This is a genomic window from Paraburkholderia sp. MPAMCS5, assembly GCF_036016995.1.
In the GTDB taxonomy this organism is placed as follows: Bacteria; Pseudomonadota; Gammaproteobacteria; order Burkholderiales; family Burkholderiaceae; genus Paraburkholderia.
The window spans coordinates 110,954-164,545 of sequence record NZ_JAYXBK010000015.1 but is presented as its reverse complement, the minus strand read 5'-3'; the positions used below and the strand labels follow the sequence as shown (position 1 = coordinate 164,545).

The following is a 53,592-nucleotide window of genomic DNA, read 5'->3' as shown; positions in this document are numbered from 1 at the left end:
CGACTCCACGCCGATGATAGTGCGGATTGCCCGTGTGAAAGTAGGTAATCGTCAGGCTCCCCAGCAGCATCAGAAACCCCACCCCTTCAAGGTGGGGTTTCTGCGTTTACGGCGGCGAAAAACGCCATATAAGTGAGAGCCTTGGGTCGGAATAGTCAAGCAAAGCCTTGACAACCTGCAGTTGTTCCCCCATAATCATCAGTTCTCTGCGGAGGGGTGCCCGAGTGGCTAAAGGGGGCAGACTGTAAATCTGTTGGCTTACGCCTACGTTGGTTCGAATCCAACCTCCTCCACCAGAATGCAAGTTGTAGCAGTTGTTGGGAATCCATGATCCTTGCGGGTGTAGCTCAATGGTAGAGCAGAAGCCTTCCAAGCTTACGACGAGGGTTCGATTCCCTTCACCCGCTCCAGTAATGCGAAAGCAGTGCCCATGTGGCTCAGTGGTAGAGCACTCCCTTGGTAAGGGAGAGGTCGGCAGTTCGATCCTGCCCATGGGCACCAGAAATACTCAGTGATTGTTTGCGCCCGGCGCAACGTACGGAAAAATCCTCTTAGGAGTCGAAAATGGCCAAGGGTAAGTTTGAGCGGACCAAGCCGCACGTGAACGTCGGCACGATTGGTCACGTTGACCACGGCAAGACCACGCTGACGGCAGCGATCACGACGGTTCTGACGCAGAAGTTCGGCGGCGAAGCGAAGGCATACGACCAGATCGACGCGGCGCCGGAAGAAAAGGCACGTGGTATCACGATCAACACGGCACACGTCGAGTACGAAACGGCTAACCGCCACTACGCACACGTCGACTGCCCGGGCCACGCTGACTATGTGAAGAACATGATCACGGGCGCCGCGCAGATGGACGGCGCGATCCTGGTGTGTTCGGCCGCTGACGGCCCGATGCCGCAAACGCGTGAGCACATCCTGCTGGCGCGTCAGGTTGGCGTTCCGTACATCATCGTGTTCCTGAACAAGTGCGACATGGTGGACGACGCTGAGCTGCTGGAGCTGGTCGAGATGGAAGTGCGCGAGCTTCTGTCGAAGTACGACTTCCCGGGTGACGACACGCCGATCATCAAGGGTTCGGCCAAGCTGGCGCTGGAAGGCGACAAGGGCGAGCTGGGCGAAGTGGCGATCATGAACCTGGCCGACGCGCTGGACACGTACATCCCGACGCCGGAGCGCGCGGTGGACGGTTCGTTCCTGATGCCGGTGGAAGACGTGTTCTCGATCTCGGGTCGTGGCACGGTGGTGACGGGTCGCGTTGAGCGCGGCATCGTCAAGGTCGGCGAGGAAATCGAAATTGTCGGTATCAAGCCGACGGTGAAGACGACCTGCACGGGCGTGGAAATGTTCCGCAAGCTGCTCGACCAGGGTCAGGCAGGCGACAACGTCGGTATCCTGCTGCGCGGCACGAAGCGTGAAGACGTGGAGCGTGGCCAGGTGCTGGCCAAGCCGGGTTCGATCAACCCGCACACGCACTTCACGGCTGAAGTGTACGTGCTGAGCAAGGACGAAGGCGGCCGTCACACGCCGTTCTTCAACAACTACCGTCCGCAGTTCTACTTCCGTACGACGGACGTGACGGGCTCGATCGAGCTGCCGAAGGACAAGGAAATGGTCATGCCGGGCGACAACGTGTCGATCACGGTGAAGCTGATCAACCCGATCGCCATGGAAGAAGGTCTGCGCTTCGCCATTCGCGAAGGCGGCCGTACGGTCGGCGCCGGTGTGGTTGCCAAGATTCTCGAGTAACGCCAGATAGTTCTCGTTAATCTGTAGCTTCGGGGTTGGCGGTGTCGTCAACCCCAAATGGTTTAGGGGTATAGCTCAACTGGCAGAGCGTCGGTCTCCAAAACCGAAGGTTGGGGGTTCGATTCCCTCTGCCCCTGCCAACTCTCGCGTCAAATGTGGCGCTTTGTTAAGGTGTTATGGCGAATCCTTCCGTCGAAACTGTAAATACATCCGGCGACAAGCTGATGCTCGTCGCGGGCGTATTGCTGGTCTTGGCCGGGTTCGTGGGGTTCTTCTGGCTCAGCGGCCAGGAATGGTACGTCCGCGGAGCTGCCTTGACTGTAGGAGCAATCGCAGGCGTTGCAGTCGGTCTTCTCTCAGCGCCCGGCAAGGGTTTCATCGCTTTCGCCAAAGACTCGTACAAGGAAGTCCGTAAAGTTGTCTGGCCGACTCGCAAAGAGGCCACCCAGACGACACTGGTAGTCTTCGGCTTCGTATTCGTAATGGCGATCTTTCTTTGGGTAAGTGATAAATCCATAGAATGGGCGATTTTCTCGGTGATTCTGGGTTGGAAATGATATGAGCGATACTCCGGCATCTCCGAGCGGCAAGCGTTGGTATGTCGTGCACGCCTACTCCGGTATGGAGAAGAGCGTGCAACGTGCGCTTCAGGAGCGCATTGAACGCGCAGGCATGCAAGACCAGTTTGGTCAAATCCTCGTTCCGACTGAAGAAGTCGTCGAGGTGAAGGGTGGCCACAAATCGGTGACTGAACGTCGTTTCTTTCCCGGCTATGTGCTGGTGGAAATGGAAATGACGGACGAAACGTGGCACCTCGTGAAAAATACGGCGAAAGTCACGGGCTTCGTCGGTGGCGCGCGTAATCGCCCAAGTCCGATTTCCCCGCGGGAAGTCGAGAAGATCATGTCGCAGATGCAGGAAGGCGTGGAAAAGCCGCGTCCGAAGACCCTGTTCGAGGTTGGTGAGATGGTGAGGGTGAAGGACGGCCCCTTCACCGATTTCAACGGCAGCGTCGAAGAAGTCAACTACGAAAAATCGCGCGTCCGGGTTTCCGTTACCATTTTTGGCCGCGCAACGCCGGTCGAGCTGGAATTCGGCCAGGTCGAGAAGCTGTAATTTCGAATTCTACGCAGCGCGCCAGTCGGCGCGCTGCGTATATCGCGCTTATGGTCCGCGTAATGACCATTGAGGAGCGTAATTAGCCGATTTTTGGTGAACGCGCGCTACTACTCACTGAACGTTCACATGCAATGTGACGTTCCAAAGAGGTTTTCAACATGGCAAAGAAAATCATTGGCTTTATCAAGCTGCAGATCCCTGCAGGTAAAGCCAACCCGTCGCCGCCGGTCGGTCCGGCACTGGGCCAACGCGGCTTGAACATCATGGAGTTCTGCAAGGCGTTCAACGCGCAGACTCAAGCACTGGAACCGGGTCTGCCGATTCCGGTCGTGATCACCGCGTTTGCTGACAAGAGCTTCACGTTTGTCCTCAAGACGCCGCCGGCAACGGTTCTGATCAAGAAGGCAGCGAAGGTCGACAAGGGTTCGAGCAAGCCGCATACCGACAAGGTCGGCAAGATCACCCGCGCTCAAGCTGAAGACATCGCCAAGACCAAGATGCCTGACCTGACGGCAGCAGATCTGGACGCAGCGGTTCGTACGATCGCTGGTAGCGCCCGTTCGATGGGCATCACCGTGGAGGGCGTGTAAATGGCTAAGCTTTCGAAGCGTCTGCAAGGATTTGCAGCCAAGGTTGATCGTCAGAAGCTCTATCCGGTCGACGACGCTCTGTCGCTGGTGAAGGAATGCGCAAGCGCGAAGTTTGATGAGTCGATCGACGTGGCAGTGCAGCTCGGCATCGATGCGAAGAAGTCGGACCAAGTGGTTCGCGGCTCGGTCGTGCTGCCGGCTGGTACCGGTAAGTCGGTGCGCGTGGCAGTGTTCGCACAAGGCGAAAAGGCAGAACAGGCTCGGGCAGCGGGTGCTGAAGTGGTCGGTATGGAAGATCTGGCTGAACAGGTCAAGGCCGGCAATCTGAACTTCGACATCGTGATTGCTTCGCCGGACACGATGCGCGTTGTCGGTACGCTCGGTCAAATCCTCGGCCCGCGCGGCCTGATGCCGAACCCGAAGGTTGGCACGGTCACGCCGGACGTCGCAACGGCAGTGAAGAACGCAAAGGCTGGTCAAGTGCAATTCCGCGTCGACAAGGCCGGTATCATTCACGCGACCATTGGCCGTGCTTCGTTCGAGCCGACCGCTCTGCGTAGCAACTTGAGCGCGCTGATCGAAGCGCTGCAAAAGGCTAAGCCGGCCACGAGCAAGGGCGTTTACCTGCGCAAGGTCGCGTTGTCGAGCACGATGGGTGTTGGCGTTCGCGTCGACCAGGCATCGCTCGCGGCACAGTAAATAATTCACCATCTCGATGAAAGTCGAGGTGGTTTATGGGCTTTGGGCGGTTGTGCGATTGCAGTTGCATCGCGCAACCGGTTGTCAAAGACCGTTGGCGGGCACGCAGCAGGTAGGCGAGCCCTTAATGTAAAGCCAACGCAGATGGCGAACCCGAAAAGGTTTTGTAGTGATGAAGCCGCTGGCCGTCCGCAGCAATGCGGGTGTCGGCGGTCGAAATACTCCTGACTGGTCGGACGCCGTTATTGAACGCGGTGCACAAGGCGCACGCTGCGTGTATCGAATCTGGAGGTTAACCGTGCCACTCAACAAAGAAAGCAAGCAGGCCGTCGTCGCTGAGGTTGCCGCGCAAGTCGCGAAAGCTCAGACCGTGGTTCTGGCTGAGTATCGTGGAATCGCGGTTGGCGATCTGACCAAGCTGCGCGCGAAAGCGCGTGAGCAACAGGTTTACCTTCGCGTGTTGAAGAACACGCTGGCGCGTCGCGCTGTCGAAGGAACCCCGTTTGCTCCGCTGGCAGAGCAGATGACCGGCCCCCTGATCTACGGCATCTCGGAAGATGCAATTGCTGCTGCTAAGGTCGTCAATGACTTCAGCAAGAGCAATGACAAGTTGGTCATCAAGGCTGGTTCCTACGAAGGCAAGGTGATGGACAAGGCTGGCGTGCAAGCGCTGGCAAACATCCCGAGCCGCGAAGAACTGCTCTCCAAGCTGTTGTACGTTATGCAGGCACCTGTTTCTGGCTTTGCGCGCGCTCTGGCCGCGCTGGCAGAAAAGAAACAAGGCGAAGAAACCGCTGCGTAATGCACTTCAGTCGAGCGTGATTGATCGCTGGCTGTATCCGAATTCAATTTAGGAGTATTTCAAATGGCAATCGCAAAAGAAGACATCCTCGAAGCTGTAGGCTCGATGTCGGTTCTGGAACTGAACGAGCTGGTTAAGGCGTTCGAAGAAAAGTTTGGCGTGTCGGCAGCTGCTGTTGCAGTGGCAGGCCCGGCAGGTGCAGGCGGCGGCGCTGCTGCAGCTGAAGAGCAGACCGAATTCACGGTCAACCTGGTCGACGTCGGCGCGAACAAGGTTTCCGTCATTAAGGCTGTTCGTGAACTGACGGGTCTCGGCCTGAAGGAAGCGAAGGACTTGGTCGACGGCGCACCGAAGCCTGTTAAGGAAGCGGTACCGAAGGCTGCTGCTGAAGAAGCCAAGAAGAAGCTGGAAGAAGCCGGCGCGAAGGCTGAAATCAAGTAAGTTTCAGCGCGCTGTGCGAAGGCTGGCGGTTTTTCACCGCCGGCCTTTTTGTGCTTTGTGGGGGACGCGTTTTTGCATCGCTAGTCGGGCAAGAATGCGGCTCCCAGAAGCCAAAGAAGATCGCCTATCGGCAACATTGACTGGCGCTTCTCTTTGTCTTCTGAAGCGACTGCAGAAGGCAAGTTTGGTCGGGTAGCGGGCAACACAGGCATCCGCTGCCGTCAGCCAGCGGTTGGTAGCGGCCAACCACCAAGCTTCTAGGCTCGTTCAAGCCATCGGACGGCCATCGGGTCTCAGTCGGTGAACACTCGGGTTGTCTCATCAAGGTATCCTGCCTCGACAACAATGCCCGCCGTGATTCGGAGATCGTATGCAATATTCCTTCACCGAGAAGAAGCGTATTCGCAAGAGTTTTGCGAAGCGCCCCATCGTTCACCAAGTACCTTTCCTGCTGGCTACCCAGCTTGAATCATTCAGCACGTTTCTGCAAGCAGACACGTCGTCTACGCAACGCAAGCCGGAAGGCCTGCAAGCTGCGTTCACATCCGTTTTCCCCATCGTTTCGCACAACGGATTCGCACGTCTTGAGTTCGTCAGCTACATGCTGTCGCCGCCGGCATTCAACATCAAGGAATGTCAGCAGCGCGGTTTGACGTACTGCTCGGCGCTGCGCGCGAAAGTGCGTCTGGTGCTGCTCGATAAAGAATCGCCGAGCAAGCCGGTCGTCAAGGAAGTGAAGGAACAGGAAGTGTACATGGGCGAAATTCCGCTCATGACGCCGACCGGTTCGTTCGTCATCAACGGCACGGAACGTGTGATCGTTTCGCAGCTGCACCGTTCGCCGGGCGTGTTCTTCGAACACGACAAGGGCAAGACGCACAGCTCGGGCAAGCTCCTGTTCTCGGCACGTATCATTCCTTATCGCGGCTCGTGGCTCGATTTCGAGTTCGACCCGAAGGACGTGCTGTATTTCCGCGTCGACCGTCGCCGCAAGATGCCGGTCACGATCCTGCTGAAGGCAATCGGCCTCACGCCGGAACAGATCCTCGCCAACTTCTTCGTGTTCGACAATTTCACGCTGATGCCGGAAGGCGCGCAGATGGAATTCGTGCCGGAGCGTCTGCGTGGTGAAGTCGCGCGTTTCGACATCACGGATCGTGATGGCAACGTGATCGTCCAGAAGGACAAGCGGATCAACGCGAAGCACATTCGCGATCTGGACAACGCGAAGACCAAGTTCATTTCGGTTCCGGAAGACTATCTGCTCGGCCGCGTGCTGGCGAAGAACGTCGTCGACGGCGACACGGGTGAAGTCATCGCCAACGCGAACGACGAAATCACCGAGACGGTCCTCGAGAAGCTGCGCGAGTCGAAGATCAAAGAGATTCAGACGCTCTACACGAACGATCTGGATCAGGGTCCGTACATCTCGTCTACGCTGCGTATCGACGAAACCGCGGACAAGATGGCCGCTCGCATCGCGATCTACCGCATGATGCGTCCGGGCGAACCGCCGACCGAAGAAGCGGTCGAGGCGCTGTTCAATCGTCTGTTCTACAGTGAAGACGCATACGACCTGTCCAAGGTGGGTCGTATGAAGTTCAATCGTCGCGTGGGCCGCGACGAAATCGTCGGTCCGATGACGCTGCAAGACGACGACATCCTCGCAACGATCAAGATCCTGGTCGAGCTGCGTAACGGCAAGGGCGAAGTGGACGACATCGACCACTTGGGCAATCGTCGTGTGCGTTGCGTCGGCGAACTGGCGGAAAACCAGTTCCGCGCAGGTCTCGTGCGTGTCGAACGTGCTGTGAAGGAACGCCTCGGTCAAGCCGAAAGCGAAAACCTGATGCCGCACGATCTGATCAACTCGAAGCCGATTTCGTCGGCCATTCGCGAGTTCTTCGGTTCGTCGCAGCTGTCGCAGTTCATGGACCAAACGAACCCGCTGTCGGAAATCACGCACAAGCGCCGTGTTTCGGCACTGGGCCCGGGCGGTCTGACGCGCGAGCGCGCCGGCTTTGAAGTTCGCGACGTGCACCCGACTCACTACGGTCGCGTGTGCCCGATTGAAACGCCGGAAGGTCCGAACATCGGCCTGATCAACTCGCTCGCTCTGTACGCGCACCTGAACGAATACGGCTTCCTCGAAACGCCGTACCGCAAGGTGACGGACGGCAAGGTGACGGACCAGATCGATTACCTGTCGGCAATCGAAGAAGGCCGTTACGTGATCGCTCAGGCGAACGCGGCCGTGGCTGAAGACGGCTCGCTGACCGACGAACTCGTGTCGTCGCGCGAAGCCGGCGAAACGATGATGGTCACGCCGGACCGTATCCAGTACATGGATGTGGCGCCGTCGCAGATCGTCTCGGTGGCTGCATCGCTGATTCCGTTCCTCGAGCACGACGACGCGAACCGCGCGTTGATGGGTTCGAACATGCAGCGTCAGGCTGTGCCGTGTCTGCGTCCTGAAAAGGCCGTGGTCGGTACGGGCATCGAGCGCACGGTGGCGGTCGACTCGGGTACGACGGTTCAGGCATTCCGCGGTGGCGTGGTCGACTACGTCGACGCAGGCCGTATCGTGATTCGCGTGAACGACGACGAAGCGGTCGCGGGTGATGTCGGTGTCGATATCTACAACCTGATCAAGTACACGCGTTCGAACCAGAACACGAACATCAACCAGCGTCCGATCGTGAAGATGGGCGACAAGGTTGCGCGCGGCGACGTGCTGGCTGACGGCGCATCGACCGATCTGGGCGAGCTTGCGCTCGGCCAGAACATGCTGATCGCGTTCATGCCGTGGAACGGCTACAACTTCGAAGACTCGATCCTGATCTCGGAGAAGGTGGTTGCGGACGACCGTTACACGTCGATCCACATCGAAGAACTGAATGTCGTGGCTCGCGACACGAAGCTCGGACCTGAAGAAATCACGCGCGACATCTCGAATCTCGCTGAAGTGCAACTCGGCCGTCTCGACGAGTCGGGCATCGTGTATATCGGCGCTGAAGTCGAAGCAGGCGACGTGCTGGTCGGCAAGGTCACGCCGAAGGGCGAAACCCAGCTGACGCCGGAAGAAAAGCTGCTGCGCGCGATCTTTGGCGAAAAGGCTTCCGACGTGAAGGACACGTCGCTGCGCGTGCCGTCGGGCATGAGCGGAACGGTCATCGACGTGCAGGTGTTCACGCGTGAAGGCATTCAGCGCGACAAGCGCGCGCAACAGATCATCGACGATGAACTGAAGCGCTACCGCCTCGACCTGAACGACCAGCTGCGTATCGTGGAAGGCGACGCGTTCCAGCGTCTCGCGCGCATGCTGACCGGCAAGGTCGCGAACGGCGGTCCGAAGAAGCTGGCGAAGGGTACGAAGATCGAACAGGCTTACCTGGAAGATCTGGATCACTACCACTGGTTCGACATCCGCCTCGCGGACGAAGAAGCGGCTGCGCAGCTCGAAGCGATCAAGAACTCGATCGAAGAGAAGCGTCACCAGTTCGACCTCGCGTTCGAAGAAAAGCGCAAGAAGCTCACGCAAGGCGACGAACTGCCGCCGGGCGTGCTGAAGATGGTCAAGGTGTATCTGGCAGTCAAGCGCCGTCTGCAGCCTGGCGACAAGATGGCAGGCCGTCACGGTAACAAGGGTGTCGTGTCGAAGATCGTTCCGATTGAAGACATGCCGTACATGGCCGACGGCCGTCCGGCTGACGTCGTTCTGAACCCGCTCGGCGTGCCGTCGCGGATGAACGTGGGTCAGGTTCTCGAAGTGCATCTGGGTTGGGCCGCGAAGGGTCTCGGCTGGCGTATCGGCGAAATGCTGCAACGTCAGGCGAAGATTGAAGAACTGCGCGAATTCCTGACCAAGATCTACAACGAGTCGGGCCGTGCCGAAGAGCTGGACAGCTTCACCGACGACGAAATCGTCGAACTGGCGAAGAACCTGCGCGAAGGCGTGCCGTTCGCCACGCCAGTGTTCGACGGTGCGACGGAAGAAGAAATGTCGCGCGCGCTGGATCTGGCATTCCCGGACGACATCGCGAAGAACCTCGGCATGACGCCGTCGAAGAATCAGGTGCGTCTGTACGACGGCCGCACGGGCGAAATGTTCGAACGTACGGTGACGGTCGGCTACATGCACTACCTGAAGCTGCACCACCTGGTCGACGACAAGATGCACGCGCGTTCCACGGGCCCGTACTCGCTCGTGACGCAGCAGCCGTTGGGCGGTAAGGCGCAATTCGGTGGCCAGCGTTTCGGTGAGATGGAAGTGTGGGCGCTCGAAGCGTACGGCGCATCGTACGTGCTGCAAGAAATGCTGACGGTGAAGTCGGATGACGTGACGGGCCGGACCAAGGTGTACGAGAACCTGGTCAAGGGCGATCACGTGATCGATGCAGGCATGCCGGAATCCTTCAACGTGCTGGTGAAGGAAATCCGCTCGCTGGGTATCGATATCGACCTCGACCGCAACTAATCGGACTACTGGAGAGAAGCGATGAAAGCTTTGCTCGATCTATTCAAGCAAGTCCAACAACCTGAAGTTTTTGACGCGATCAAGATCGGTCTGGCCTCGCCGGACAAGATCCGTTCGTGGTCGTTCGGTGAAGTGAAGAAGCCGGAAACCATCAACTACCGGACGTTCAAGCCGGAACGCGATGGTCTGTTCTGCGCGAAGATTTTCGGCCCGATCAAAGACTACGAATGCCTTTGCGGCAAGTACAAGCGCCTGAAGCATCGTGGCGTGATCTGCGAGAAGTGCGGCGTTGAAGTGACGCTGGCGAAGGTGCGTCGCGAACGGATGGGCCACATTGAACTGGCCTCGCCGGTTGCGCACATCTGGTTCCTGAAGTCGCTGCCGTCGCGTCTGGGCATGGTGCTCGACATGACGCTGCGCGACATCGAACGCGTGCTGTACTTCGAAGCGTACGTGGTGATCGATCCGGGCATGACGCCGCTGAAAGCGCGGCAGATCATGACCGAAGAGGATTACTACAACAAGGTCGAAGAGTACGGTGACGAATTCCGTGCCGAGATGGGCGCGGAAGGCGTTCGCGAACTGCTGCGCGCGATCAACATCGACGAACAGGTCGAAATGCTCCGCACCGAACTCAAGAACACGGGTTCGGAAGCGAAGATCAAGAAGTACGCGAAGCGCCTGAAGGTGCTCGAGGCTTTCCAGCGTTCGGGCATCAAGCCTGACTGGATGGTGCTCGAAGTGCTGCCGGTGCTGCCGCCGGAACTGCGTCCGCTGGTGCCGCTGGACGGCGGCCGTTTCGCGACGTCGGACCTGAACGACCTGTATCGCCGCGTGATCAACCGTAACAACCGGTTGAAGCGTCTGCTCGAACTGAAGGCGCCTGAAATCATCGTCCGCAACGAAAAGCGGATGCTGCAGGAAGCTGTCGACTCGCTGCTCGACAACGGTCGTCGCGGTAAGGCGATGACTGGCGCGAACAAGCGTCCGCTGAAGTCGCTCGCTGACATGATCAAGGGTAAGGGCGGCCGTTTCCGTCAGAACCTGCTCGGTAAGCGCGTTGACTATTCGGGCCGTTCGGTGATCGTGGTCGGCCCGACGCTCAAGCTGCATCAGTGCGGTCTGCCGAAGCTGATGGCGCTCGAACTGTTCAAGCCGTTCATCTTCAACAAGCTCGAAGTGATGGGTGTCGCTACCACCATCAAGGCTGCGAAGAAGGAAGTCGAGAATCAGACGCCGGTGGTGTGGGACATTCTGGAAGAGGTGATCCGCGAACATCCGGTCATGCTCAACCGTGCGCCGACGCTGCACCGTCTTGGCATTCAGGCTTTCGAGCCGGTGCTGATCGAAGGTAAGGCAATCCAGCTGCACCCGCTCGTTTGCGCGGCGTTCAACGCCGACTTCGACGGTGACCAGATGGCTGTTCACGTGCCGCTGTCGCTCGAAGCGCAGATGGAAGCGCGCACGCTGATGCTGGCGTCGAACAACGTCCTGTTCCCGGCCAACGGCGATCCGTCGATCGTGCCGTCGCAGGATATCGTGCTCGGTCTGTACTACGCGACCCGCGAAGCAGTGAACGGCAAGGGTGAAGGCCTGTCGTTCACGGGCGTCTCGGAAGTGCTGCGTGCATACGAGAACAAGGAAGTCGAGCTGGCCTCGCGCGTCAACGTGCGGATCACCGAAATGGTCCACAACGAAGACAAGTCGGAAGGCGCTCCGGCATTCGTGCCGAAGATCACGCTGTACGCAACGACCGTTGGCCGTTCGATCCTGTCGGAAATTCTGCCGCCGGGCCTGCCGTTCTCGGTGCTGAACAAGCCGTTGAAGAAGAAGGAAATTTCGCGCCTCATCAACACCGCATTCCGCAAGTGCGGTCTGCGTGAAACGGTGATTTTCGCCGATCAGTTGATGCAGTCGGGTTTCCGTCTGGCAACGCGCGCTGGTATCTCGATCTGCGTCGACGACATGCTCGTGCCGCCGCAGAAGGAAACCATCGTCGGCGACGCCGCGAAGAAGGTGAAGGAATACGACCGTCAGTACATGTCGGGTCTCGTCACGTCGCAAGAGCGCTACAACAACGTGGTCGACATCTGGTCGGCAACGTCGGAAGCGGTCGGCAAGGCGATGATGGAGCAGCTCTCGACGGAACCGGTTACGGATCGCGACGGCAACGAAACGCGTCAGGAATCGTTCAACTCGATTTACATGATGGCGGACTCGGGCGCTCGTGGTTCCGCGGTTCAGATTCGTCAGCTGGCCGGTATGCGTGGCCTGATGGCAAAGCCGGACGGCTCGATTATCGAGACGCCGATTACGGCGAACTTCCGCGAAGGCCTGAACGTGTTGCAGTACTTCATCTCGACTCACGGCGCACGTAAGGGTCTGGCTGATACGGCACTGAAGACGGCGAACTCGGGTTACCTGACGCGTCGTCTCGTCGACGTCACGCAGGATCTCGTGGTGGTCGAGGACGATTGCGGTACGTCCAACGGCGTCGCGATGAAGGCGTTGGTCGAAGGCGGTGAAGTCGTCGAAGCACTGCGTGACCGTATTCTCGGTCGCGTGGCCGTGGCTGACGTCGTCAATCCGGAATCGCAGGAAACGCTGTACGAATCGGGCACGTTGCTCGACGAAGATGCGGTCGAAGAAATCGAACGACTCGGCATCGACGAAGTGCGCGTGCGCACGCCGCTGACTTGCGAAACGCGTTACGGTCTGTGCGCAGCCTGCTATGGCCGCGACCTGGGCCGCGGCTCGTCGGTCAACGTCGGCGAGGCAGTGGGTGTGATCGCTGCTCAGTCGATCGGTGAACCGGGCACGCAGCTGACCATGCGTACGTTCCACATCGGTGGTGCGGCATCGCGTGCGGCAGTGGCTTCGTCGGTTGAAGCGAAGTCGAACGGCACGGTGCGCTTCACGGCAACGATGCGTTACGTCACCAACGCGAAGGGCGAACAGATCGTCATCTCGCGTTCGGGCGAAGCGATGATCACCGACGACCACGGTCGCGAGCGCGAACGTCACAAGGTGCCGTACGGCGCGACGCTGTTGCAACTGGACGGCGCGCAGATCAAGGCCGGCACGCAACTGGCGACGTGGGACCCGATGACGCGTCCGATCATCACCGAGTACGGTGGTACGGTGAAGTTCGAAAACGTCGAAGAAGGCGTGACCGTTGCGAAGCAGATCGACGATGTGACGGGTCTGTCCACGCTGGTCGTGATCGACGTGAAGCGTCGTGGTTCGCAGGCGTCGAAGACGGTGCGTCCGCAGGTCAAGCTGCTCGATGCGAACGGCGAAGAAGTCAAGATTCCGAACACCGAGCACTCGGTGCAGATCGGCTTCCAGGTCGGCGCTCTGATCACCGTGAAGGACGGTCAGCAAGTGCAAGTCGGTGAAGTGCTCGCACGTATCCCGACCGAATCGCAGAAAACGCGTGACATTACCGGCGGTCTGCCGCGGGTGGCGGAACTGTTCGAAGCACGTTCGCCGAAGGACGCAGGTATCCTGGCGGAAGTCACGGGTACGACGTCGTTCGGTAAGGACACGAAGGGCAAGCAGCGTCTCGTTATCACGGACCTCGAGGGTAACCAGCACGAGTTCCTGATCGCGAAGGAAAAGCAGGTTCTGGTGCACGATGGTCAGGTCGTCAACAAGGGCGAAATGATTGTCGACGGGCCGGCCGATCCGCACGACATCTTGCGTTTGCAGGGCGTCGAAGCGCTGTCGCGTTACATCGTGGACGAAGTGCAGGACGTGTACCGTCTGCAAGGCGTGAAGATCAACGACAAGCACATTGAAGTGATTGTTCGTCAGATGCTGCGCCGCGTGCAGATCACCGACAACGGCGATACGCGTTTCATCCCGGGCGAACAGGTCGAGCGTTCGGACATGCTCGACGAGAACGACCGTATGATCGCGGAAGACAAGCGTCCGGCAACGTACGAAAACGTGTTGCTCGGTATCACGAAGGCGTCGCTGTCGACCGATTCGTTCATCTCCGCGGCGTCGTTCCAGGAAACGACTCGCGTGCTGACCGAAGCGGCGATCATGGGCAAGCGCGACGACCTGCGTGGTCTGAAGGAAAACGTGATCGTCGGCCGTCTGATTCCGGCCGGTACGGGTCTCGCGTTCCACAAGGCACGCAAGAGCAAGGAACTGTCCGACCGCGAGCGTTTCGATCAGATCGCAGCGGAAGAGTCGTTCGAATTCGGTACGCCGGAAACTCCGGCCGCCGAACAGCACCACACCGGCGAGTAAGCTCAGCTCAGTCAGTCCAGGCGGCGCAAGCCGCTCGGGCTCACCGGCCAGCGAAGCCGCTCAGTTTCGACTGAGCGGCTTTTTTTTATGCGCCTTTTTTGTCAATGGGTTGGCCGGATGGCTAACGTTGTCGCAAAGGAACGGCGCAGCGCGAATGCGTTGGTAAAATTCGTGTCACCCGCATCACGCCGCTTCTCTCAAATTCATGTCCCGTCCGCTAGAAATCCTCAACGAAGTCTTCGGTTACCCTGCGTTCAGAGGACAGCAAGGCGAAATTGTCGAGCACGTCGCCGGCGGCGGTGATTGTCTCGTGCTGATGCCAACAGGCGGCGGCAAATCGCTGTGCTATCAGATTCCGTCGCTGGTTCGGCGCGAAGGCGGCTTCGGCGCGGGCATCGTCGTGTCTCCGCTGATCGCCCTGATGCAGGATCAGGTCGCCGCCCTGACCGAAGTCGGCGTGCGGGCCGCTTATCTGAACTCCACGCTATCGAGCGCCGAAGCCATGGCCACCGAGCGCGCATTGCGCGACGGCGACATCGATCTGTTGTACGTGGCGCCGGAGCGTTTGATGACGCCGCGCTTCCAGGAATTGCTGGAGCGCACGCGCATCGGCCTGTTCGCGATTGACGAAGCGCATTGCGTCTCGCAATGGGGGCACGATTTCCGGCCCGAATATATCCAGCTTTCGGTATTGCACGAGCGTTTTCCGAATGTGCCGCGCATTGCGCTGACGGCGACCGCGGACGCGATCACGCGCGACGAAATCATTCACCGTCTCGCACTGGACGACGCGCGCATTTTTGTTTCCAGCTTCGACCGGCCGAACATTCGCTATCGAATCGTCGAAAAGGACAACGCGCGCACCCAACTGCTCGACTTCATCCGCGCCGAGCACACGCGTGCGGACGGCACGACCGACGCCGGCGTCGTTTATTGTCTGTCGCGGCGCAAAGTCGAGGAAACGGCGGACTGGCTCAAAGAAAAAGGCATGCGCGCACTGCCGTATCACGCGGGCATGGAGTTCGAGATCCGGCAAAAGCATCAGGAGATGTTCCAGCGCGAGGAAGGCATCGTCATGTGCGCGACGATTGCGTTTGGCATGGGCATCGACAAACCCGACGTGCGTTTCGTCGCTCACCTGGATTTGCCGAAGAGCGTCGAAGGGTATTACCAGGAGACGGGGCGGGCGGGGCGCGACGGCATGCCGTCCAATGCGTGGATGGCCTATGGTCTCGGCGACGTCGTGCAGCAGCGCAAGATGATCGACGAATCCGACGCGGACGACGCGCACAAGCGCGTCCAGACCGGCAAGCTCGATGCGCTGCTCGGCCTGTGCGAAGCCGCGACGTGCCGGCGCGTGCGGCTGCTCGCCTACTTCGGCGAATCGAGCCAGCCTTGCGGCAACTGTGATAACTGTCTCGAGCCGCCTGCCACGTGGGACGCGACGCGCGAGGCGCAAATGGCGCTGTCGTGCGTGTTTCGCGCGCAGCGGGCGAGCGGCTTTAACTTTGGCGCCGGCCATCTGATTGACATTTTGCGAGGAAATCGCAGCGAGAAAATTCTGCAGCGCGGTCACGAAAAGCTGACCACGTTCGGCATTGGCGCGGCGCTCGGCGAGCCGGAGTGGCGCGCGGTATTCCGCCAGCTTGTCGCGTTCGGCTACCTGACCGTCGATCACGAAGGCTACGGCTCGCTGGTGCTCACCGAGGCGAGCAAGCCTGTGCTGAAAGGCGAGCAGCACGTCACGATGCGCCGCTATGTCAAGCCGACGCGCACCCGCCAGTCTTCCGGAAGAACCAGCGAGCGCGCGGACCCGACAATCGGCATGGGGCCGCTCGAACGCGCCCGCTGGGAGCGCCTGCGGGCGTGGCGGACGGAAACGGCGAAGAGCGACGGCGTGCCCGCTTACGTGATTTTCCACGACGCAACGCTTGCGGAAATTGCCCGCAATGGCCCGGATTCCATTGAGGACTTGCGCGGCATTCCAGGCATGGGCGCACGCAAGCTCGACCGTTTCGGCGACGAACTGCTGGAAGTCGTCGCCGCGGACTGAGTGCGCGGCTCGGCGCGTGGGCGAGGTCGAGAGGTCTGCGAAAGATTGCAACCTGTTGACTCACTTAGTGTTTTCGGAATATTATGTTAGGTTCCGGTTCTTGGAATGCTTGCGCGCGGACTCCGTCCACGTGTCTGTAATCCAGGCTGGAAGTTCGATGCGCAGTCGTTTCTGCTTTGCCCAGAAACATATGCGTCGATTTTGTTCAATTTCAGGAATAAACAATGCCAACCATCAATCAACTGGTTCGCAAAGGCCGCGAGTCGGAAACGACCAAGAGCAAGAGCCCGGCTTTGCAGGACTGCCCCCAGCGTCGCGGCGTGTGCACCCGTGTGTACACCACGACGCCGAAGAAGCCGAACTCGGCACTCCGTAAGGTCGCGAAGGTGCGCCTCACGAACGGCTTCGAAGTCATTTCGTACATCGGTGGTGAAGGCCACAACCTGCAGGAACACTCGGTCGTGCTGATTCGCGGCGGTCGTGTGAAGGACTTGCCGGGTGTGCGCTACCACATGGTTCGCGGCTCGCTGGACACCCAAGGCGTCAAGGATCGTAAGCAGGCTCGCTCGAAGTACGGTGCGAAGCGTGCCAAGGCCGGCAAGTAATTAGCCAGTCAGTAGTGTCAGGTCGCCTGCGAAGGCGGTAATAGCGAGGGTGCCGGAATCGCCGGTGCTGTCGAGTAAGTGGTCACCCGACCAGGCTGGTAAGTCTTGAAGATGAATCGGGTTAGTTGGTGGCCGCGGGGCTAAAACAGCTCCAACTGAAAAGTTAAAGGAAGAAACATGCCGCGTCGTCGCGAAGTTCCCAAGCGGGAAGTGTTGCCGGACCCGAAGTTCGGTAACGTTGATGTAGCTAAGTTCATGAACGTGCTGATGCTCTCCGGCAAGAAGTCGGTTGCGGAGCGTATCGTGTACGGCGCTTTCGAACAGATCCAGACCAAGGGTGGCAAGGACCCGCTGGAAGTGTTCACGGTAGCGCTCAACAACGTCAAGCCGGTGGTCGAAGTCAAGAGCCGCCGCGTTGGTGGTGCGAACTATCAGGTTCCGGTCGAAGTGCGCCCGTCGCGTCGTATGGCATTGGCGATGCGTTGGCTGCGTGAAGCCGCGAAGAAGCGCAGCGAGAAGTCGATGGCCCTGCGTCTGGCAGGTGAACTCTCCGAAGCGGCCGAAGGCCGTGGCGGCGCAATGAAGAAGCGCGACGAAGTTCACCGGATGGCAGAAGCCAACAAGGCGTTCTCGCATTTCCGTTTCTAAGCTTCCCGAAACCGGGTTTAGCCGAGAAAACGGAAAGAAATTCCGGGCGGGTGCGCTTACAAAGCGCCTCGCCCGTTTGTGTTACAGCGCGATGGGTATTTTCTCGCATCGCGCCATCCCCATAGAGGATCAAAGTGGCTCGCAAGACACCTATCGAGCGCTACCGTAACATCGGTATTAGCGCTCACATCGACGCCGGCAAAACGACGACGACCGAGCGCATCCTGTTCTACACCGGCGTGAACCACAAGATTGGTGAAGTTCACGACGGCGCTGCCACCATGGACTGGATGGAGCAGGAGCAGGAGCGCGGCATCACGATCACGTCGGCTGCGACGACGGCATTCTGGAAAGGCATGGCCGGCGACCGCGCCGAGCACCGCATCAACATCATCGACACTCCGGGCCACGTCGACTTCACGATTGAAGTTGAGCGCTCGATGCGCGTGCTCGACGGCGCGTGCATGGTTTATTGCGCAGTGGGCGGCGTGCAGCCCCAGTCGGAAACCGTGTGGCGTCAGGCTAACAAGTACAAGGTTCCCCGTCTCGCGTTCATCAACAAGATGGACCGTACCGGCGCGAACTTCTTCAAGGTTTACGACCAGCTGAAGCTGCGTCTGAAGGCAAACCCGGTTCCGGTCGTGGTGCCTATCGGCGCGGAAGAGAACTTCACGGGCGTCGTCGATCTGATGAAGATGAAGGCGATCATTTGGGACGACGCGTCCCAAGGTACCAAGTTCTCGTACGAAGACATCCCGGCTGAGCTGGTCGATTCGTGCAACGAGTGGCGCGAAAAAATGATCGAAGCGGCTGCCGAGTCGAGCGAAGAACTGATGAACAAGTACCTGGAAGAGGGCGAGCTCTCTGAAGCGGAAATCATCAAGGGCCTGCGCGACCGTACGATCGCTTGCGAAATCCAGCCGATGCTGTGCGGCACCGCGTTCAAGAACAAGGGCGTGCAGCGCATGCTGGACGCTGTTCTGGACTTCCTGCCGTCGCCGATCGACATTCCGCCGGTTACGGGCGAACTGGAAAACGGCGAGAAGGGCGAGCGCCGTGCGTCGGACGACGAAAAGTTCTCGTCGCTGGCATTCAAGATCATGACCGACCCGTTCGTCGGCCAGCTGATCTTCTTCCGCGTCTACTCGGGTGTGGTGAATTCGGGTGACACGGTGCTGAACGCGACCAAGGACAAGAAAGAACGTCTGGGCCGTATTCTGCAGATGCACGCGAACCAGCGCGAAGAAATCAAGGAAGTGCGCGCAGGCGACATCGCGGCAGCAGTTGGCTTGAAGGAAGCGACGACGGGCGACACGCTGTGCGATCCGCAAAACCCGATCGTTCTCGAGCGCATGATTTTCCCGGAACCGGTGATCTCGCAGGCTGTCGAGCCGAAGACGAAGCCCGACCAGGAAAAGATGGGTCTGGCACTGAACCGTCTGGCTCAGGAAGATCCGTCGTTCCGCGTTCAAACGGACGAAGAATCGGGCCAAACCATTATTTCGGGCATGGGCGAACTGCACCTCGAAATTCTGGTTGACCGTATGAAGCGCGAATTCGGCGTGGAAGCGACGGTTGGCAAGCCGCAGGTTGCTTACCGCGAAACGATTCGCGGTAAGGCGGAAGACGTTGACGGCAAGTTCGTCAAGCAGTCGGGTGGTCGCGGCCAGTATGGTCACGCGGTCATCACGCTCGAGCCGAACGAGCAAGGCAAGGGCTACGAGTTCCTGGACGAAATCAAGGGCGGTGTGATTCCGCGCGAATACATTCCGGCAGTCGACAAGGGTATCCAGGAAACGCTGAAGGCCGGCGTGCTGGCAGGCTTCCCGGTCGTTGACGTGAAGGTTCACCTGACGTTCGGTTCGTACCACGACGTTGACTCGAACGAAAATGCGTTCCGCATGGCCGGCTCGATGGCGTTCAAGGAAGCAATGCGCAAGGCTCAACCGGTCATCCTCGAACCGATGATGGCTGTGGAAGTCGAAACGCCTGAAGATTACATGGGCAACGTGATGGGCGACCTGTCGGGTCGTCGCGGCATCGTGCAGGGCATGGACGACATGGTTGGCGGTGGCAAGATCGTTCGCGCAGAAGTGCCGCTGTCGGAAATGTTCGGCTACTCGACGTCGCTGCGTTCGCTGACCCAAGGTCGTGCAACGTACACGATGGAGTTCAAGCACTACGCTGAAGCACCGCGTAATGTGTCGGAAGCGATCATCAACGCCAAGTCGAAGTAATCGCGCGGCAAGTCATTCAACGATCAACTTTTTGAAAGAAGAGAAACATGGCTAAAGGTAAATTCGAACGGACCAAGCCGCACGTGAACGTCGGCACGATTGGTCACGTTGACCACGGCAAGACCACGCTGACGGCAGCGATCACGACGGTTCTGACGCAGAAGTTCGGCGGCGAAGCGAAGGCATACGACCAGATCGACGCGGCGCCGGAAGAAAAGGCACGTGGTATCACGATCAACACGGCACACGTCGAGTACGAAACGGCTAACCGCCACTACGCACACGTCGACTGCCCGGGCCACGCTGACTATGTGAAGAACATGATCACGGGCGCCGCGCAGATGGACGGCGCGATCCTGGTGTGTTCGGCCGCTGACGGCCCGATGCCGCAAACGCGTGAGCACATCCTGCTGGCGCGTCAGGTTGGCGTTCCGTACATCATCGTGTTCCTGAACAAGTGCGACATGGTGGACGACGCTGAGCTGCTGGAGCTGGTCGAGATGGAAGTGCGCGAGCTTCTGTCGAAGTACGACTTCCCGGGTGACGACACGCCGATCATCAAGGGTTCGGCCAAGCTGGCGCTGGAAGGCGACAAGGGCGAGCTGGGCGAAGTGGCGATCATGAACCTGGCCGACGCGCTGGACACGTACATCCCGACGCCGGAGCGCGCGGTGGACGGTTCGTTCCTGATGCCGGTGGAAGACGTGTTCTCGATCTCGGGTCGTGGCACGGTGGTGACGGGTCGCGTTGAGCGCGGCATCGTCAAGGTCGGCGAGGAAATCGAAATTGTCGGTATCAAGCCGACGGTGAAGACGACCTGCACGGGCGTGGAAATGTTCCGCAAGCTGCTCGACCAGGGTCAGGCAGGCGACAACGTCGGTATCCTGCTGCGCGGCACGAAGCGTGAAGACGTGGAGCGTGGCCAGGTGCTGGCCAAGCCGGGTTCGATCAACCCGCACACGCACTTCACGGCTGAAGTGTACGTGCTGAGCAAGGACGAAGGCGGCCGTCACACGCCGTTCTTCAACAACTACCGTCCGCAGTTCTACTTCCGTACGACGGACGTGACGGGCTCGATCGAGCTGCCGAAGGACAAGGAAATGGTCATGCCGGGCGACAACGTGTCGATCACGGTGAAGCTGATCAACCCGATCGCCATGGAAGAAGGTCTGCGCTTCGCCATTCGCGAAGGCGGCCGTACGGTCGGCGCCGGTGTGGTTGCCAAGATTCTCGAGTAAAATCGCGGATTGACTTTGCAGTAAGTGGTGCCCGGAGCCGGGCGCCCGTCCCAAGTGGGCACCCGGCTCTACGTTCTTTTACTATCTGGCGGCGCAATACCGCCTCGCTCTTTCCAAGGAATTGTCATGCAGAACCAGAAAATCCGCATTCGCCTGAAGGCTTTCGACTATCGTCTGATCGACCAATCGGCTGCTGAAATCGTCGACACGGCAAAGCGGACTGGCGCAATCGTTCGTGGTCCGGTGCCGCTGCCGACCCGCATTCAACGTTTCGACATCCTGCGTTCGCCGCACGTCAACAAGACGTCGCGCGATCAGCTCGAAATCCGCACGCACCAGCGCCTGATGGACATCGTCGATCCGACGGACAAGACCGTCGACGCACTGATGAAGCTTGATCTGCCGGCTGGCGTGGACGTTGAAATCAAGCTGCAGTAAGGCTTCCAGAGGTTGTCCAGTAGTCCGGGCAACGCTAAGTCTTTGATTGCTTGCAGAAAACGAAAAGCCTCGCTATAATGCAAGGCTTTTCGCGCATTTGCGCAAAAAAGTCGGTGTGCTGCAGCATGAATTCATGCCCGAAACGGCACCGGCATTTGTAAATTAGCCCCGACCAATCGCAGTCGGGAATGGAGAAAACGATGAGCCTTGGACTCGTAGGTCGCAAGGTTGGCATGACCCGTATCTTCACGGCAGAAGGGGATTCGATTCCCGTTACCGTGCTGGACGTGTCCGACAACCGCGTGACGCAGATCAAGACTGTTGAAACCGACGGCTACACCGCCGTGCAGGTTGCATTCGGTACGCGCCGTGCATCGCGCGTGACGAAGCCGTTGGCCGGTCATCTCGCCAAAGCCGGTGTTCAAGCCGGTGAAATCCTCAAAGAATTCCAGATCGACGCCGCCAAGGCTGCCGAGTTGTCGAGCGGCGCCGTGGTCGGTCCCGATCTGTTCGAAGTGGGCCAGAAGGTCGACGTGCAAGGCGTGTCGATCGGTAAGGGCTACGCCGGTACCATCAAGCGTTACAACTTCGCATCCGGCCGTGCATCGCACGGTAACTCGCGCTCGCACAACGTGCCGGGTTCGATCGGTATGGCGCAGGATCCGGGTCGTGTCTTCCCGGGTAAGCGCATGACCGGTCACATGGGTGACGAAACGGTAACGGTGCAAAACCTCGAAATCGCTCGTATCGACGCTGACCGCAAGCTGTTGCTGGTCAAGGGCGCCGTTCCGGGTGCGAAGGGTGGCAAGGTATTCGTTACGCCGGCCGTGAAAACGCGTGCCGTGAAAGGAGCGAAATAATGGAACTTAAGCTCCTGAATGCCAATGGTCAGGAAGGTGCAGGCGTTAGCGCGTCGGACGTCGTGTTCGGTCGCGATTACAACGAAGCCCTGATTCACCAGGTGGTTGTTGCGTATCAAGCGAATGCCCGCAGCGGCAACCGCGCGCAGAAGGACCGTGAGCAAGTCAAGCACACGACCAAGAAGCCGTGGCGCCAGAAGGGTACGGGCCGTGCCCGTGCCGGTATGTCGTCGAGCCCGTTGTGGCGTGGCGGCGGCCGGATTTTCCCGAATTCGCCGGAAGAAAACTTTTCGCACAAGGTCAACAAGAAGATGCATCGCGCAGGCCTCTGCTCGATCTTCTCGCAGCTGGCCCGCGAAGGCCGTATCTCGGTGGTCGACGAGCTGACGCTCGAAGCGCCGAAGACCAAGCTGCTGGCCGAAAAATTCAAGGCGATGGGTCTCGACTCCGTGCTGGTGATTACCGACACAGTTGACGAAAACCTGTACCTCGCGTCGCGCAACCTCGCCCATGTGGCAGTTGTCGAGCCGCGCTACGCCGACCCGCTGTCGCTGATCTACTTCAAGAAGATCCTGATCACGAAGGCTGCGGTCGCCCAGATCGAGGAGTTGCTGTCATGAGCGAGATTCGCAAGAACGATCATCGTTTGATGCAGGTCCTGCTCGCGCCGGTGATCTCCGAAAAGGCGACGCTGGTGGCCGACAAGAACGAGCAAGTTGTGTTCGAAGTCGCGCCCGATGCCACGAAGCAGGAAGTGAAAGCTGCAGTCGAGCTGCTGTTCAAGGTGGAAGTCAATTCCGTCAACGTGCTGGTCCAGAAGGGTAAAGCCAAGCGCTTTGGCCGCTTCATGGGCAAGCGTAAGGACGTGAAGAAGGCGTACGTCTGCCTGAAGCCCGGCCAGGAAATCAACTTTGAAGCGGAGGCCAAGTAATCATGGCAATCGTTAAAGTTAAGCCGACTTCGCCGGGTCGCCGTGCGATGGTCAAGGTGGTCAACAAGGATCTGCATAAGGGCAAGCCGTTCGCAGCGCTGCTCGATTCGCAATCCTCGACCGCCGGCCGTAACAACAACGGCCACATCACCACGCGTCATAAGGGTGGTGGTCACAAGCATCACTATCGTGTTGTCGATTTCCGCCGCAACAAGGACGGTATCGCAGCGAAGGTCGAACGTCTTGAGTACGATCCGAACCGTAGCGCGAACATCGCGCTGGTTCTGTACGCAGACGGCGAGCGTCGTTACATCATTGCTCCGAAGGGTCTCACCGTCGGTCAGCAACTGATGTCGGGTTCGGAAGCGCCGATCCGCGCAGGCAACACGCTGCCGATCCGCAACATCCCGGTCGGTACGACGATTCACTGCATCGAAATGCTGCCGGGCAAGGGCGCGCAAATGGCGCGTTCGGCTGGTACGTCGGCGATGCTGCTGGCTCGTGAAGGCATCTACGCACAGGTCCGCCTGCGCTCGGGTGAAATCCGCCGCGTTCACGTTGAGTGCCGCGCGACGATTGGTGAAGTTGGCAACGAAGAGCATAGCCTCCGTCAAATCGGTAAGGCTGGCGCGAACCGCTGGCGCGGTATCCGCCCGACGGTGCGCGGCGTTGCAATGAACCCGGTCGATCACCCGCACGGTGGTGGTGAAGGCAAGACGGCTGCAGGTCGCGATCCGGTGAGCCCGTGGGGCACGCCTGCTAAGGGTTATCGCACCCGCAGCAACAAGCGCACGACGAGCATGATCGTCCAGCGCCGTCACAAGCGTTAAGGAGTAGGCAATGGCACGTTCTGTAAAAAAAGGTCCGTTCTGCGACGCCCATTTGCTGAAGAAAGTTGAGGCGGCAGCAGCTTCGCGGGATAAGAAGCCGATCAAAACCTGGTCGCGTCGCTCGACGATCCTCCCGGATTTCATCGGTCTGACGATCGCCGTTCACAACGGCCGTCAACACGTTCCGGTGTACATCTCGGAAAACATGGTCGGCCACAAGCTTGGCGAGTTCGCACTGACCCGTACGTTCAAGGGTCATGCAGCCGACAAGAAGGCTAAGAAATAAGGGGCTCAAGATGGAAGTGAAAGCAATTCATCGCGGTGCCCGCATCTCGGCGCAGAAAACGCGCCTTGTGGCTGACCAGATCCGCGGTTTGCCGGTCGACAAGGCGCTGAACGTTCTGACGTTCTCGCCGAAGAAGGCTGCGGGAATCGTGAAAAAGGTCGTGCTGTCGGCGATCGCGAATGCGGAGCATAACGAAGGCGCCGATATCGATGAGCTCAAGATCACGAGCATCTACATCGACAAGGCTGCGTCGCTCAAGCGTTTCACCGCGCGCGCGAAAGGCCGTGGTAACCGCATCGAGAAGCAATCCTGTCACATCACTGTGACGGTCGGGAATTAAGGAGCCATACGATGGGACAGAAAATTCATCCGACTGGCTTCCGTTTGGCCGTCAGCCGCAATTGGGCGTCGCGTTGGTACGCGAACAACAACAATTTCGCGGCGATGTTGCAGGAAGACATCGGTGTTCGTGAATACCTGAAGAAGAAGCTGAAGAACGCGTCCGTCGGCCGCGTTGTGATCGAGCGTCCTGCAAAGAACGCACGCATCACGATTTTCAGCTCGCGTCCGGGTGTCGTGATCGGCAAGAAGGGTGAAGACATTGAACTGCTGAAGTCCGAGCTGCAAAAGCGCATGGGCGTTCCGGTTCACGTCAACATCGAAGAAATTCGCAAGCCGGAAACCGACGCGCAACTGATCGCGGATTCGATCACGCAACAGCTCGAGCGTCGGATTATGTTCCGCCGCGCGATGAAGCGTGCGATGCAAAACGCAATGCGTCTGGGTGCTCAAGGCATCAAGATCATGAGCGCTGGCCGTCTGAACGGCATTGAAATCGCTCGTACGGAATGGTATCGCGAAGGTCGCGTGCCGCTTCATACCCTGCGTGCGGATATCGACTACGCGACTTCTGAAGCGAAGACGACGTACGGCATCATCGGCGTGAAGGTTTGGGTCTACAAGGGCGATACGCTCGGCCGTAACGACGCACCGGTGGTTGAAGAAGTCGCCGAAGAAAAGCGTCCGCGCCGCAACGCACGTCCGGGTGGCGATCGCCGTCCGCGTCGCGATGGTGAAGGTGGTGGCCCGGCAGGTGCACGCCGTGGCGCTCCTCGTCGTGCTGGCGGTGCCGGCGGCGACGGGAAGACTGGAGAATAACGATGCTGCAACCGAAACGCAGAAAGTATCGCAAAGAGCAGAAGGGTCGTAACACCGGCGTCGCTACCCGTGGCAACGCGGTGTCGTTCGGTGAATTCGGCCTGAAGGCTATCGGTCGTGGTCGCTTGACCGCGCGCCAAATTGAAGCGGCGCGTCGTGCAATGACGCGTCACATCAAGCGTGGTGGCCGCATCTGGATCCGCATCTTCCCGGACAAGCCGATCTCGCACAAGCCGGCTGAAGTACGTATGGGTAACGGTAAAGGTAACCCGGAGTACTACGTCGCAGAGATTCAACCGGGCAAGATGCTGTACGAAATGGATGGCGTAACCGAAGAGCTGGCACGCGAAGCGTTCCGTCTGGCTGCAGCTAAGCTGCCGCTGAAGACGACCTTCATCGTGCGTCAGCTCGGCGCCTAAGGAGTAAATGATGAAGGCTTCCGAACTTCACCAGAAAGATCAGGCCGCGCTCAACAAGGAGCTGTCGGACCTGTTGAAGGCGCAATTCGGCCTGCGCATGCAACTCGCGACCCAGCAGCTCACGAACACGAGCCAGCTGAAGAAGGTTCGTCGCGACATCGCACGTGTGCGGACCGTCCTGACTGAGAAGGCGAACCAGAAATGAACGATAGCGTAAAAACCTCGCTCAAGCGGACGCTGGTCGGCAAGGTCGTCAGCAACAAGATGGACAAGACGGTCACCGTGCTGGTCGAGCATCGCGTGAAGCACCCGATCTACGGCAAGTACGTTGTGCGCTCGAAGAAGTACCACGCACACGACGACGCGAACACGTACAACGAGGGCGACCTTGTTGAAATCCAGGAAACTCGTCCGATTTCCAAGACGAAAGCCTGGGTTGTGGCTCGCCTGGTCGAGGCTGCTCGCGTCATCTGATGCCGCTAAGTAGTAGAAGTTGTTGAAATCGCAGTAGATTTCGCTTGCAAGACCGAGATTATTTGTTATACTCTCGGTCTTCCCTCGTTATGGGAGCCCCGTCGCGGGCGAAGTTGGTGGGGGGAGCGGTTCAGGCGCCAGTCTGTTCCGAAGGATTCACCGGATTGCGATGGCGGGTTTCGTTTGCCGTCGCTGCTGTTCTAACCCAAGCAGCCGATTGGCTGACGGGACCAAGACTGACCGGGTACGCCATGGTGGTGTGACCGGATTAAGTTGGGAAAGATAAACCATGATCCAGACCGAAACTCGGCTTGAAGTGGCCGACAACACGGGTGCGCGTGAAGTCATGTGCATCAAGGTGCTCGGCGGCTCGAAGCGTCGTTATGCCAGCATTGGCGACATCATCAAGGTGACCGTCAAAGAAGCAACGCCGCGCGGGCGCGTGAAGAAAGGCGAAATTTATAACGCCGTGGTGGTTCGTACCGCCAAAGGCGTGCGCCGTCAGGACGGCTCGCTGATCAAGTTCGATGGCAATGCCGCAGTGTTGTTGAATGCCAAGCTCGAACCTATTGGCACCCGTATTTTCGGGCCTGTCACGCGCGAGTTGCGTAGCGAACGATTCATGAAGATCGTTTCGCTGGCACCTGAAGTGCTGTAAGGAGTCGCGATGAACAAGATTCGCAAAGGTGACGAAGTTATCGTCATCACCGGCAAAGATAAAGGCAAGCGCGGCGTCGTGCTGTCCGTTGGCGAAGGCAAGGTTACTGTCGAGGGTATCAACCTCGTTAAGAAACACGTCAAGCCGAACCCGATGAAGGGTACGACGGGCGGTGTGGAAGCCAAGACGATGCCTCTGCAAATTTCGAACGTCGCATTGGTCGACGCGAATGGCAAGGCATCGCGTGTAGGCATCAAGGTCGAAGGAGACAAGAAGGTCCGTTTCCTCAAGACGACCGGTGCCGAGCTGAGCGCTTGACGCTGCGGAGTTAAAAAATGGCTCGTTTGCAAGAGTTTTACAAAGAAAAGGTTGTACCCGGCCTCATCGAGAAGTTCGGTTACAAGTCTGTGATGGAAGTGCCGCGCATCACCAAGATCACCCTGAACATGGGCTTGGGCGAAGCGGTTGCTGACAAGAAGATCATCGAGAACGCCGTTGGCGACCTGACGAAGATCGCGGGCCAGAAGCCGGTGATCACGAAGGCGCGCAAGGCAATCGCTGGCTTCAAAATCCGTCAGGGCTACCCGATCGGTGCAATGGTCACGTTGCGTGGTCAGGCGATGTACGAATTTCTGGACCGTTTCGTGACGGTTGCGCTCCCGCGTGTGCGTGACTTCCGTGGCGTGTCGGGTCGTGCGTTCGACGGTCGCGGCAACTACAACATCGGTGTGAAAGAGCAGATCATTTTCCCCGAAATCGACTACGACAAGATCGACGCACTGCGTGGGCTGAATATCAGCATCACGACGACTGCGAAGACCGACGACGAAGCAAAGGCTCTGCTCGCCAGCTTCAAGTTCCCGTTCAGAAACTGAGGTTACCGTGGCTAAACTGGCACTGATCGAACGTGAAAAGAAGCGTGCTCGCCTCGCTGCTAAGTACGCTCCCAAGCGTGCAGAGTTGAAGGCGATCATTGGCGATATGAGCAAGTCGGACGAAGAGCATTACGCAGCACGTCTGGAACTGCAACAATTGCCGCGCAACTCTAACCCGACCCGTAAGCGCAACCGTTGCGCCATTACCGGTCGTCCGCGTGGCACGTTCCGTAAATTCGGGCTGGCGCGTAACAAGATTCGCGAAATCGCGTTCCGCGGCGAGATCCCTGGCCTGACCAAGGCGAGCTGGTAATAGGAGAAACATAAATGAGCATGAGTGATCCTATCGCCGATATGCTGACTCGCATCCGCAACGCGCAGATGGTTGAGAAAGTCTCGGTGACTATGCCCTCGTCGAAAGTCAAGGTTGCGATTGCGCAGGTCCTGAAGGACGAAGGCTATATCGATGATTTCGCAGTGAAGTCCGAAGGTGCGAAATCTGAATTGAATATCGTGTTGAAGTACTACGCTGGCCGCCCGGTCATCGAGCGCATCGAGCGCGTCTCGAAGCCTGGTCTGCGTGTGTACCGCGGCCGTAACGACATCCCCGTGGTCATGAATGGCCTCGGCGTGGCAATCGTGTCGACGCCGAAGGGCGTGATGACGGACCGCAAGGCGCGTGCAACGGGCGTTGGCGGCGAAGTCATCTGCTACGTCGCTTAAGGCCGAAAGGAGAGAAACATGTCTCGAGTAGGTAAGAGCCCGATCGCGCTGCAAGGCGCAGAAGTGGCCCTGAGCGACGAACGCATCACCGTCAAGGGTCCGCTGGGTACGATTACGCAGGCGGCTAACCGCCTCGTTAAAGTGGTGAACGACAACGGCGTTCTGAAGCTGGAGCCGGTTGGCGAGAGCCGCGAAGCGAATGCGATGTCGGGCACGATGCGCGCACTGGTTGCGAACATGGTGCAAGGCGTGACGAAGGGTTTCGAGCGCAAGCTGACGCTGGTTGGCGTCGGTTATCGCGCACAGGCGCAAGGCGACAAGCTGAACCTGTCGCTGGGTTTCTCGCACCCCGTGGTGCACCAGATGCCGGAAGGCGTGAAGGCTGAAACCCCGTCGCAAACCGAAATCGTGATCAAGGGGATCGACAAGCAGAAAGTTGGCCAGGTCGCTGCAGAAGTGCGCGGCTATCGCCCGCCGGAGCCCTACAAGGGCAAGGGTGTGCGCTACGCCAACGAGGTCGTGATCCTCAAAGAAACGAAGAAGAAGTAAGGGTGCGCAATCATGGATAAGACTCAATCTCGCCTGCGCCGCGCTCGTCAGACGCGTATCAAGATCGCTGAGCTGCAGGTCGCGCGTCTCGCCGTGCATCGCACGAACACGCACATCTATGCGCAAGTGTTCTCGCCGTGCGGCACCAAGGTGCTCGCCAGCGCGTCGACGCTCGAGGCCGAAGTGCGTGCGCAACTCGCTGATCAAACGGGCAAGGGCGGCAACGTCGCTGCTGCTACGCTGATCGGTAAGCGCATTGCGGAAAAGGCTAAGGCTGCCGGCATCGAATCCGTCGCCTTCGACCGTTCGGGTTTCCGTTACCACGGCCGCGTGAAAGCGCTGGCTGATGCGGCGCGCGAAGCCGGACTCAAGTTCTAAGGGAAGAATTCGTCATGGCAAAGATGCAAGCGAAAGTTCAGGCTGACGAACGCGACGACGGCCTGCGCGAAAAGATGATTTCGGTCAACCGCGTGACCAAGGTCGTGAAGGGTGGCCGTATTCTCGGCTTCGCCGCACTGACCGTGGTTGGCGACGGTGATGGCCGCGTCGGTATGGGCAAGGGCAAGGCGAAGGAAGTGCCGGTCGCTGTCCAGAAGGCGATGGAACAAGCCCGCCGCAACATGTTCAAGGTGCCGCTGAAGAACGGTACCCTGCAACACGAAGTGCACGGCAAGCATGGCGCATCGATGGTCCTCCTCGCTCCGGCGAAGGATGGTACCGGTGTGATCGCTGGCGGCCCGATGCGCGCAGTGTTCGACGTGATGGGCGTGCAGAACGTTGTGGCCAAGAGCCACGGCTCGACGAACCCGTACAACCTCGTTCGTGCAACGCTCGACGGTCTGCGCAAGCAGTCCACGCCGGGCGACATCGCGGCGAAGCGCGGCAAGTCCGTCGAAGATATTCTGGGCTAAGGTGGACACCATGTCTGATAAAACTGTCAAGGTCCAGCTCGTCAAGAGCCTGATCGGCACCCGCGAAACGCACCGCGCAACGGTGCGTGGCTTGGGCCTGCGCCGACTCAACTCGGTTAGCGAGTTGCAGGACACGCCGGCCGTGCGCGGCATGATCAACAAGGTTTCGTACCTCGTTAAGGTCATCAGCTGAGCGGCTGACCAGGACTCAAGGAGTTGATAATGGAATTGAATAACCTGAAGCCGGCTGAAGGCGCGAAGCACGCAAAGCGTCGCGTTGGTCGCGGTATTGGCTCTGGCCTCGGCAAGACCGCTGGCCGTGGTCACAAGGGTCAGAAGTCGCGTTCGGGCGGCTTTCACAAGGTTGGCTTCGAAGGCGGCCAAATGCCGCTGCAACGTCGCCTGCCGAAGCGTGGCTTCACCTCGCTGACGAAGGAATTTGTCGGTGAAGTGCGTCTTTCGGATCTGGAAAAGCTGCCGGTCGACGAAGTCGATCTGCTGGCTCTGAAACAAGCCGGCCTGGTTGGCGAGCTGATCAAGAGCGCCAAGATCATCGCGACGGGCGAGCTCAAACGCAAGATCGTTGTGAAGGGTCTGGGTGCGACGAAGGGTGCGCGCGCTGCTATTGAAGCAGCCGGCGGCTCTTTTGCCGAGTAACGCGCAAGCTATTTGCCGTCACTAGCATTTGCATCGGAGAAGGTACTTGGCTAACAGCCCGAGTCTCGCAAAACCCGGTCGCAGCGCGGCGAAGTTCGGCGATCTGCGTCGGCGAGCAGTGTTTCTGCTGCTGGCGTTGATCGTCTATCGTATCGGCGCGCACATTCCGGTGCCGGGTATTGACCCGGACCAGCTGGCGAAGTTGTTCCAGAGCCAGTCGGGCGGCATCCTTGGCATGTTCAACATGTTCTCGGGTGGCGCACTTTCGCGGTTCACGATTTTCGCGCTCGGGATCATGCCGTACATTTCGGCTTCGATCATCATGCAGTTGCTGGCGATTGTCTCGCCGCAGCTGGAAGCGCTGAAAAAAGAAGGGCAGGCGGGGCAGCGGAAGATCACGCAGTACACGCGTATCTTCACAGTCCTACTGGCAACGTTCCAGGCATTCGGCATTGCCGTGGCATTGGAAAATCAGCCGGGCCTGGTGATCGATCCGGGGATGGTGTTTCGGTTGACGACGGTCGTGACGCTGGTGACCGGCACGATGTTCCTGATGTGGCTGGGTGAGCAGATCACGGAGCGCGGGCTCGGCAACGGTATCTCGATCATCATTTTCGGCGGTATTGCGGCGGGTTTCCCGAACGCAATCGGTGGTCTTTTCGAACTGGTGCGAACTGGCTCGATGAGCATCATCTCGGCGATTATCGTCGTCGCGCTGATCGCCGCTGTGACGTATCTGGTGGTGTTCATCGAACGCGGCCAGCGCAAGATTCTTGTGAATTACGCAAAGCGGCAAGTCGGTAACAAGATTTACGGCGGTCAATCTTCGCATTTGCCGCTGAAGTTGAACATGTCGGGCGTGATTCCGCCGATCTTCGCATCGTCGATCATTCTCTTCCCGGCAACCATCCTGAACTGGTTCAGTTCGGGGTCGCGTACCGGCTGGTTCGCAGACACGCTGCACAATGTGGCCGAAGCCCTTAAGCCCGGTCAACCGGTGTACGTGTTGCTGTACGCGTTGGCGATCGTTTTCTTCTGCTTCTTCTACACCGCACTGGTGTTCAACAGCAGGGAGACGGCCGACAACCTGAAAAAGAGTGGCGCTTTCGTTCCAGGCATCCGCCCGGGCGATCAAACGGCGCGATATATCGACCGCATCCTCACGCGTCTGACGCTGGCCGGTGCGATCTACATCGTGTTCGTTTGTCTGCTGCCCGAGTTTTTGGTCCTGCGCTGGAACGTGCCGTTTTATTTTGGTGGAACGTCGCTGCTGATCATTGTCGTCGTCACAATGGATTTCATGGCGCAGGTGCAGTCGTACGTTATGTCGCAACAGTATGAATCGCTGCTGAAGAAGGCTAATTTCAAAGGCGGCGGCGTCCCGATGCGCTGAAAGGACTTATGGCCAAAGACGATGTTATCCAGATGCAGGGTGAAGTCATCGAAAACCTGCCTAACGCTACCTTTAGGGTGAAGCTGGAAAACGGCCATGTCGTATTGGGACACATATCCGGCAAGATGCGGATGCACTACATCCGAATTCTGCCGGGCGACAAGGTGACGGTTGAATTGACGCCTTACGATCTGTCGCGTGCGCGGATCGTGTTCCGGGCGAAGTGATTTGAAAAAAGGGTAATATCATGAAAGTGATGGCATCGGTTAAGCGCATTTGCCGCAATTGCAAGATCATCAAGCGCAAAGGCGTTGTGCGCGTGATTTGCAGCTCTGATCCGCGCCACAAACAGCGTCAAGGCTGAACGCCGCGCTTTTTGCTTGCGCTTTTTGTTTGAGGAAAAACAATGGCTCGTATCGCAGGGGTTAACATCCCGAATCACCAGCATACTGAAATCGGCCTGACGGCTATTTACGGTATCGGCCGCACGCGCTCGCGCGACATTTGCGTCGCTGCTGGTGTGGCATTTTCGAAGAAGGTCAAAGACCTGAACGACGCAGACCTCGAAAAGCTGCGTGAAGAAGTCGGCAAGTTCATCGTTGAAGGCGATCTGCGCCGTGAAACGACGATGAACATCAAGCGCCTGATGGATCTCGGCTGCTATCGTGGCGTGCGGCATCGTAAGGGCTTGCCCCTGCGCGGCCAACGTACGCGTACGAATGCCCGTACGCGCAAGGGTCCGCGTCGTGCAGCGCAATCGCTGAAGAAGTAAGCGGAACTGACAGTTACAGGAAAACGTAATGGCTAAGGCTTCGAACAACTCCGCGGCGCAACGCGTTCGCAAGAAGGTCAAGAAGAACGTCGCCGAGGGCGTGGTTCACGTTCACGCGTCGTTCAACAACACCATCATCACGATCACCGATCGTCAAGGCAATGCACTTGCTTGGGCAACGTCGGGTGGTCAGGGCTTCAAGGGTTCGCGTAAATCGACTCCGTTTGCAGCTCAGGTCGCAGCTGAATCGGCTGGCCGCGTGGCGATGGAATACGGCGTGAAGAACCTCGAAGTGCGGATCAAGGGTCCCGGCCCTGGCCGTGAGTCGGCGGTGCGCGCGTTGCATGGTCTTGGCATCAAGATTACCGCGATCTCCGATGTGACGCCGGTCCCGCACAACGGCTGCCGTCCGCCGAAGCGTCGTCGTATCTAAGACGCTGGTTTTGCTAGCGCCTGTTGCCGCGTAGCGCGGCGGCAGGCTGCTTGCGCTATTGAATTGACTAAGCCCACCGTTCGACCCAAAGGGTTCGGACTAGCGCGAATGCACGCATTCGCGTGATCAATCAACGAAGGAATCAACGTGGCACGTTATATCGGCCCGAAGGCCAAGCTGTCCCGCCGTGAAGGCACTGACCTCTTCCTGAAGAGCGCCCGTCGTTCGCTCGCTGACAAGTGCAAGCTTGACAGCAAGCCTGGCCAGCATGGCCGCACCTCGGGTGCACGCACGTCCGATTACGGCACGCAGCTGCGCGAAAAGCAAAAAGTGAAGCGCATTTACGGTGTTCTCGAGCGTCAATTCCGCCGTTATTTCGCTGAAGCTGACCGTCTGAAGGGCAACACGGGTGAAAACCTGCTGCAATTGCTCGAGTCGCGTCTGGACAACGTGGTGTATCGCATGGGCTTCGGTTCGACGCGCGCTGAAGCGCGTCAGCTCGTGAGCCACAAGGCGATCATCGTGAACGGCGTTGTGTCGAACATCCCGTCGATGCAAGTGAAGGCAGGCGACGTTGTCGCAGTTCGCGAACAATCGAAGAAGCAGGCGCGTATTCTCGAAGCGCTGTCGCTGGCTGAGCAAGGCGGCATGCCGAGCTGGGTCGCTGTCGATTCGAAGAAGTTCGAAGGCACGTTCAAGCAGAAGCCGGAACGCAGCGACATCGCTGGCGATATCAACGAAAGCCTGATCGTCGAATTGTATTCGCGGTAATCGGATTAACTGCCGGGGCACCCCGTTGCGTTGCGCAAGGGGGCGTCTCGGCTGTTTATTTTCAGGTTGTTACCGGTCAGCCTTATCGGTGTAACGAGCCGAGGGTATTGGAAAGGAAAACCTATGCAAACCAGTTTGTTGAAGCCCAAGATCATCGCAGTTGAATCGCTGGGCGAAAGCCACGCGAAAGTGGTCATGGAACCGTTTGAACGCGGTTACGGCCACACCTTGGGTAACGCGCTCCGGCGTGTGCTGCTGTCGTCCATGATCGGCTATGCGCCGACCGAAGTGACGATCGCAGGCGTCGTACATGAGTATTCGACGCTCGATGGTGTGCAAGAGGACGTGGTCAACCTGTTGTTGAACCTGAAGGGCGTGGTGTTCAAGCTGCATAACCGAGATGAAGTGACGGTTACGCTGCGCAAGGAAGGCGAAGGCGTTGTTACCGCCGGCGACATCGAACTCGCGCACGATTGCGAAGTGATCAACCCGGATCACGTGATTGCGCATCTGTCGAAGGGCGGCAAACTCGACGTTCAGATCAAGGTTGAGAAGGGACGCGGCTACGTGCCGGGCAACGTGCGTCGTTACGGCGAAGAATCGGCCAAGATCATCGGCCGTATCGTGCTGGACGCGTCGTTCTCGCCGGTTCGTCGCGTGAGCTACGCCGTTGAGAGCGCTCGTGTCGAACAGCGTACGGACCTCGACAAGCTCGTGATGAACATCGAAACCAACGGTGTGATCTCGCCGGAAGAAGCGATCCGTCAATCGGCTCGTATTCTGGTTGATCAACTGTCGGTGTTCGCTGCACTGGAAGGTACCGAAGCAACGGCCGAAGCGCCGTCGCGCGCGCCGCAGATCGATCCGATCCTGCTGCGTCCGGTCGATGATCTCGAACTGACGGTTCGTTCGGCGAACTGCCTGAAGGCCGAGAACATCTACTACATCGGCGATCTCATCCAGCGCACGGAAAACGAGTTGCTCAAGACGCCGAACCTGGGCCGCAAGTCGCTGAACGAAATCAAGGAAGTACTCGCGTCGCGTGGTTTGACGCTCGGCATGAAGCTGGAAAACTGGCCGCCCGCAGGGCTGGACAAGTAAGCCGGCAAGTCATTCGGGGCAGAACCGCCGCTCCGCTGGCAAAGACGCGGATTTTCCTTTAAAATCCGCGTCTTGTCTTTTTCACTACCGGCCCGTGCACTCGCTACTTTTGCGTAGTTCGAGTGCGATAGAAGAGCTGGACCAAAACTTTGAATCAAAGGAATTAACATGCGTCACCGTCATGGTTTGCGGAAACTGAACCGCACGAGCAGCCACCGTCTGGCAATGCTCCGTAATATGTCCAACTCGCTGATCGAGCACGAAGTCATCAAGACCACGCTGCCGAAAGCAAAAGAACTCCGTAAAGTTGTTGAGCCGCTGATCACGCTCGGCAAGAAGCCGTCGCTGGCAAATCGTCGTCTGGCGTTCAACCGCCTGCGCGATCGTGATTCGGTCACGAAGCTGTTCGAAGTCCTCGGCCCGCGTTACGCCACCCGTCCGGGCGGCTACCTGCGCGTGCTGAAGTTCGGCTTCCGCGTCGGCGACAACGCACCGATGGCTTTGGTTGAACTGCTCGACCGCCCGGAAGTGGAAGAAGTTGAAGTGCAAGAAGCTGAATAAGCTTTTAAGCGCTCATAAGAAGCCGGGCTCCAAGCCTGGCTTTTTTGTTTCTGGGCGCAGGAGCGAGGCAAACAAGCAAGAGCGCGGCAACCGGTCCAATGCCACATGCCGTAGCCGGGCTCCCTGCGGTACCTCGAGGCCAGGTGATACGATATTGGCACTCGAATCGCGTGTAGCCGGAGCTTTCTGTGAGCGTGAATGTGACTTTGATTCTGACGACGGTGTCCGACGAAGCCGTTGCCCAGAAGCTCGCGGCGGACGCGCTGGCCGCGCGCCTGTGCGCCTGCGTTACGCGACTCGGCGCGGTGCAATCGAGCTACCATTGGCAAGGCCAGCTCGAAACGGCGCAGGAAATCCAGTTGCTGTTCAAAACAAGCGCGGCGCGCGCACTGGAACTCGAGCAGTATTTACACGCCCATCATCCATACGACATCCCGGAAATCCTGTCCTGGCAAGCTACGGCATCGGCCGCCTATGGCCAGTGGATCAATGCCGAAACCCATCGCTCTCTTCATGTTTAACGGTCCAGACCGGAGCGCGCGTCACCTGCTGCGCGCCACATTCTTCCTGCTCGGCTGCCTGCTTCTCGCGCAGTTCGGCACAGTTGCTCGCGCGGCGGACGACTTCCTCGATCCTGCCGTCGCGTTCAAGTTCAGCGCGGCCGAAAAACCGGGCGAAGTCGACGTCACGTACAAAATTGCGGACGGCTACTACATGTATCGCGAGCGCTTTGCGTTTGCGACTCGCAACGCCAGTGCGACGCTCGGCGAGCCGCAATTGCCGGCGGGCCATGTCAAATTCGACCAGACGTTCAACAAGAACGTCGAGACATACCGCAACGAGCTGACGATCCGCATACCGGTCAAGCAGGCTGCCGGGGCCTTTGAATTGGCCGTGACGTCGCAAGGCTGTGCGGACGCCGGCATCTGTTACCCGCCAATGGAGCGCGTCTATCGCGTCAGCGGCGCAGCGCTGCAGTCGGCGGACAGCGCTGCCGCCCAGCAGTCGGCGACCGGCGATACGCCATGGTACGAGCGCGCTGTCAGCGCCGACTACGCCCAGTCGCTGCTGCAAGGCGGGGGATTTTTCGCAATCATCGGCCTTTACTTCGTCGCCGGCGTCGTGCTGAGCCTGCTTCCCTGCTCATACCCGATGATTCCTATTCTCTCCGCCATCATCATCGGCGAGGGGGCGCGGGTCACGCGCGCACGGGGTTTTGCACTCTCGCTGGCTTATGTAATCGGGATGGCGCTTGTCTACACGGCGCTTGGCATTGCTGCCGCGCTCGTCGGGCAGAGCCTCGGGGCGTGGTTGCAAAACCCGTGGGTGCTCGGCGCTTTCGGCGTGCTGCTGACTATTTTTGCGCTGACGTTGATCGCGGGATTCGACATCGCATTGCCGCAGCGGTGGCAGGACGGCGTTTCGCATGCATCGACGGGACGTTCGGGCGGCAAATTCGCAGCCGTCGCCGTGATGGGGGCGCTGTCCGCGCTGGTCGTCGGGGCTTGCATGACCGCACCGCTTTTCGCCGTGCTGGCGTTTATTGCGCATACCGGGAATGCCGTGCTCGGCGGCGCCGCGCTGTTCTCCATGGGAATGGGACTCGGCGTGCCGCTGCTGATTATCGGTCTTGGGGCCGGGACTTTGCTGCCACGCGCCGGCACATGGATGGACGGCGTCAAGGTGTTGTTCGGCGTCGTGCTGCTCGCCGCGGCGCTGTGGATTGTCTGGCCGGTGCTGGGCGCGGCGGCCACCATGATCCTGAGCGCGTTGTGGTTGCTCATCGCTGCGGCATCGCTGGGTTTGTTTTCGGCACCAATCGCCGGAGCGACCGTTTGGCGGCGGCTCGGCCGCGGTATGGGGGCGGCGTTGGCCATCTGGGCGGCCGTGTTGCTGGTCGGACTGGCTGCGGGCTCGTCCGATCCGCTGCGTCCGCTGGCGGTGCTGGCGTCGCGGAGTGGTCCGCCGTCGGCGGACAGCGCCTCCAGCACGCCGCAGGCGTCGTCTGACGGCGATCTCAAGTTCGAGCGTGTGCGCTCATCGGTCGAACTGGATCAGGCCGTCAAAGCCGCCGCGCAGCCTGCCATGCTCGATTTTTACGCCGACTGGTGCGTGAGCTGCAAAGAGATGGAGAAACTCACCTTCAGCGACCCGCGTATCCAGGCGAAATTGAAGCAAATGAACCTCCTGCGCGCTGACGTGACCGCCAACAACGCCGACGACCAGACCCTTTTGAAGCGCTTCGGCCTTTTCGGACCGCCGGGAATCATCTTTTTCGACCACGGCGGCAAGGAAGTGCTGCGCGTCGTCGGTTACGAATCCGCCGACAAGTTCTTGCGGACGCTCGACCGCGCCAGCGCGCCCGGCGCGTAGCCGAATGACCGTGGGCGGCTTGCTCGTGAAAGCATAAAAAAACGGAGGCGTGACTGAAAAGTCCGCCTCCGTTTAATTTTCAGCGTCTTAGCCGCCGAGAGATCAAATCACTTCTGCGCGCGTAGAATTCGCGCTGCATCCAACGCGAAATAGGTCAAGACGCCGTCGGCGCCGGCGCGCTTGAAGGCGAGCAGCGATTCCATCATCGCCTTGTCGTGATCCAGCCAGCCGTTCTGAGCCGCCGCCTTGAGCATCGCGTACTCGCCGCTGACCTGATAGACGTAAGTCGGGAACAGGAATTCGTCCTTCACGCGACGCACGATATCCAGATACGGCATGCCGGGCTTGACCATCACCATATCCGCGCCTTCGTTGATGTCCGCTTGCACCTCGCGCAGCGCCTCGTTCGAATTGGCCGGATCGATCTGGTACGTCATCTTGTTGCTCTTGCCGAGGTTCGTCGCGGAGCCGACGGCGTCGCGGAACGGGCCGTAGAACGCCGACGCGAACTTCGCCGCGTAAGCCATGATGCGCGTGTGGACATGGTCCTCGCTTTCCAGCATTTCGCGGATCGCGCCGATGCGGCCGTCCATCATGTCGGAGGGCGCAACAATGTCGACACCGGCTTCGGTTTGCGCGCGCGCCTGTTCAATCAGGATCTCGACGGTTTCATCGTTGATCACATAGCCGGTTTCGTCGAGCACGCCGTCCTGGCCATGACTCGTGTACGGGTCCAGCGCGACGTCGGTCAACACGCCCAGTTCGGGGAAATTCTTCTTCAGTTCGCGAACGGCGCGCGGGATCAAACCGGCGGGGTTGGCCGCTTCACGTCCGTCGGGCGTTTTCAGCGACGGCTCGATCGCCGGAAACAGCGACAGGACCGGCACGCCCAGTTCGACGCATTGCTCGGCGACCTTCATCAGCAGATCCACCGACACGCGCTCGACGCCCGGCATCGACGGCACGGCTTGCCGCACGTTGGTGCCTTCGACCACGAAGACGGGGTAGATCAGATCGTTGGTGGTGAGAACGTTTTCGCGCATCAGGCGACGCGAGAAGTCGTCGCGGCGCATACGACGGGGACGGTGGTGCGGAAAGAAGCCCATGTGGAATTGAAAACCGTAGAAATCTTGAAGGGGGCGGCGACGCGAGCGGCGCCGATTATGCCTGCGCCCGCTCACGGAAACTTTTCAAGACAATGGTATATCATACCGATCGAGCAAGGCGCTTAGCGCTGACCTCCCCGCTTCTCCTCCCTGAGCGGGTGCCTGTCGTTTTTCGATTAGGCTGTTTGACCCGCCGTTCAAGCGGCGGGTTTTTTTATGCGCGGCGCAAACAGCGCGTCGAGGCAGTCCGAAGACGCGCAATGCGTCTTACTGCGCGGCGTCCGTTTCGCCCTTCGCGGCGGGGATGAGCCAGCTTTCGATCAACTCGTGCGCTTCGTCGATACCGACACGCTTAAGCGCAGAGAAAAGCTGCGCCGTCAGTTCGCCCTGATAACCTGCGGCGCGATATTCGGCGAGCCCTTTCTGCGTGGTGCGCAACGCATTGACGCTTTCCTGGCGCGTCAATTTGTCGCATTTGGTGAGGAGCGCGTGAATTGGCTTTCCCGTCGGCGCGAACCACTCGATCATTCGCCGATCCAGTTCCGTCAGCGGGCGGCGCGAGTCCATCATCAGAATCATGCCGCGCAATTGCGAGCGCGATTGCAGATACGTGGAAAGCAGCGCTTCCCAGTGAGCCTTGGCAGCGCCCGGCACTTCGGCGTAACCGTAGCCCGGCAAATCGACCAGATGCGCGGTGGGTTCGTCCGCCTTGCCCACGGAAAAATAATTGATGTGCTGGGTGCGTCCCGGTGTCTTGCTGGCGAACGCGAGTCGCTTCTGGTTGCACAGAATGTTGATGGCCGTCGACTTGCCCGCATTCGAGCGTCCCGCAAAAGCGATCTCGGGTTGAGCGGTGGCCGGCAGATCACGCAGATGATTGACGGTCGTGAAAAAGCGGGATTGGTGGAGCAGGAAGGACATGATCAGGCCAGATTTCGAGACGCCGGGGAACCCGGAGTGGGGACGGGTCAAGCCCGACTGGCGTCTTAGCGATTAGCGAGTTATTGTACAATACGATGGTTTACTGAAAACCTGAGGGGGCCAGCCCGCGTGCCTCGGCGGCTCCTGGCGGTCACTTGGGTCGCCGTCGTATTGTGCAAAACCTCTAAAATCCCACAAGACGAGACAGGGTGTGCGAATGAATCGACTGTGCAAGGCTCTGATGGTGTTTCAGGTGACAGCAGGTCTTTCAGGTTTGGCTATTCAGGCACGAGCGGCAGATCCGGCAAAGCCGGACATCAATCGGGGGCAAGCAATCGCAATGCAGGTTTGCGCGTCGTGTCACGGCGCAGACGGCAACAGCGCCGGCGGTGCATACCCGAAGCTGGCGGGTCAGCATCCGGACTATCTCGTCAAACAGCTAAAGGATTTCAAGCCGCAGGCCGGCGCCAAGCAGCCTGCGCGCAACAATGCGATCATGGCGGGCATGGCTGCGGCGTTGTCCGATCAGGATATGGCCAACGTCGCCGCGTATTTCGCGACGCAGGCTCCGAAGCCCGGCTACGCGCATAACAAGGACACCGTGCCGCTCGGCCAGAAGATTTATCGCGGTGGCATAGCGGATAAGGGCGTGCCGGCATGCGCGAGCTGTCACGGACCGACGGGTCAAGGCATTCCGTCGCAATATCCGCGTCTGTCCGGGCAATGGTCTGAGTACACGGTGGCGCAGTTGAACTCGTTCACGCAAGGTCCGGGCGCGCGCAACAACAACGAGGCGATGCATGCGGTGGCATCGCGTCTGTCGGACAGTGAGATCAAGGCTGTAGCCGATTACATCGAGGGCTTGCATTAAGAAGTCCGCGCGCAAGTGCAACCGGTCCGACGAGGCCGGTAAAAAACAAGAAAAGGGTGGGGGCGTCGTGTCTACGGCCGCCCTTCACCCTTTTTTGCTGTTCAGTCGGAGTATGAATGAGCGTCACCACGTCGGGTATGCAGTCGAAGTCGCGCAATCGCATCGTGCGCAGCGTCGTCGAAGTATTGAGTTCGATGCGTTTTGCGATCGCGCTGCTCGTGATTCTGTCGATCGCCAGCATCATCGGCACCGTCCTCACGCAGGACGACCCTTACCCCAACTACGTCAATCAGTTCGGCCCGTTCTGGGCGGACATTTTCCGCGCGCTGAGCCTCTACACGGTGTACAGCTCGTGGTGGTTCATGCTGATCCTCGGCTTTCTGATGGTGTCGGTGTCGCTGTGCGTGATCCGCAACGCGCCGAAAATGATCGCCGACGCGAAAAGCTGGAAAGACAAAGTCCGCGAAGCCAGTCTTCGCGCGTTCCACCACAAGGGCGAGTTCGCCGTGCACGGCACGCGCGCGCAGACCGCGGCGCTTCTCTCCAAGCTCTCGGGCAAGCTCGGCTACAAATTCGTTACGCGCGAATCTGAGGGCGCGATGCTGATCGCCGCCAAGCGCGGCGCGCTGACCAAGTTCGGCTACATCTCCGCGCACCTCGCGATCGTCGTGATCTGCCTCGGCGGTCTGCTCGACAGCAATCTGCCGATCAAGCTACAAATGTGGCTGTTCGACAAGTCGCCAATCCGCGCCAACACGGTTATTAACGAGATTCCGCCGGAACACCGCCTGTCGCAGTCGAACCCCACTTTCCGCGGCTACGCGTGGGTGCCGGAGGGGCAGCACGTGTCCACCGCGATCCTGAACCAGCCCGACGGTTCGCTGATCCAGGACCTGCCGTTTTCGATCGAACTGCAGAAGTTCATCGTCGACTATTACTCGACTGGCATGCCAAAGCTGTTCGCGAGCGACATCGTCGTGGTCGATCACAAGACCGGCGCGCGCGTGCCGGCTCGTGTCGAAGTGAACAAGCCGTTCGAATATGACGGCGTGTCGATCTACCAGTCGAGTTTCCAGGACGGCGGCTCGCAAATGCAGATGACGGCCTATCCGATGACCGGCGCAAGCGCGCAAACCGCGCCGTTCGGCGGCACGATCGGCGGCAATGCGCCGTTGAGTTCGGCCACGTCGCTGGCCGACGGGCAAACTGTGGAATTCACCGATTTCCGCGCGATCAACGTTGAAAACATCTCGAACGGCAGCGGCCAGACGGACGCGCGCGGCGTCGCCGCGCATCGCTCGCTGAAGGAAGCGTTCGACGAGCGGCTCGGCTCCGGCGCGAAGACTTCCAAGCCGCTCGATCTGCACAACGTGGGCCCTTCGGTGCAATACAAGGTGCGCGACAAGGACGGCCAGGCCCGCGAGTACAACAACTACATGTTGCCGGTCGAGGTGGCCGGCGAAAAAATGTTCCTCGCAGGCATGCGTGTGAATCCGGACGACCCGTTCCGCTACCTGCGGATTCCCGCCGACAGTGGCGGCACCGTCAAGGACTGGATGAATCTGCGCGCCACGCTGGAAAATCCGACGGCGCGCGCACAAGCCGCGCATCGTTTCGCACTGCGTTCGGTGCCGCAAGCCAACGCGGAATTGCAGCAGCATCTCGAAGAAAGCGCGCTGCGCGTGCTGACCCTTTTTGCAGGCGCGGACAACAGCATCAAGATGCCGAGCGGTCAGACGGTGGGCGGCTTCCAGGCTATCGCCGGCTTTATCGATCATTCGGTGCCGAAAGCCGAGCAGGAAAAGGCCGCCGGCTTGTTGCTGCGCATGCTGGAAGGCTCGATGTGGGACTTGTGGCAACTGTCGCGCCAGCAGCTCGGCGAGCCCGAAACGCAGGCCAATGCAGACGCCAGCCGCTTCGTCCAAAGCTCGATCAACGCGATATCCGACAGCTTTTTGTATGGATCGCCGGTCTATTTGCAGCTTGACTCCTTCAAGCAGGTGCAAGCTTCGGTATTTCAGTTGACGCGCGCGCCGGGTAAAAAAGTCGTGTATCTTGGCAGCCTGCTCCTCGTGTTGGGCATCTTTTCGATGTTCTACGTGCGCGAACGGCGCCTCTGGTTCTGGCTCAAGGACACTGAGCACGGCACCCACGTCGTGATGGCAATGTCGAGCGCCCGCAAAACGCTCGACTTCGAGAAAGAGTTCGTTCAGACGCGCGACGCGGTCGGCGCCGCGCTGGGCGCCAAGACCATCGACGCATCGTCTGGCAACGCTGGCGCGCCGTTTGCAAGCTCACAAGATTCGACCCGGTAATAGCATGGACTTGACTCAGGTTTCCTCATCTTCTCCTTCATCCGCGCGGCCTGCCAAGGTGGCTGCGGAGGAAGCGCACAACTTCGCCTATTTCGACGAGCGGCCATTCCTGAAACGGCTCGGCATCGTCGACTGGCTGTTTGCGCTCGCCATGGTCGCCGGCGCCGGATTCGCGCTGTCGCGCTATCACCCGTTCATGAATTACTACGACAAGCTGGTGCTGGTGTGCGCCGTGCCGGTGTTCGTCGTGCTGGGCTGGCGCTGGAAACCGGTGCGTCCGCTGATGGCGGGCATCGCGGCGCTGTCGCTGCTCGCTATCCAGATCTATCACGGCGATCTGAGCCGCGCCGACAACGCGTTCTTCCTGAAATACTTTCTGTCGAGCCAATCCGCGATTCTGTGGATGAGCGCGCTCTTCGTGTTCGCCACCGTTTTCTACTGGATCGGCTTGCTGTCGCGCTCGCCCACGGGCGCCGCGATCGGCTCGAAAATGACCTGGGCTGCGGTGCTGATGGGCTTCGTCGGTCTGATGGTGCGCTGGTACGAGTCATACCTGATCGGCGCTGACGTCGGCCATATTCCCATCTCGAACCTGTACGAAGTGTTCGTGCTGTTCAGCCTCATCACCGCGCTTTTCTATTTGTATTACGAGCAGCACTACAACACGCGCGCGCTCGGCGCCTTCGTGCTGCTGGTGATCAGCGCCGCCGTCGGCTTCCTGATGTGGTATTCGGTCGCTCGCGACGCGCAGCAGATCCAGCCGCTCGTTCCGGCCCTGCAAAGCTGGTGGATGAAGATTCACGTGCCGGCGAACTTCATCGGCTACGGCAGCTTCGCGCTGTCGGCCATGGTCGCCGTCGCATATCTGGCGAAGCAGCGCGGCGTGCTGGCGGACCGCCTGCCGGCGCTCGAAGTGCTCGACGACGTCATGTACAAGTCGATCGCGGTCGGCTTCGCGTTCTTCACGATTGCGACGATTCTCGGCGCGCTGTGGGCGGCGGAAGCGTGGGGCGGCTACTGGAGCTGGGACCCGAAGGAAACGTGGGCGCTGATTGTCTGGCTGAACTACGCGGCGTGGCTGCACATGCGCCTGATGAAAGGCCTGCGCGGCGCGGTCGCGGCATGGTGGGCGCTGACGGGCTTGCTGGTGACGACCTTCGCCTTCCTTGGCGTGAACATGTTCCTCTCGGGCCTGCATAGTTACGGCAAGCTGTAATACGCGCCGTCTTTCATCCGACAAAAAACCGCCGCGTGTTTCGCACCGGCGGTTTTTTTATGACTGGCGGAATATTTGCATGAGGAAGGTGTTCGTCAAGAGAGCACGCAGGGATGGCCCGACCGCGAGTATCACTTTGGCCCCGGTAGATGTCTGAACCGCGAGGCCGGCAAGGAGCAGCACGATGTGGATCAAGCGAAGCGACAGCATTCAACTCATCGGCGATGACATCGCGCGCAGCGAAATCACGCCGGAGCACATTTTCCTGAATCGGCGGCGCGTGTTGCAGGCGGCCGGCGCAATGGCGCTCGGCGGCCTGATCGGCGTGAACGGGGAGGCGCTGGCCGCGTATTCGTCGGCCGATCCGAAGGCGCAGAAACTGGCGGCGAAAACCAACACGAAGTTCGTGGCGCTCGACAAGATCACGCCGTTCAAGGACATCACCACTTACAACAACTACTACGAGTTCGGCACCGACAAGTCCGATCCGGCGCAACACGCGGGCACATTGCGTGCGCGTCCGTGGAAGGTGAGTGTCGAGGGCGAGATCAAAAACCCGAAGGTGTACGACATCGACGAGTTGCTCAAGCTCGCGCCGCTTGAGGAACGCGTGTACCGGCTGCGCTGCGTCGAAGGGTGGTCGATGGTGATTCCATGGATCGGCGTGCCCTTGTCCGAGTTGATCAAGCGCGTGCAGCCGACCGGCAACGCGAAATACGTGCAGTTCATCACGCTGGCCGATCCGTCGCAAATGCCCGGACTGTCGACGCCGATCCTCGACTGGCCGTACTCCGAAGGTCTGCGCATGGACGAGGCGATGAACCCGCTCACGTTGCTCACCATGGGCGTGTACGGCCAGGTGCTGCCCAATCAGAACGGCGCGCCGGTTCGCGTGATCGTGCCGTGGAAGTACGGCTTCAAGAGCGCGAAGTCGCTCGTGAAAATCCGCTTTGTCGAGAAGCAGCCGCCGACTAGCTGGAACACGTATGCGTCGAACGAATATGGCTTTTATTCGAACGTGAATCCGAATGTGGATCACCCGCGCTGGAGTCAGGCGACCGAGCGGCGTATCGGCGAAGACGGCTTTTTCACGCCCAAGCGCAAGACCTTGTTGTTCAACGGTTATGGCGATCAGGTCGCGTCGCTGTATCAAGGCATGGATCTGAAGAAAAACTTTTGAGCCGCGCGACGACGATGACTTCCGATACGCAACCTGTCACCCGCACCGAACGCGTCGCGCCGCGCGCGGCATCGCACGCGCGCGCGCCCTCGGCGGCAAGACGGCCGGCGGCGGGCTCGCGCTGGGTCGTGCCCGCCAAGATCGTCGTGTTTATCGCGGCGTGGTATCCGCTCGCACGCATCGTGCTATTCGGCATGACCGACCGGCTGGGCGCGAACCCGATCGAGTTCATCACGCGCTCCACGGGGCTTTGGACGCTGGTGTTTCTGTGCATCACCCTGGCCGTGACGCCGTTGCGCCGGCTCACGGGCATCGCGGCGTTCGTGCGTTTTCGCCGCATGCTCGGGCTGTATGCGTTCTTTTACGCGGCGCTGCATTTCACGACGTATCTCTGGTTCGACAAGTGGTTCGACGTCGCGGAAATCGTCAAGGACATCGGCAAGCGGCCGTTCATCACCGTCGGTTTTGCGGCGTTCGTGCTGCTGATCGCTCTGGCCGCGACGTCGCCGCGCGCGATGGTGCGTAAGCTCGGCCGCCGCTGGCAGACGCTGCATCGCGCGATCTATGCAATCGGCGCGCTGGCCATCCTGCATTTCTGGTGGATGAAAGCAGGCAAGCACGACCTGATCCTGCCGAAAATCTACGGCGCGATCATGGTGGCGCTGCTCGGTTGGCGTCTGATCGTGTGGCTGCGTGAGCAGATGCGTGACCGCAAGCTAAAAGCGCGATAACCGCGCCCGCACATAAAAAAGGCGATGCCGCGTTGGCATCGCCTTTTTTATGTGCAGCCGCTTTGGCAAGCGTTCTGCAGCTGGTTACGCCGGCAAGATCGTTTCGCCCGCAAAGAGTTGCTGGACTTCCTCGCGTGCGCGGACCACGTGTGCTTGTGTACCATCAACCATCACTTCCGCCGCGCGCGGTCGCGTGTTGTAGTTGGAACTCATCACGAAGCCGTAGGCGCCTGCCGAACGGATAGCGAGCAGATCGCCGGGTTCGACGGACAGCAACCGCTCACGCCCGAGCCAGTCGCCGCTTTCGCAAACCGGTCCGACGACGTCGTACACATGCGCCGGCACTTCGCGCTTAACGACGGCGTCGATGGCGTGATACGCCTCGTACATTGCCGGGCGTGCAAGCTCGGTCATGGCTGCGTCGACGATCGCGAAGTTCTTTTCAGCGCCGGGCTTCAGGAACTCGACGCGCGTCAGCAGCACGCCTGCATTGCCCACCAGCGAACGGCCCGGCTCGAAATACACTTCACGATGACCGTGACCGCGCGCCTCGATCCGGTCGAGCACCGTGCGCACGAAATCGCCGATGTCCGGCGGCGTTTCGTCGTCGTAGGTAATGCCGAGACCGCCGCCCACGTCGATGTGACGAATCGTGATGCCGTCCTGCTCGATCTGTTCGACCAGCTCCAGGACTTTGTCCACGGCGTCGAGATACGGCGCGACTTCGGTAATCTGCGAGCCGATATGGCAGTCGATGCCGACCACGTCCAGATTCGCCATGGCTGCGGCGGCGCGATAGGTGGCGCGTGCTTCTTCGAACGCGACGCCGAACTTGTTCGACTTCAGCCCCGTGGAAATGTACGGATGCGTCTTTGCGTCGACGTCGGGATTCACGCGCAGCGAGACCGGCGCCTTCTTGCCCGTTTCCGCGGCCACTGCGTTCAGGCGATCGAGTTCCGGAATCGATTCGACGTTAAAGCATTTGACGCCGGCCGCGAGCGCCTCGCGCATTTCGTTCGCATGCTTGCCGACGCCGGAAAACACGGTGTTTTCCGCTTTACCGCCGGCTGCCAGCACACGCGCCAGTTCGCCGCCCGACACGATGTCGAAGCCCGCGCCGAGACGCGCGAACACGTTCAGCACCGCGAGATTGCTGTTGGCCTTGACGGCCACGTGCACGCTCGCGCGGCGGCCGGCGCACGCGCCCGCATATGCGTTCCACGCGTTGGTGAGAGCGGCGCGCGAATAGACGTAAAGCGGCGTGCCGAACTCTTCGGCGAGTGAAACGGCGGACACGCCTTCGGCGTGAAGCACGCCGTTCACATAGTCAAATGCGGATGAAGTCATGCGAAAGTCTTATTGAGCGGGAGTGGCGGCGGAAGCCGGCAGCGAGTCCGACTGTGTAGCTGACGCAGCCGAAGCGGCGGATGCCGACGACGCCGACAGTTCCGTGGCCGGCGAAAGCGAAAGCGGCGTGCCCGAGGTGTCGGGAATGGAACTGTTGTCGGACGCGGATTCGGCGCCGGGTTTCACTTCGTCAGGCGAAGGCGGTTGCGTGCGGTCGATCGGTTTGGCCGGCAATGGCGGCACGCTGGGCAAATAGAGCGAACCGCGTTGCCCGCAACCGGCGAGCGAACCGCCGAGCGCGCAACCTGCGAGAATGGCTAAACCCGCTACAATCGCGCGGCCGGGCGCCGCCGCGCGCATCCGAGATACGACTCGCATGACTGTCCCTGAATGAATAATCGACGGAGTTTAGCATGTCCGATAGTGATTACCTGACCCGCGCGGAAGCCGCGCTAGCCGCCATCGAACGCGATCTGGACGACACTGAGGCCGACATCGAACTCGAGCGCAGCGGCAATGTGCTGACTCTCGAATTCGCGAACCGCACGAAGATCATCGTCAACCTTCAGCCGCCGATGAGCGAAATCTGGATCGCCGCGAAAGCGGGCGGTTTTCACTTCCGTTTCGTCGATGGCGAGTGGCGCGATACGCGTAACGGAAACGAGTTTTTCGCGGCGCTGTCCGAATACGCCACGCAACAGGCTGGCGAGCCGGTTCACTTCGAAGCCTGAGCGCGGAGTTCCGGTGCACGGCCTAACCGTGCTTGCATAGGGCGATAAAAAAAGCCGCCGCGCAAATGAAGCGCGGCGGCTTTTTTTCTGCACGCGGGCCGTTGCGTCAGTGGCCGCGGAACAGATTCATGATGTCCTGCTTCTCCTGCTCGCCGACCTGCGCGGGCGCGGCGCCGGACGCGCCGCTCGTTTGCGCGTCGAGTGCCGCCTGACTGATGCCGACCGTCGGGACGAAGCCGTTGCCCGGCGTGAAGTCGTCGAAATATAGTTCCGAGCCGATCTCGGTCACGCCGTCGGGCATCGGCATCTTGTATTCGGGCACGCCTTTGAGGGCGCGTCCCATGTACTCGATCCACACCGGCAATGCGAGGCCGCCGCCGGTTTCCTTGTCGCCGAGCGTGCGCGGGTTGTCGTAGCCGATCCACGCAATCGCGGTGAGCGTGTGCTGATAGCCGGCGAACCAGGCGTCGCGCGAATCGTTCGTCGTGCCGGTCTTGCCGCCGAGGTCCGTGCGTTTGAGGATGTTGGACTTGGCGCCCGTGCCGCGTTGCGCGACGCTTTGCAACAGGCTGTTCATCACATACGCGTTGCGCGGCTCGATGGCGTGCGGCGCGCTCTGTTCCGCGACGAGCGGCTGCGCATGCGCGACCACGACACCACGTGTATCCGTGACTTCGGCAATCAGATACGGATTGACCCGATAGCCGCCGTTTGCGAACACGGAGAACGCGCCCGCCATCTGCAACGGCGTGACGAGACCCGCGCCGAGCGCCATCGGCAGATAAGCGGGATGACGGTCCGCGTCGAAGCCGAAGCGCGTGATGTACTGCTGCGCGTACTTCGTGCCGATGTGGTTGAGGATACGAATCGACACCAGGTTTTTCGACTTCTGCAACGCGGTGCGCATGGTCATCGGGCCGTCGAAACCGCCGCCGTAGTTTTTCGGCTCCCAAGCCTGGCCGCCGGTCTCGGCGGCGCTGAAAAAGAGCGGCGCGTCGTTGATCACGGTTGCCGGTCCCAGCCCTTTTTCGAGCGAAGCTGAATAGATGAACGGCTTGAAGCTCGAACCCGGTTGACGCCACGCCTGCGTCACGTGATTGAACTTGTTCTTGTTGAAATCGAATCCGCCGACGAGCGCGCGAATCGCGCCGTCCTGCGGCACGACCGAAATAAACGCGCCTTCCACTTGTGGCAATTGCGTGATCGCCCATTGGCCTTCGTCGTTCTTGACCAGCCGGATGATCGCGCCGGGCCGCACGCGCTGATTCGGCTGGGCGCGCGCGCTCAGTGCAAATTGTGCAAAGCGCAGGCCGTCGCCCTGAATGGTCGCGACATTGCCGTCGATAAACGTGGCCTGCACCTGCTTCGGACTCGCGGCGGTCACGACGGCGGCAATGATCTCGCCGTTGTCCGGATGTTCGAGCAGAGCGTCGTCGATAGCCTGCTCGCGGTCGTCCGCGTCGGACGGCAGGTCAATGAACGCTTCCGGGCCGCGATAGCCGTGACGCCGTTCGTAGTCCATCAGCCCTTTGCGCAGCGCGTGGTAAGCGACGTCCTGGTCGGCGGAGTCGATCGTGGTCACGACATTGAGGCCGCGCGTGTACGCTTCTTCGCGGTATTGCGCGTACATCATCTGCCGCACCATTTCCGCGATGTACTCGGCGTGCACGCTGAATTCCTTGCCGGCGCCCTTCACGACCAGCGGTTGACGGCTTGCTTCGTCGTATTGCTGCTGATTGATGTAATGCAGTTCGTACATGCGTTGCAGGATGTACTCCTGACGCACCTTCGCGCGCTTCGGATTCACCACCGGGTTATACGCGGACGGCGCCTTCGGCAAGCCGGCCAGCATGGCGCACTCCGCCAGCGTCAAATCCTTCAGATCCTTGCCGAAGTACACGCGCGCCGCGCTCGCAAAACCGTACGCGCGCTGACCGAGATAGATCTGATTCATGTACACCTCGAGAATCTGATCTTTCGAAAGCCTCGACTCGATCTTGTACGCGAGCAGCATCTCGTAGATCTTGCGCGTGTAGGTCTTCTCGCTCGACAGAAAGAAATTGCGCGCCACCTGCATCGTGATCGTGCTCGCGCCTTGTGTGGCATGGCCGTTGGTGAGCGCCACGATGCCGGCCCGCGCGATGCCGGTCAGATCGACGCCGCCGTGGTCGTAGAAACGCGCGTCTTCGATGGCGAGCACCGCCTTTTTCAGATTGTCGGGCACGTCCTGAATACGCACGATGTCGCGCCGCTCTTCGCCAAACTCGCCGATCAGCACATGGTCGGCCGTATAGATGCGCAGCGGCACCTTCGGCCGGTAGTCGGTGAGTGCGTCGAGCGACGGCAGGTTAGGCGTGGCGACGACAAGCGCATAACCGAGCACCAGCAGCACGCACACGATGCCCGCAACGATCAACCCGAAAAAACCGAGCATGAGCTTCAGCCACAAAGGGCGTTTGCGCTTCTGCGGCGCGGGCGGCGGAGACGTGGGAGACGTGGATTGCATATAGGCACCAAAAAACAGTCCCGCGATTATAGCCGCCTCGCTTTTCAGCTTTCGGCATGCTTACTGACAGTTCTTCACAAGTCCTTGTGCCGCGCGGGATGGCTCTTACTGTAGCCGCTTTGATGCTCGCCAGGGCGTCTGCTGTCCAACGTTGGCCATTCGGCTGAGTGTCGCTAGGACGGGCGCTTACGCACAATTCTTCCTCGCTACTCGCGTTCGAATGGTTCGCCGCGTGAGTCTCAGGGAGGGCGTAATGACGTTAAGAAATTCATGGCTCGAAGCCGTGCAGGCAGGTGTGCAGCGTTTCGCTGCCGGTATCGATGTCGGTTCGCAAAATGTGCGGCTCGTCGTGGTGAGTCAGCGTGCGCGCGCTTGCGCTTCGTTGCAGATCGAATATGTGTGCACGGTGCCGCTTGCCGCGAATGCCATGGCCGGTGCCGAGATCGCCGACCGGCATGCGGTCGCGCGCGCGTTGCGCGACGCATTCGCGGGATTGCCGCAGTCGTGCGCGACGCAGTCTTTGCGATGCGCGATGGCAGTGCCCGCGTCGGCCACATTGACGACCACAGTGCCGCTCGCGCGGCTCGTCGCGCAAAGCGGTTGCTCGGACGACGGCGGCCATGAACTCGCCGAACTCGAACCGGCGGTCATGAGCGAAGTGGAACGTATCGCGGGGCTCGAGCGGCACGCGCTGGCCGTCGACTGGTTTGTCGAAGACAACCCTTCGCCGGTTCGCTCAGTGACCATTGCCGCGACCGCGAGGCAGCATCTCGAAGCGCGAATCGAATGCGCGGCGGCTGCGGGCATTTCGCTTACCGCCATCGACGGCGAGCCGCACGCCGCTCTGCGCGCCATGCGCTATGCGGCGAGTTACGAACTCGATCCGCACGAGCCGTATGTCGCGTTGTGGATCGGCACGGACGGCGTGCATGGCTGGCGCCTCGTCGACGACCGCATTGCACGTGAAATGCGTTATCCCGCGCCTGAGCATGCCGATTTCGCCGACGCGTTGCGCGACCTCGTGCACGGCCCCGAACTCGATTGCGCATTGGTGAGCGGCGAAGTGGATTTACTCGAGGGCGTCGGCTTTTCGATGGCCGATATGGCGGACGTCCTGGGCTGCACCGTGCTGCCGTTCGAATGCGGAGCGCTCGCCGGTCCCGCGCGTCGACAGAACGATCCGTTGGTGTATGAGCCGGCCGGCGCGGTCGCATTCGGACTTGCGCTGCGCGGGGTGGCCGAATGAGCGCCGCGGTGCGGGATGCAGGGCGGCTAGACGTAGCGGCGCAATCGCATGGGGCGCGCGATGTCCGCGCATTGAAACCATGGTCCGGCGGCTTCAATCTGTTGCCATACAGGCAACGCAACGCGCGGCTCGCGCGTCGGCGATGTCTGATTGCATGGGCCGCCGCCGCGCTGACGGGCTGTGCGGCGGTTTCCGCGCTGGCCGGATATCAGGCGCTGGAGAAGGCGCGCCTCGATGCTGAGCGCGTGTCGAACGAGCAATCGCTTGCGCGGCTCGCGGGGCCGCTCGCCGAGCACACGCGACTACTGCGCGCCCGAAATGAGCAACGCAGTGAAGCCGCGCGCGCAAAGGGCCTTTCTGGCCCGCTCACCTATTTGCGCGATCTGCTGGATGCGCTGAGTTTCGAGCCCGGTGACGGCGTGTTGTTGCAGCAGCTTCGCCAGCGCGATCACGAGACGGAACTGGTCGCCACCTCGCGAGCGCATATCGATTCGGCGAGGTGGCTCAAGCATCTCGGTGCGATTCGCGGCGTGACGGGCGCGGAGATGAGCGAGTCGCATCGCGCGTCGCCGCATGGAAACGCCAATGCGAATCCAGGTGTGAGCCCGACCGGCGCAACAGAGTTCGGCGCTCGTCTGCATTGGGACGACACCACGAAAAATACGGCCAGGGGCGTGAGCCTCGTGGCATTGCCGAATGCCAGGGCCGACCGCATTGGAGGTTCGAAATGAATATGACTTTTGCGGACTTCGGCGGGGTGGAAAGCGCGCGGCTGTCGCTGTCGCATTGGCTCAAACATCTGCGTGCGCCACTTCATACATGGAGTGCGCGTCGCCGCTGGACGGTCGCTCTGCTGATTGCGCTCGTGGTGTTTGGCCTCGGCGCACATGGCTGGATCGTGGCCGATCTCGGCCGTCTGGACGCGAGCCGCGCTGCGCTTCGGGCAAGCGCGGCCCATCTCGCGGATGCAAAGCGTGCGCTCGCGCAATTGCCCTTGTTGCGGCGCGAAGGCGCAGCGGCGGAGGCTTCGCGTTCGTCTTCGCCGACGCCGACGTCCTGGACTTCAGCCGACGACGTGCGCGCCGTCTCCGAACTCGCCGCGCAAAACGACGTCGTGCTGCTCGCTGTCGAACCCGGAATCGCGACCGGCGCAGGGGCGCAGAGCGAGCGTCCGCTGCGGCTCTCTGCGCGCACCGACTTCGTCCATCTGATGTCGCTTCTTCGCGGCCTATCGGACCTGCCGGTGTTGATGATTCCCGTCGACGTCATCATCAAGCGGGAAGCAACCTCGCTTGCGGTAAGCGCGACGCTGCGCGTGTACAGCG

The 53,592-nt window shown here is 60.0% G+C and carries 59 protein-coding genes and 4 tRNA genes (1 of these 63 running past the window's edge); 58 read left to right on the top strand and 5 right to left on the bottom strand.

All coding sequences use genetic code 11. The features are described 5' to 3' along the window. Window positions 1-210: 210 nt before the first annotated feature. The 49 genes from VOM14_RS26335 (at window position 211) to dsbD (ending at window position 38,097) form a co-directional block, all read left to right on the top strand. A tRNA-Tyr gene (locus VOM14_RS26335) sits at window positions 211-296 on the top strand. Window positions 297-336: 40 nt separating this feature from the next. Beyond that, window positions 337-410: transfer RNA gene (locus VOM14_RS26330), tRNA-Gly, on the top strand. Between the two features lie 16 nt (window positions 411-426). Next, a tRNA-Thr gene (locus VOM14_RS26325) sits at window positions 427-501 on the top strand. 63 nt (window positions 502-564) lie between these two features. After that, on the top strand, window positions 565-1,755 hold the full coding sequence (tuf, locus tag VOM14_RS26320) for an elongation factor Tu (protein WP_175151108.1): 1,191 nt from the start codon (window positions 565-567) through the stop codon (window positions 1,753-1,755). 64 nt (window positions 1,756-1,819) lie between these two features. Continuing rightward, window positions 1,820-1,895, top strand: a tRNA-Trp gene (locus VOM14_RS26315). Window positions 1,896-1,931: 36 nt separating this feature from the next. Further along, window positions 1,932-2,312 (top strand): preprotein translocase subunit SecE, encoded by a 381-nt coding sequence (secE, locus tag VOM14_RS26310; protein WP_327631658.1) that lies wholly within the window; start codon window positions 1,932-1,934, stop codon window positions 2,310-2,312. 1 nt (window position 2,313) lies between these two features. Then, on the top strand, window positions 2,314-2,871 hold the full coding sequence (nusG, locus tag VOM14_RS26305; RefSeq protein ID WP_007180147.1) for a transcription termination/antitermination protein NusG: 558 nt from the start codon (window positions 2,314-2,316) through the stop codon (window positions 2,869-2,871). 161 nt (window positions 2,872-3,032) lie between these two features. Then, window positions 3,033-3,464: a 50S ribosomal protein L11 gene (rplK, locus tag VOM14_RS26300; protein ID WP_013589839.1), complete on the top strand. Its 432-nt coding sequence runs from the start codon at window positions 3,033-3,035 to the stop codon at window positions 3,462-3,464. Beyond that, window positions 3,465-4,163 (top strand): 50S ribosomal protein L1, encoded by a 699-nt coding sequence (gene rplA, locus VOM14_RS26295; protein ID WP_327631657.1) that lies wholly within the window; start codon window positions 3,465-3,467, stop codon window positions 4,161-4,163. A 298-nt stretch (window positions 4,164-4,461) separates the two neighbouring features. Next, window positions 4,462-4,965, top strand: coding sequence for a 50S ribosomal protein L10 (gene rplJ, locus VOM14_RS26290; protein ID WP_008922978.1), 504 nt, complete (start codon window positions 4,462-4,464; stop codon window positions 4,963-4,965). Window positions 4,966-5,028: 63 nt separating this feature from the next. Further along, window positions 5,029-5,406, top strand: coding sequence for a 50S ribosomal protein L7/L12 (gene rplL, locus VOM14_RS26285; RefSeq protein WP_327631656.1), 378 nt, complete (start codon window positions 5,029-5,031; stop codon window positions 5,404-5,406). A 370-nt stretch (window positions 5,407-5,776) separates the two neighbouring features. Then, window positions 5,777-9,883, top strand: a complete 4,107-nt coding sequence (gene rpoB / locus VOM14_RS26280; protein WP_327631655.1) for a DNA-directed RNA polymerase subunit beta — start codon at window positions 5,777-5,779, stop codon at window positions 9,881-9,883. A 21-nt stretch (window positions 9,884-9,904) separates the two neighbouring features. After that, window positions 9,905-14,143, top strand: a complete 4,239-nt coding sequence (gene rpoC / locus VOM14_RS26275) for a DNA-directed RNA polymerase subunit beta' (RefSeq protein ID WP_327631654.1) — start codon at window positions 9,905-9,907, stop codon at window positions 14,141-14,143. A gap of 205 nt (window positions 14,144-14,348) precedes the next feature. After that, on the top strand, window positions 14,349-16,196 hold the full coding sequence (gene recQ / locus VOM14_RS26270) for a DNA helicase RecQ (RefSeq protein ID WP_327631653.1): 1,848 nt from the start codon (window positions 14,349-14,351) through the stop codon (window positions 16,194-16,196). A 224-nt stretch (window positions 16,197-16,420) separates the two neighbouring features. Next, window positions 16,421-16,801 carry a 30S ribosomal protein S12 gene (gene rpsL / locus VOM14_RS26265; protein WP_102611100.1) on the top strand — a complete coding sequence of 127 codons (381 nt, stop codon included), beginning with the start codon at window positions 16,421-16,423 and terminating at the stop codon, window positions 16,799-16,801. 177 nt (window positions 16,802-16,978) lie between these two features. Then, window positions 16,979-17,449 (top strand): 30S ribosomal protein S7, encoded by a 471-nt coding sequence (rpsG, locus tag VOM14_RS26260; protein WP_006053291.1) that lies wholly within the window; start codon window positions 16,979-16,981, stop codon window positions 17,447-17,449. Between the two features lie 134 nt (window positions 17,450-17,583). Beyond that, window positions 17,584-19,686 (top strand): elongation factor G, encoded by a 2,103-nt coding sequence (fusA, locus tag VOM14_RS26255; protein WP_327631652.1) that lies wholly within the window; start codon window positions 17,584-17,586, stop codon window positions 19,684-19,686. A 47-nt stretch (window positions 19,687-19,733) separates the two neighbouring features. Beyond that, entirely contained in the window at window positions 19,734-20,924 is a 1,191-nt protein-coding gene (tuf, locus tag VOM14_RS26250; protein WP_175151108.1) for an elongation factor Tu, read from the top strand. Window positions 20,925-21,050: 126 nt separating this feature from the next. Then, window positions 21,051-21,362 (top strand): 30S ribosomal protein S10, encoded by a 312-nt coding sequence (rpsJ, locus tag VOM14_RS26245; protein ID WP_006998489.1) that lies wholly within the window; start codon window positions 21,051-21,053, stop codon window positions 21,360-21,362. A gap of 200 nt (window positions 21,363-21,562) precedes the next feature. Next, window positions 21,563-22,222: a 50S ribosomal protein L3 gene (gene rplC / locus VOM14_RS26240; RefSeq protein WP_309584139.1), complete on the top strand. Its 660-nt coding sequence runs from the start codon at window positions 21,563-21,565 to the stop codon at window positions 22,220-22,222. Further along, a complete protein-coding gene (gene rplD, locus VOM14_RS26235) occupies window positions 22,222-22,842 on the top strand; it encodes a 50S ribosomal protein L4 (protein ID WP_007180136.1) in 621 nt (206 codons plus the stop codon). The genes rplC and rplD overlap by 1 nt, the downstream gene beginning before the upstream one ends. Next, a complete protein-coding gene (gene rplW / locus VOM14_RS26230) occupies window positions 22,839-23,153 on the top strand; it encodes a 50S ribosomal protein L23 (protein ID WP_028199567.1) in 315 nt (104 codons plus the stop codon). Before rplD ends, rplW begins: the two co-directional genes overlap by 4 nt. A 2-nt stretch (window positions 23,154-23,155) precedes the next feature. Beyond that, a complete protein-coding gene (rplB, locus tag VOM14_RS26225; RefSeq protein ID WP_327631651.1) occupies window positions 23,156-23,983 on the top strand; it encodes a 50S ribosomal protein L2 in 828 nt (275 codons plus the stop codon). Between the two features lie 10 nt (window positions 23,984-23,993). After that, a complete protein-coding gene (gene rpsS / locus VOM14_RS26220; protein ID WP_004199273.1) occupies window positions 23,994-24,269 on the top strand; it encodes a 30S ribosomal protein S19 in 276 nt (91 codons plus the stop codon). Between the two features lie 10 nt (window positions 24,270-24,279). After that, on the top strand, window positions 24,280-24,609 hold the full coding sequence (gene rplV, locus VOM14_RS26215) for a 50S ribosomal protein L22 (RefSeq protein ID WP_011490054.1): 330 nt from the start codon (window positions 24,280-24,282) through the stop codon (window positions 24,607-24,609). 11 nt (window positions 24,610-24,620) lie between these two features. Continuing rightward, a complete protein-coding gene (gene rpsC / locus VOM14_RS26210; RefSeq protein ID WP_012434570.1) occupies window positions 24,621-25,427 on the top strand; it encodes a 30S ribosomal protein S3 in 807 nt (268 codons plus the stop codon). Window positions 25,428-25,429: 2 nt separating this feature from the next. Further along, on the top strand, window positions 25,430-25,846 hold the full coding sequence (gene rplP / locus VOM14_RS26205; RefSeq protein WP_013340739.1) for a 50S ribosomal protein L16: 417 nt from the start codon (window positions 25,430-25,432) through the stop codon (window positions 25,844-25,846). Between the two features lie 10 nt (window positions 25,847-25,856). Next, window positions 25,857-26,051: a 50S ribosomal protein L29 gene (gene rpmC, locus VOM14_RS26200; RefSeq protein ID WP_007180130.1), complete on the top strand. Its 195-nt coding sequence runs from the start codon at window positions 25,857-25,859 to the stop codon at window positions 26,049-26,051. Next, a complete protein-coding gene (gene rpsQ / locus VOM14_RS26195; protein ID WP_007180129.1) occupies window positions 26,048-26,320 on the top strand; it encodes a 30S ribosomal protein S17 in 273 nt (90 codons plus the stop codon). Before rpmC ends, rpsQ begins: the two co-directional genes overlap by 4 nt. 289 nt (window positions 26,321-26,609) lie before the next feature. Continuing rightward, window positions 26,610-26,978 carry a 50S ribosomal protein L14 gene (rplN, locus tag VOM14_RS26190; protein ID WP_006052212.1) on the top strand — a complete coding sequence of 123 codons (369 nt, stop codon included), beginning with the start codon at window positions 26,610-26,612 and terminating at the stop codon, window positions 26,976-26,978. A gap of 9 nt (window positions 26,979-26,987) precedes the next feature. Beyond that, window positions 26,988-27,296 carry a 50S ribosomal protein L24 gene (gene rplX / locus VOM14_RS26185; RefSeq protein WP_020070584.1) on the top strand — a complete coding sequence of 103 codons (309 nt, stop codon included), beginning with the start codon at window positions 26,988-26,990 and terminating at the stop codon, window positions 27,294-27,296. A gap of 17 nt (window positions 27,297-27,313) precedes the next feature. Continuing rightward, window positions 27,314-27,853, top strand: coding sequence for a 50S ribosomal protein L5 (gene rplE / locus VOM14_RS26180; RefSeq protein ID WP_006052214.1), 540 nt, complete (start codon window positions 27,314-27,316; stop codon window positions 27,851-27,853). Between the two features lie 7 nt (window positions 27,854-27,860). Next, window positions 27,861-28,166: a 30S ribosomal protein S14 gene (rpsN, locus tag VOM14_RS26175; protein WP_006052215.1), complete on the top strand. Its 306-nt coding sequence runs from the start codon at window positions 27,861-27,863 to the stop codon at window positions 28,164-28,166. A 14-nt stretch (window positions 28,167-28,180) separates the two neighbouring features. Further along, window positions 28,181-28,576 (top strand): 30S ribosomal protein S8, encoded by a 396-nt coding sequence (rpsH, locus tag VOM14_RS26170; protein WP_006052216.1) that lies wholly within the window; start codon window positions 28,181-28,183, stop codon window positions 28,574-28,576. Window positions 28,577-28,594: 18 nt separating this feature from the next. After that, entirely contained in the window at window positions 28,595-29,125 is a 531-nt protein-coding gene (gene rplF / locus VOM14_RS26165; RefSeq protein WP_327631650.1) for a 50S ribosomal protein L6, read from the top strand. Between the two features lie 12 nt (window positions 29,126-29,137). Further along, window positions 29,138-29,503, top strand: coding sequence for a 50S ribosomal protein L18 (gene rplR, locus VOM14_RS26160; RefSeq protein WP_006052218.1), 366 nt, complete (start codon window positions 29,138-29,140; stop codon window positions 29,501-29,503). A gap of 14 nt (window positions 29,504-29,517) precedes the next feature. Continuing rightward, on the top strand, window positions 29,518-30,036 hold the full coding sequence (rpsE, locus tag VOM14_RS26155; RefSeq protein WP_006052219.1) for a 30S ribosomal protein S5: 519 nt from the start codon (window positions 29,518-29,520) through the stop codon (window positions 30,034-30,036). A gap of 10 nt (window positions 30,037-30,046) precedes the next feature. Further along, entirely contained in the window at window positions 30,047-30,229 is a 183-nt protein-coding gene (rpmD, locus tag VOM14_RS26150) for a 50S ribosomal protein L30 (protein ID WP_007180126.1), read from the top strand. A gap of 29 nt (window positions 30,230-30,258) precedes the next feature. Next, entirely contained in the window at window positions 30,259-30,693 is a 435-nt protein-coding gene (gene rplO / locus VOM14_RS26145) for a 50S ribosomal protein L15 (protein ID WP_013340733.1), read from the top strand. 46 nt (window positions 30,694-30,739) lie between these two features. Further along, window positions 30,740-32,086 carry a preprotein translocase subunit SecY gene (secY, locus tag VOM14_RS26140; RefSeq protein ID WP_327631649.1) on the top strand — a complete coding sequence of 449 codons (1,347 nt, stop codon included), beginning with the start codon at window positions 30,740-30,742 and terminating at the stop codon, window positions 32,084-32,086. Between the two features lie 8 nt (window positions 32,087-32,094). Next, window positions 32,095-32,313: a translation initiation factor IF-1 gene (gene infA / locus VOM14_RS26135; RefSeq protein ID WP_004521905.1), complete on the top strand. Its 219-nt coding sequence runs from the start codon at window positions 32,095-32,097 to the stop codon at window positions 32,311-32,313. 20 nt (window positions 32,314-32,333) lie between these two features. Beyond that, window positions 32,334-32,450 (top strand): 50S ribosomal protein L36, encoded by a 117-nt coding sequence (gene rpmJ / locus VOM14_RS26130; protein ID WP_004199844.1) that lies wholly within the window; start codon window positions 32,334-32,336, stop codon window positions 32,448-32,450. A 42-nt stretch (window positions 32,451-32,492) separates the two neighbouring features. After that, window positions 32,493-32,858, top strand: a complete 366-nt coding sequence (gene rpsM, locus VOM14_RS26125) for a 30S ribosomal protein S13 (protein WP_006052223.1) — start codon at window positions 32,493-32,495, stop codon at window positions 32,856-32,858. A gap of 28 nt (window positions 32,859-32,886) precedes the next feature. Next, a complete protein-coding gene (gene rpsK, locus VOM14_RS26120) occupies window positions 32,887-33,291 on the top strand; it encodes a 30S ribosomal protein S11 (protein ID WP_006052224.1) in 405 nt (134 codons plus the stop codon). Window positions 33,292-33,438: 147 nt separating this feature from the next. Then, entirely contained in the window at window positions 33,439-34,062 is a 624-nt protein-coding gene (gene rpsD, locus VOM14_RS26115) for a 30S ribosomal protein S4 (protein WP_327631648.1), read from the top strand. Between the two features lie 123 nt (window positions 34,063-34,185). Beyond that, entirely contained in the window at window positions 34,186-35,163 is a 978-nt protein-coding gene (locus VOM14_RS26110; protein ID WP_006052226.1) for a DNA-directed RNA polymerase subunit alpha, read from the top strand. 168 nt (window positions 35,164-35,331) lie between these two features. Beyond that, on the top strand, window positions 35,332-35,724 hold the full coding sequence (rplQ, locus tag VOM14_RS26105) for a 50S ribosomal protein L17 (RefSeq protein ID WP_006052227.1): 393 nt from the start codon (window positions 35,332-35,334) through the stop codon (window positions 35,722-35,724). 188 nt (window positions 35,725-35,912) lie between these two features. Further along, window positions 35,913-36,245, top strand: coding sequence for a divalent-cation tolerance protein CutA (gene cutA, locus VOM14_RS26100; protein WP_442955586.1), 333 nt, complete (start codon window positions 35,913-35,915; stop codon window positions 36,243-36,245). After that, on the top strand, window positions 36,238-38,097 hold the full coding sequence (dsbD, locus tag VOM14_RS26095) for a protein-disulfide reductase DsbD (protein ID WP_327631665.1): 1,860 nt from the start codon (window positions 36,238-36,240) through the stop codon (window positions 38,095-38,097). Before cutA ends, dsbD begins: the two co-directional genes overlap by 8 nt. 107 nt (window positions 38,098-38,204) lie before the next feature. Here dsbD and hemB read toward each other — a convergent pair whose 3' ends face one another. Both hemB and yihA read right to left on the bottom strand, forming a co-directional pair. After that, window positions 38,205-39,203, bottom strand: coding sequence for a porphobilinogen synthase (hemB, locus tag VOM14_RS26090; RefSeq protein WP_327631647.1), 999 nt, complete (start codon window positions 39,201-39,203; stop codon window positions 38,205-38,207). A 267-nt stretch (window positions 39,204-39,470) separates the two neighbouring features. Continuing rightward, entirely contained in the window at window positions 39,471-40,124 is a 654-nt protein-coding gene (gene yihA, locus VOM14_RS26085) for a ribosome biogenesis GTP-binding protein YihA/YsxC (protein ID WP_327631646.1), read from the bottom strand. Between the two features lie 217 nt (window positions 40,125-40,341). On the opposite strand from yihA, the gene VOM14_RS26080 reads away from it, so the two are divergent. From VOM14_RS26080 to msrQ, 5 genes are all read left to right on the top strand, one after another. Continuing rightward, window positions 40,342-40,995, top strand: a complete 654-nt coding sequence (locus VOM14_RS26080; protein WP_327631664.1) for a c-type cytochrome — start codon at window positions 40,342-40,344, stop codon at window positions 40,993-40,995. A gap of 116 nt (window positions 40,996-41,111) precedes the next feature. After that, the gene (locus tag VOM14_RS26075) at window positions 41,112-43,310 is read left to right on the top strand and encodes a cytochrome c biogenesis protein ResB (protein ID WP_327631645.1); all 2,199 of its coding nucleotides are present in this window, start codon (window positions 41,112-41,114) and stop codon (window positions 43,308-43,310) included. Window positions 43,311-43,314: 4 nt separating this feature from the next. Then, the gene (gene ccsB, locus VOM14_RS26070; protein WP_327631644.1) at window positions 43,315-44,526 is read left to right on the top strand and encodes a c-type cytochrome biogenesis protein CcsB; all 1,212 of its coding nucleotides are present in this window, start codon (window positions 43,315-43,317) and stop codon (window positions 44,524-44,526) included. Window positions 44,527-44,710: 184 nt separating this feature from the next. Next, complete coding sequence (msrP, locus tag VOM14_RS26065) at window positions 44,711-45,706, top strand: protein-methionine-sulfoxide reductase catalytic subunit MsrP (protein WP_327631643.1); 996 nt, start codon at window positions 44,711-44,713, stop codon at window positions 45,704-45,706. A gap of 14 nt (window positions 45,707-45,720) precedes the next feature. Next, window positions 45,721-46,437: a protein-methionine-sulfoxide reductase heme-binding subunit MsrQ gene (msrQ, locus tag VOM14_RS26060; protein ID WP_327631642.1), complete on the top strand. Its 717-nt coding sequence runs from the start codon at window positions 45,721-45,723 to the stop codon at window positions 46,435-46,437. Window positions 46,438-46,521: 84 nt separating this feature from the next. On the opposite strand, the gene lysA is transcribed toward msrQ, so the two are convergent. Together lysA and VOM14_RS26050 are read right to left on the bottom strand one after the other, a co-directional pair. Further along, complete coding sequence (gene lysA, locus VOM14_RS26055) at window positions 46,522-47,784, bottom strand: diaminopimelate decarboxylase (RefSeq protein ID WP_327631641.1); 1,263 nt, start codon at window positions 47,782-47,784, stop codon at window positions 46,522-46,524. 9 nt (window positions 47,785-47,793) lie between these two features. Further along, window positions 47,794-48,162, bottom strand: a complete 369-nt coding sequence (locus VOM14_RS26050) for a lipoprotein (protein WP_327631640.1) — start codon at window positions 48,160-48,162, stop codon at window positions 47,794-47,796. Window positions 48,163-48,197: 35 nt separating this feature from the next. On the opposite strand from VOM14_RS26050, the gene cyaY reads away from it, so the two are divergent. After that, window positions 48,198-48,515, top strand: a complete 318-nt coding sequence (cyaY, locus tag VOM14_RS26045; protein WP_327631639.1) for an iron donor protein CyaY — start codon at window positions 48,198-48,200, stop codon at window positions 48,513-48,515. 106 nt (window positions 48,516-48,621) lie between these two features. Here cyaY and VOM14_RS26040 read toward each other — a convergent pair whose 3' ends face one another. After that, entirely contained in the window at window positions 48,622-51,021 is a 2,400-nt protein-coding gene (locus VOM14_RS26040) for a penicillin-binding protein 1A (protein WP_327631638.1), read from the bottom strand. A gap of 253 nt (window positions 51,022-51,274) precedes the next feature. Between VOM14_RS26040 and pilM the strand changes: the two genes are divergently transcribed. The 3 genes in view from pilM to VOM14_RS26025 are tightly spaced (each overlapping or abutting the next) and all read left to right on the top strand, a layout consistent with a single transcriptional unit that may run on beyond the window. Continuing rightward, on the top strand, window positions 51,275-52,267 hold the full coding sequence (pilM, locus tag VOM14_RS26035) for a type IV pilus biogenesis protein PilM (protein WP_327631637.1): 993 nt from the start codon (window positions 51,275-51,277) through the stop codon (window positions 52,265-52,267). Further along, a complete protein-coding gene (locus VOM14_RS26030; RefSeq protein WP_327631636.1) occupies window positions 52,264-52,998 on the top strand; it encodes a fimbrial assembly protein in 735 nt (244 codons plus the stop codon). Before pilM ends, VOM14_RS26030 begins: the two co-directional genes overlap by 4 nt. Then, a protein-coding gene (locus VOM14_RS26025; protein WP_327631635.1) for a hypothetical protein crosses the window boundary here: on the top strand, window positions 52,995-53,592 show its 5' portion. 335 nt of this gene lie beyond the right edge of the window; 598 of the gene's 933 nt are visible here — the first part of the coding sequence; the start codon lies at window positions 52,995-52,997; its stop codon lies beyond the right edge, outside the window. The genes VOM14_RS26030 and VOM14_RS26025 overlap by 4 nt, the downstream gene beginning before the upstream one ends.

Excerpts from the sequence above, each read along its gene's own strand:
- tuf (WP_175151108.1), top strand. The coding sequence starts at position 565 with ATGGCCAAGGGTAAGTTTGAGCGGACCAAGCCGCACGTGAACGTCGGC.
- secE (WP_327631658.1), top strand. The coding sequence starts at position 1,932 with ATGGCGAATCCTTCCGTCGAAACTGTAAATACATCCGGCGACAAGCTG.
- nusG (WP_007180147.1), top strand. The coding sequence starts at position 2,314 with ATGAGCGATACTCCGGCATCTCCGAGCGGCAAGCGTTGGTATGTCGTG.
- rplK (WP_013589839.1), top strand. The coding sequence starts at position 3,033 with ATGGCAAAGAAAATCATTGGCTTTATCAAGCTGCAGATCCCTGCAGGT.
- rplA (WP_327631657.1), top strand. The coding sequence starts at position 3,465 with ATGGCTAAGCTTTCGAAGCGTCTGCAAGGATTTGCAGCCAAGGTTGAT.
- rplL (WP_327631656.1), top strand. The coding sequence starts at position 5,029 with ATGGCAATCGCAAAAGAAGACATCCTCGAAGCTGTAGGCTCGATGTCG.
- rpoB (WP_327631655.1), top strand. The coding sequence starts at position 5,777 with ATGCAATATTCCTTCACCGAGAAGAAGCGTATTCGCAAGAGTTTTGCG.
- rpoC (WP_327631654.1), top strand. The coding sequence starts at position 9,905 with ATGAAAGCTTTGCTCGATCTATTCAAGCAAGTCCAACAACCTGAAGTT.
- recQ (WP_327631653.1), top strand. The coding sequence starts at position 14,349 with ATGTCCCGTCCGCTAGAAATCCTCAACGAAGTCTTCGGTTACCCTGCG.
- rpsL (WP_102611100.1), top strand. The coding sequence starts at position 16,421 with ATGCCAACCATCAATCAACTGGTTCGCAAAGGCCGCGAGTCGGAAACG.
- rpsG (WP_006053291.1), top strand. The coding sequence starts at position 16,979 with ATGCCGCGTCGTCGCGAAGTTCCCAAGCGGGAAGTGTTGCCGGACCCG.
- tuf (WP_175151108.1), top strand. The coding sequence starts at position 19,734 with ATGGCTAAAGGTAAATTCGAACGGACCAAGCCGCACGTGAACGTCGGC.
- rpsJ (WP_006998489.1), top strand. The coding sequence starts at position 21,051 with ATGCAGAACCAGAAAATCCGCATTCGCCTGAAGGCTTTCGACTATCGT.
- rplC (WP_309584139.1), top strand. The coding sequence starts at position 21,563 with ATGAGCCTTGGACTCGTAGGTCGCAAGGTTGGCATGACCCGTATCTTC.
- rplD (WP_007180136.1), top strand. The coding sequence starts at position 22,222 with ATGGAACTTAAGCTCCTGAATGCCAATGGTCAGGAAGGTGCAGGCGTT.
- rplW (WP_028199567.1), top strand. The coding sequence starts at position 22,839 with ATGAGCGAGATTCGCAAGAACGATCATCGTTTGATGCAGGTCCTGCTC.
- rplB (WP_327631651.1), top strand. The coding sequence starts at position 23,156 with ATGGCAATCGTTAAAGTTAAGCCGACTTCGCCGGGTCGCCGTGCGATG.
- rpsS (WP_004199273.1), top strand. The coding sequence starts at position 23,994 with ATGGCACGTTCTGTAAAAAAAGGTCCGTTCTGCGACGCCCATTTGCTG.
- rplV (WP_011490054.1), top strand. The coding sequence starts at position 24,280 with ATGGAAGTGAAAGCAATTCATCGCGGTGCCCGCATCTCGGCGCAGAAA.
- rpsC (WP_012434570.1), top strand. The coding sequence starts at position 24,621 with ATGGGACAGAAAATTCATCCGACTGGCTTCCGTTTGGCCGTCAGCCGC.
- rplP (WP_013340739.1), top strand. The coding sequence starts at position 25,430 with ATGCTGCAACCGAAACGCAGAAAGTATCGCAAAGAGCAGAAGGGTCGT.
- rpmC (WP_007180130.1), top strand. The coding sequence starts at position 25,857 with ATGAAGGCTTCCGAACTTCACCAGAAAGATCAGGCCGCGCTCAACAAG.
- rpsQ (WP_007180129.1), top strand. The coding sequence starts at position 26,048 with ATGAACGATAGCGTAAAAACCTCGCTCAAGCGGACGCTGGTCGGCAAG.
- rplN (WP_006052212.1), top strand. The coding sequence starts at position 26,610 with ATGATCCAGACCGAAACTCGGCTTGAAGTGGCCGACAACACGGGTGCG.
- rplX (WP_020070584.1), top strand. The coding sequence starts at position 26,988 with ATGAACAAGATTCGCAAAGGTGACGAAGTTATCGTCATCACCGGCAAA.
- rplE (WP_006052214.1), top strand. The coding sequence starts at position 27,314 with ATGGCTCGTTTGCAAGAGTTTTACAAAGAAAAGGTTGTACCCGGCCTC.
- rpsH (WP_006052216.1), top strand. The coding sequence starts at position 28,181 with ATGAGCATGAGTGATCCTATCGCCGATATGCTGACTCGCATCCGCAAC.
- rplF (WP_327631650.1), top strand. The coding sequence starts at position 28,595 with ATGTCTCGAGTAGGTAAGAGCCCGATCGCGCTGCAAGGCGCAGAAGTG.
- rplR (WP_006052218.1), top strand. The coding sequence starts at position 29,138 with ATGGATAAGACTCAATCTCGCCTGCGCCGCGCTCGTCAGACGCGTATC.
- rpsE (WP_006052219.1), top strand. The coding sequence starts at position 29,518 with ATGGCAAAGATGCAAGCGAAAGTTCAGGCTGACGAACGCGACGACGGC.
- rpmD (WP_007180126.1), top strand. The coding sequence starts at position 30,047 with ATGTCTGATAAAACTGTCAAGGTCCAGCTCGTCAAGAGCCTGATCGGC.
- rplO (WP_013340733.1), top strand. The coding sequence starts at position 30,259 with ATGGAATTGAATAACCTGAAGCCGGCTGAAGGCGCGAAGCACGCAAAG.
- infA (WP_004521905.1), top strand. The coding sequence starts at position 32,095 with ATGGCCAAAGACGATGTTATCCAGATGCAGGGTGAAGTCATCGAAAAC.
- rpmJ (WP_004199844.1), top strand. The coding sequence starts at position 32,334 with ATGAAAGTGATGGCATCGGTTAAGCGCATTTGCCGCAATTGCAAGATC.
- rpsM (WP_006052223.1), top strand. The coding sequence starts at position 32,493 with ATGGCTCGTATCGCAGGGGTTAACATCCCGAATCACCAGCATACTGAA.
- rpsK (WP_006052224.1), top strand. The coding sequence starts at position 32,887 with ATGGCTAAGGCTTCGAACAACTCCGCGGCGCAACGCGTTCGCAAGAAG.
- VOM14_RS26110 (WP_006052226.1), top strand. The coding sequence starts at position 34,186 with ATGCAAACCAGTTTGTTGAAGCCCAAGATCATCGCAGTTGAATCGCTG.
- rplQ (WP_006052227.1), top strand. The coding sequence starts at position 35,332 with ATGCGTCACCGTCATGGTTTGCGGAAACTGAACCGCACGAGCAGCCAC.
- dsbD (WP_327631665.1), top strand. The coding sequence starts at position 36,238 with ATGTTTAACGGTCCAGACCGGAGCGCGCGTCACCTGCTGCGCGCCACA.
- hemB (WP_327631647.1), bottom strand. The coding sequence starts at position 39,203 with ATGGGCTTCTTTCCGCACCACCGTCCCCGTCGTATGCGCCGCGACGAC.
- yihA (WP_327631646.1), bottom strand. The coding sequence starts at position 40,124 with ATGTCCTTCCTGCTCCACCAATCCCGCTTTTTCACGACCGTCAATCAT.
- VOM14_RS26080 (WP_327631664.1), top strand. The coding sequence starts at position 40,342 with ATGAATCGACTGTGCAAGGCTCTGATGGTGTTTCAGGTGACAGCAGGT.
- VOM14_RS26075 (WP_327631645.1), top strand. The coding sequence starts at position 41,112 with ATGAGCGTCACCACGTCGGGTATGCAGTCGAAGTCGCGCAATCGCATC.
- ccsB (WP_327631644.1), top strand. The coding sequence starts at position 43,315 with ATGGACTTGACTCAGGTTTCCTCATCTTCTCCTTCATCCGCGCGGCCT.
- msrP (WP_327631643.1), top strand. The coding sequence starts at position 44,711 with ATGTGGATCAAGCGAAGCGACAGCATTCAACTCATCGGCGATGACATC.
- msrQ (WP_327631642.1), top strand. The coding sequence starts at position 45,721 with ATGACTTCCGATACGCAACCTGTCACCCGCACCGAACGCGTCGCGCCG.
- lysA (WP_327631641.1), bottom strand. The coding sequence starts at position 47,784 with ATGACTTCATCCGCATTTGACTATGTGAACGGCGTGCTTCACGCCGAA.
- VOM14_RS26050 (WP_327631640.1), bottom strand. The coding sequence starts at position 48,162 with ATGCGAGTCGTATCTCGGATGCGCGCGGCGGCGCCCGGCCGCGCGATT.
- cyaY (WP_327631639.1), top strand. The coding sequence starts at position 48,198 with ATGTCCGATAGTGATTACCTGACCCGCGCGGAAGCCGCGCTAGCCGCC.
- VOM14_RS26040 (WP_327631638.1), bottom strand. The coding sequence starts at position 51,021 with ATGCAATCCACGTCTCCCACGTCTCCGCCGCCCGCGCCGCAGAAGCGC.
- pilM (WP_327631637.1), top strand. The coding sequence starts at position 51,275 with ATGACGTTAAGAAATTCATGGCTCGAAGCCGTGCAGGCAGGTGTGCAG.
- VOM14_RS26030 (WP_327631636.1), top strand. The coding sequence starts at position 52,264 with ATGAGCGCCGCGGTGCGGGATGCAGGGCGGCTAGACGTAGCGGCGCAA.